The organism is Staphylococcus massiliensis (genome assembly GCF_043186315.1).
Classification (GTDB): Bacteria; Bacillota; Bacilli; order Staphylococcales; family Staphylococcaceae; genus Staphylococcus; species Staphylococcus massiliensis.
The window spans coordinates 519043-576713 of sequence record NZ_CP171119.1 but is presented as its reverse complement, the minus strand read 5'-3'; the positions used below and the strand labels follow the sequence as shown (position 1 = coordinate 576713).

At 34.2% G+C, this 57671-nt stretch carries 57 protein-coding genes and 3 pseudogenes (2 of these 60 only partly in view); 28 read left to right on the top strand and 32 right to left on the bottom strand.

Translation table 11 applies throughout. The annotated features are described in order from the left end of the window. Positions 1–56, bottom strand: the beginning of a protein-coding gene (locus ACF3N8_RS02745) for a phosphate--AMP phosphotransferase (protein WP_392450198.1). The gene continues 1369 nt to the left of window position 1, outside the view; the window shows 56 of its 1425 coding nt (coding positions 1–56); its start codon is at positions 54–56; its stop codon lies off the left edge, out of view. Between the two features lie 76 nt (positions 57–132). Next, positions 133–855, bottom strand: coding sequence for an AAA family ATPase (locus ACF3N8_RS02740; protein ID WP_009382402.1), 723 nt, complete (start codon positions 853–855; stop codon positions 133–135). A gap of 130 nt (positions 856–985) precedes the next feature. On the opposite strand from ACF3N8_RS02740, the gene ACF3N8_RS02735 reads away from it, so the two are divergent. The 4 genes from ACF3N8_RS02735 (at position 986) to ACF3N8_RS02720 (ending at position 4361) form a co-directional block, all read left to right on the top strand. Next, the gene (locus ACF3N8_RS02735) at positions 986–1516 is read left to right on the top strand and encodes a methylated-DNA--[protein]-cysteine S-methyltransferase (protein WP_009382403.1); all 531 of its coding nucleotides are present in this window, start codon (positions 986–988) and stop codon (positions 1514–1516) included. A gap of 230 nt (positions 1517–1746) precedes the next feature. After that, entirely contained in the window at positions 1747–3228 is a 1482-nt protein-coding gene (mqo, locus tag ACF3N8_RS02730; RefSeq protein ID WP_103370595.1) for a malate dehydrogenase (quinone), read from the top strand. Next, the gene (locus ACF3N8_RS02725; protein WP_392450196.1) at positions 3229–3681 is read left to right on the top strand and encodes a DUF4064 domain-containing protein; all 453 of its coding nucleotides are present in this window, start codon (positions 3229–3231) and stop codon (positions 3679–3681) included. 260 nt (positions 3682–3941) lie between these two features. After that, complete coding sequence (locus tag ACF3N8_RS02720; RefSeq protein WP_238093995.1) at positions 3942–4361, top strand: DUF4064 domain-containing protein; 420 nt, start codon at positions 3942–3944, stop codon at positions 4359–4361. Positions 4362–4428: 67 nt separating this feature from the next. Here ACF3N8_RS02720 and ACF3N8_RS02715 read toward each other — a convergent pair whose 3' ends face one another. The 6 genes from ACF3N8_RS02715 to ACF3N8_RS02690 all read right to left on the bottom strand — a co-directional run bounded on the left by ACF3N8_RS02715 (position 4429) and on the right by ACF3N8_RS02690 (position 8833). Next, entirely contained in the window at positions 4429–4689 is a 261-nt protein-coding gene (locus tag ACF3N8_RS02715) for a hypothetical protein (RefSeq protein WP_009382407.1), read from the bottom strand. A gap of 238 nt (positions 4690–4927) precedes the next feature. Next, on the bottom strand, positions 4928–5407 hold the full coding sequence (locus ACF3N8_RS02710; RefSeq protein WP_026048981.1) for a pyrimidine dimer DNA glycosylase/endonuclease V: 480 nt from the start codon (positions 5405–5407) through the stop codon (positions 4928–4930). 5 nt (positions 5408–5412) lie between these two features. After that, complete coding sequence (locus ACF3N8_RS02705) at positions 5413–5835, bottom strand: pyridoxamine 5'-phosphate oxidase family protein (protein WP_009382409.1); 423 nt, start codon at positions 5833–5835, stop codon at positions 5413–5415. A 48-nt stretch (positions 5836–5883) separates the two neighbouring features. Further along, entirely contained in the window at positions 5884–6258 is a 375-nt protein-coding gene (locus ACF3N8_RS02700) for a DUF1722 domain-containing protein (RefSeq protein WP_009382410.1), read from the bottom strand. Positions 6259–6378: 120 nt separating this feature from the next. Further along, positions 6379–7911 carry a sodium:solute symporter gene (locus ACF3N8_RS02695; protein ID WP_009382411.1) on the bottom strand — a complete coding sequence of 511 codons (1533 nt, stop codon included), beginning with the start codon at positions 7909–7911 and terminating at the stop codon, positions 6379–6381. 40 nt (positions 7912–7951) lie between these two features. Further along, a complete protein-coding gene (locus ACF3N8_RS02690) occupies positions 7952–8833 on the bottom strand; it encodes an N-acetylneuraminate lyase (protein WP_009382412.1) in 882 nt (293 codons plus the stop codon). A 294-nt stretch (positions 8834–9127) separates the two neighbouring features. Here ACF3N8_RS02690 and ACF3N8_RS02685 point away from each other — a divergent pair, with 294 nt between their 5' ends. Then, the gene (locus tag ACF3N8_RS02685) at positions 9128–10000 is read left to right on the top strand and encodes an ROK family protein (RefSeq protein ID WP_238100948.1); all 873 of its coding nucleotides are present in this window, start codon (positions 9128–9130) and stop codon (positions 9998–10000) included. A gap of 7 nt (positions 10001–10007) precedes the next feature. Here ACF3N8_RS02685 and ACF3N8_RS02680 read toward each other — a convergent pair whose 3' ends face one another. Next, positions 10008–10823: a MurR/RpiR family transcriptional regulator gene (locus ACF3N8_RS02680; RefSeq protein WP_009382414.1), complete on the bottom strand. Its 816-nt coding sequence runs from the start codon at positions 10821–10823 to the stop codon at positions 10008–10010. 155 nt (positions 10824–10978) lie between these two features. Here ACF3N8_RS02680 and ACF3N8_RS02675 point away from each other — a divergent pair, with 155 nt between their 5' ends. Both ACF3N8_RS02675 and nagB read left to right on the top strand, forming a co-directional pair. Further along, entirely contained in the window at positions 10979–11656 is a 678-nt protein-coding gene (locus ACF3N8_RS02675) for an N-acetylmannosamine-6-phosphate 2-epimerase (RefSeq protein WP_238102144.1), read from the top strand. A gap of 12 nt (positions 11657–11668) precedes the next feature. Continuing rightward, complete coding sequence (gene nagB, locus ACF3N8_RS02670) at positions 11669–12412, top strand: glucosamine-6-phosphate deaminase (RefSeq protein WP_009382416.1); 744 nt, start codon at positions 11669–11671, stop codon at positions 12410–12412. A gap of 523 nt (positions 12413–12935) precedes the next feature. On the opposite strand, the gene pflA is transcribed toward nagB, so the two are convergent. Both pflA and pflB read right to left on the bottom strand, forming a co-directional pair. Continuing rightward, complete coding sequence (gene pflA / locus ACF3N8_RS02665) at positions 12936–13688, bottom strand: pyruvate formate-lyase-activating protein (RefSeq protein ID WP_009382417.1); 753 nt, start codon at positions 13686–13688, stop codon at positions 12936–12938. A gap of 21 nt (positions 13689–13709) precedes the next feature. Further along, entirely contained in the window at positions 13710–15959 is a 2250-nt protein-coding gene (gene pflB / locus ACF3N8_RS02660) for a formate C-acetyltransferase (protein ID WP_009382418.1), read from the bottom strand. Between the two features lie 320 nt (positions 15960–16279). Here pflB and ACF3N8_RS02655 point away from each other — a divergent pair, with 320 nt between their 5' ends. Together ACF3N8_RS02655 and ACF3N8_RS02650 are read left to right on the top strand one after the other, a co-directional pair. Further along, positions 16280–17767, top strand: coding sequence for a DUF262 domain-containing protein (locus ACF3N8_RS02655; RefSeq protein WP_238102145.1), 1488 nt, complete (start codon positions 16280–16282; stop codon positions 17765–17767). Positions 17768–17791: 24 nt separating this feature from the next. After that, on the top strand, positions 17792–18145 hold the full coding sequence (locus ACF3N8_RS02650) for a DUF1524 domain-containing protein (protein ID WP_009383219.1): 354 nt from the start codon (positions 17792–17794) through the stop codon (positions 18143–18145). Between the two features lie 68 nt (positions 18146–18213). Here ACF3N8_RS02650 and lrgB read toward each other — a convergent pair whose 3' ends face one another. The 4 genes from lrgB to ACF3N8_RS02630 form a co-directional block, all read right to left on the bottom strand. Then, positions 18214–18915 carry an antiholin-like protein LrgB gene (gene lrgB / locus ACF3N8_RS02645; protein WP_009383220.1) on the bottom strand — a complete coding sequence of 234 codons (702 nt, stop codon included), beginning with the start codon at positions 18913–18915 and terminating at the stop codon, positions 18214–18216. Beyond that, complete coding sequence (gene lrgA, locus ACF3N8_RS02640; protein WP_009383221.1) at positions 18908–19351, bottom strand: antiholin-like murein hydrolase modulator LrgA; 444 nt, start codon at positions 19349–19351, stop codon at positions 18908–18910. The genes lrgB and lrgA overlap by 8 nt, the downstream gene beginning before the upstream one ends. A gap of 192 nt (positions 19352–19543) precedes the next feature. Then, positions 19544–20272: a response regulator transcription factor LytR gene (locus tag ACF3N8_RS02635; RefSeq protein WP_009383222.1), complete on the bottom strand. Its 729-nt coding sequence runs from the start codon at positions 20270–20272 to the stop codon at positions 19544–19546. Continuing rightward, on the bottom strand, positions 20260–22026 hold the full coding sequence (locus ACF3N8_RS02630; RefSeq protein WP_009383224.1) for a sensor histidine kinase: 1767 nt from the start codon (positions 22024–22026) through the stop codon (positions 20260–20262). Before ACF3N8_RS02630 ends, ACF3N8_RS02635 begins: the two co-directional genes overlap by 13 nt. 240 nt (positions 22027–22266) lie before the next feature. Between ACF3N8_RS02630 and ACF3N8_RS02625 the strand changes: the two genes are divergently transcribed. Beyond that, positions 22267–24051, top strand: coding sequence for a sodium:proton antiporter (locus ACF3N8_RS02625; protein WP_017176732.1), 1785 nt, complete (start codon positions 22267–22269; stop codon positions 24049–24051). Between the two features lie 484 nt (positions 24052–24535). Here ACF3N8_RS02625 and ACF3N8_RS02620 read toward each other — a convergent pair whose 3' ends face one another. The 4 genes from ACF3N8_RS02620 to ACF3N8_RS02605 form a co-directional block, all read right to left on the bottom strand. Next, the gene (locus ACF3N8_RS02620) at positions 24536–25351 is read right to left on the bottom strand and encodes a glycosyl transferase (protein WP_238093986.1); all 816 of its coding nucleotides are present in this window, start codon (positions 25349–25351) and stop codon (positions 24536–24538) included. Positions 25352–25689: 338 nt separating this feature from the next. Continuing rightward, positions 25690–26484, bottom strand: coding sequence for a hypothetical protein (locus ACF3N8_RS02615; RefSeq protein ID WP_392450192.1), 795 nt, complete (start codon positions 26482–26484; stop codon positions 25690–25692). Positions 26485–26713: 229 nt separating this feature from the next. Next, complete coding sequence (locus tag ACF3N8_RS02610; protein ID WP_009383229.1) at positions 26714–28015, bottom strand: anaerobic C4-dicarboxylate transporter family protein; 1302 nt, start codon at positions 28013–28015, stop codon at positions 26714–26716. A 169-nt stretch (positions 28016–28184) separates the two neighbouring features. Continuing rightward, the gene (locus ACF3N8_RS02605) at positions 28185–28991 is read right to left on the bottom strand and encodes an alpha/beta hydrolase (protein ID WP_392450418.1); all 807 of its coding nucleotides are present in this window, start codon (positions 28989–28991) and stop codon (positions 28185–28187) included. A gap of 209 nt (positions 28992–29200) precedes the next feature. Between ACF3N8_RS02605 and ACF3N8_RS02600 the strand changes: the two genes are divergently transcribed. Then, positions 29201–29935, top strand: a complete 735-nt coding sequence (locus tag ACF3N8_RS02600; RefSeq protein ID WP_026048984.1) for an NAD-dependent protein deacylase — start codon at positions 29201–29203, stop codon at positions 29933–29935. Positions 29936–30369: 434 nt separating this feature from the next. Here ACF3N8_RS02600 and ACF3N8_RS02595 read toward each other — a convergent pair whose 3' ends face one another. Continuing rightward, positions 30370–32787: a type III restriction-modification system endonuclease gene (locus tag ACF3N8_RS02595; RefSeq protein ID WP_392450191.1), complete on the bottom strand. Its 2418-nt coding sequence runs from the start codon at positions 32785–32787 to the stop codon at positions 30370–30372. A gap of 44 nt (positions 32788–32831) precedes the next feature. Between ACF3N8_RS02595 and ACF3N8_RS02590 the strand changes: the two genes are divergently transcribed. Both ACF3N8_RS02590 and msr(A) read left to right on the top strand, forming a co-directional pair. Then, positions 32832–33506, top strand: coding sequence for an IS6 family transposase (locus tag ACF3N8_RS02590; RefSeq protein ID WP_392450160.1), 675 nt, complete (start codon positions 32832–32834; stop codon positions 33504–33506). Positions 33507–34106: 600 nt separating this feature from the next. Further along, a complete protein-coding gene (gene msr(A) / locus ACF3N8_RS02585; protein ID WP_002447408.1) occupies positions 34107–35573 on the top strand; it encodes an ABC-F type ribosomal protection protein Msr(A) in 1467 nt (488 codons plus the stop codon). Between the two features lie 223 nt (positions 35574–35796). On the opposite strand, the gene ACF3N8_RS02580 is transcribed toward msr(A), so the two are convergent. The 4 genes from ACF3N8_RS02580 to blaR1 form a co-directional block, all read right to left on the bottom strand. Beyond that, the gene (locus ACF3N8_RS02580; RefSeq protein WP_031908289.1) at positions 35797–36375 is read right to left on the bottom strand and encodes a recombinase family protein; all 579 of its coding nucleotides are present in this window, start codon (positions 36373–36375) and stop codon (positions 35797–35799) included. 158 nt (positions 36376–36533) lie between these two features. Continuing rightward, on the bottom strand, positions 36534–37109 hold the full coding sequence (locus ACF3N8_RS02575; protein WP_002488854.1) for a recombinase family protein: 576 nt from the start codon (positions 37107–37109) through the stop codon (positions 36534–36536). A gap of 263 nt (positions 37110–37372) precedes the next feature. Beyond that, a complete protein-coding gene (gene blaI / locus ACF3N8_RS02570) occupies positions 37373–37753 on the bottom strand; it encodes a penicillinase repressor BlaI (protein ID WP_001284653.1) in 381 nt (126 codons plus the stop codon). After that, entirely contained in the window at positions 37743–39500 is a 1758-nt protein-coding gene (gene blaR1 / locus ACF3N8_RS02565) for a beta-lactam sensor/signal transducer BlaR1 (protein ID WP_001096386.1), read from the bottom strand. The genes blaI and blaR1 overlap by 11 nt, the downstream gene beginning before the upstream one ends. 106 nt (positions 39501–39606) lie before the next feature. On the opposite strand from blaR1, the gene blaZ reads away from it, so the two are divergent. The 4 genes from blaZ to ACF3N8_RS02545 all read left to right on the top strand — a co-directional run bounded on the left by blaZ (position 39607) and on the right by ACF3N8_RS02545 (position 43012). Further along, complete coding sequence (gene blaZ, locus ACF3N8_RS02560) at positions 39607–40452, top strand: penicillin-hydrolyzing class A beta-lactamase BlaZ (protein WP_000733274.1); 846 nt, start codon at positions 39607–39609, stop codon at positions 40450–40452. 66 nt (positions 40453–40518) lie between these two features. Further along, positions 40519–41193 carry an IS6 family transposase gene (locus ACF3N8_RS02555; protein WP_001105960.1) on the top strand — a complete coding sequence of 225 codons (675 nt, stop codon included), beginning with the start codon at positions 40519–40521 and terminating at the stop codon, positions 41191–41193. Positions 41194–41216: 23 nt separating this feature from the next. Continuing rightward, positions 41217–41708 (top strand): hypothetical protein, encoded by a 492-nt coding sequence (locus tag ACF3N8_RS02550; RefSeq protein WP_002488855.1) that lies wholly within the window; start codon positions 41217–41219, stop codon positions 41706–41708. A 362-nt stretch (positions 41709–42070) separates the two neighbouring features. Then, positions 42071–43012, top strand: coding sequence for a cation diffusion facilitator family transporter (locus tag ACF3N8_RS02545; protein WP_001831389.1), 942 nt, complete (start codon positions 42071–42073; stop codon positions 43010–43012). A 40-nt stretch (positions 43013–43052) separates the two neighbouring features. Here the strand turns inward: ACF3N8_RS02545 and ACF3N8_RS02540 are convergent, their stop codons facing one another. After that, on the bottom strand, positions 43053–43328 hold the full coding sequence (locus tag ACF3N8_RS02540; RefSeq protein WP_002489264.1) for a glutaredoxin family protein: 276 nt from the start codon (positions 43326–43328) through the stop codon (positions 43053–43055). A 174-nt stretch (positions 43329–43502) separates the two neighbouring features. Here ACF3N8_RS02540 and ACF3N8_RS02535 point away from each other — a divergent pair, with 174 nt between their 5' ends. The 5 genes from ACF3N8_RS02535 to ACF3N8_RS02515 all read left to right on the top strand — a co-directional run bounded on the left by ACF3N8_RS02535 (position 43503) and on the right by ACF3N8_RS02515 (position 47863). Beyond that, positions 43503–43778, top strand: a complete 276-nt coding sequence (locus ACF3N8_RS02535) for a metal-sensing transcriptional repressor (RefSeq protein ID WP_001831396.1) — start codon at positions 43503–43505, stop codon at positions 43776–43778. A 14-nt stretch (positions 43779–43792) separates the two neighbouring features. Next, positions 43793–46180, top strand: a complete 2388-nt coding sequence (locus tag ACF3N8_RS02530; RefSeq protein ID WP_001832797.1) for a heavy metal translocating P-type ATPase — start codon at positions 43793–43795, stop codon at positions 46178–46180. 33 nt (positions 46181–46213) lie between these two features. Then, the gene (copZ, locus tag ACF3N8_RS02525) at positions 46214–46423 is read left to right on the top strand and encodes a copper chaperone CopZ (protein ID WP_001831373.1); all 210 of its coding nucleotides are present in this window, start codon (positions 46214–46216) and stop codon (positions 46421–46423) included. Between the two features lie 63 nt (positions 46424–46486). After that, a complete protein-coding gene (locus ACF3N8_RS02520; protein ID WP_001831384.1) occupies positions 46487–47143 on the top strand; it encodes a hypothetical protein in 657 nt (218 codons plus the stop codon). Between the two features lie 192 nt (positions 47144–47335). Continuing rightward, a complete protein-coding gene (locus ACF3N8_RS02515) occupies positions 47336–47863 on the top strand; it encodes a GNAT family N-acetyltransferase (protein WP_001831394.1) in 528 nt (175 codons plus the stop codon). Between the two features lie 267 nt (positions 47864–48130). Here ACF3N8_RS02515 and ACF3N8_RS02510 read toward each other — a convergent pair whose 3' ends face one another. The 3 genes from ACF3N8_RS02510 to ACF3N8_RS02500 all read right to left on the bottom strand — a co-directional run bounded on the left by ACF3N8_RS02510 (position 48131) and on the right by ACF3N8_RS02500 (position 51288). Beyond that, complete coding sequence (locus tag ACF3N8_RS02510; protein ID WP_002488419.1) at positions 48131–48682, bottom strand: type III toxin-antitoxin system ToxN/AbiQ family toxin; 552 nt, start codon at positions 48680–48682, stop codon at positions 48131–48133. Positions 48683–49231: 549 nt separating this feature from the next. Next, complete coding sequence (locus ACF3N8_RS02505; protein WP_001832799.1) at positions 49232–50047, bottom strand: hypothetical protein; 816 nt, start codon at positions 50045–50047, stop codon at positions 49232–49234. Positions 50048–50088: 41 nt separating this feature from the next. Next, entirely contained in the window at positions 50089–51288 is a 1200-nt protein-coding gene (locus ACF3N8_RS02500) for a hypothetical protein (RefSeq protein ID WP_001831368.1), read from the bottom strand. Between the two features lie 148 nt (positions 51289–51436). Between ACF3N8_RS02500 and ACF3N8_RS02495 the strand changes: the two genes are divergently transcribed. From ACF3N8_RS02495 to ACF3N8_RS02475, 5 genes and pseudogenes are all read left to right on the top strand, one after another. Continuing rightward, the gene (locus ACF3N8_RS02495; RefSeq protein ID WP_000701704.1) at positions 51437–51757 is read left to right on the top strand and encodes a hypothetical protein; all 321 of its coding nucleotides are present in this window, start codon (positions 51437–51439) and stop codon (positions 51755–51757) included. Beyond that, on the top strand, positions 51757–52833 hold the full coding sequence (locus ACF3N8_RS02490) for a hypothetical protein (RefSeq protein WP_000125496.1): 1077 nt from the start codon (positions 51757–51759) through the stop codon (positions 52831–52833). The genes ACF3N8_RS02495 and ACF3N8_RS02490 overlap by 1 nt, the downstream gene beginning before the upstream one ends. 17 nt (positions 52834–52850) lie before the next feature. Next, entirely contained in the window at positions 52851–53435 is a 585-nt protein-coding gene (locus tag ACF3N8_RS02485; protein ID WP_002511328.1) for a hypothetical protein, read from the top strand. 123 nt (positions 53436–53558) lie between these two features. After that, the gene (locus ACF3N8_RS02480) at positions 53559–54122 is read left to right on the top strand and encodes a replication protein (RefSeq protein WP_002485953.1); all 564 of its coding nucleotides are present in this window, start codon (positions 53559–53561) and stop codon (positions 54120–54122) included. A gap of 106 nt (positions 54123–54228) precedes the next feature. Beyond that, positions 54229–54645, top strand: a pseudogene (locus ACF3N8_RS02475) (VOC family protein). 561 nt (positions 54646–55206) lie between these two features. Here the strand turns inward: ACF3N8_RS02475 and ACF3N8_RS02470 are convergent. After that, positions 55207–55551: pseudogene (locus ACF3N8_RS02470) on the bottom strand (replication protein); the annotation flags it as partial. A gap of 56 nt (positions 55552–55607) precedes the next feature. Here ACF3N8_RS02470 and ACF3N8_RS02465 point away from each other — a divergent pair. Further along, positions 55608–56282 carry an IS6 family transposase gene (locus ACF3N8_RS02465; RefSeq protein WP_392450160.1) on the top strand — a complete coding sequence of 225 codons (675 nt, stop codon included), beginning with the start codon at positions 55608–55610 and terminating at the stop codon, positions 56280–56282. A 61-nt stretch (positions 56283–56343) separates the two neighbouring features. Here ACF3N8_RS02465 and ACF3N8_RS02460 read toward each other — a convergent pair. The 3 genes and pseudogenes from ACF3N8_RS02460 to thiS all read right to left on the bottom strand — a co-directional run. After that, positions 56344–56829, bottom strand: a pseudogene (locus tag ACF3N8_RS02460) (ThiF family adenylyltransferase); the annotation flags it as partial. Further along, on the bottom strand, positions 56826–57593 hold the full coding sequence (locus ACF3N8_RS02455) for a thiazole synthase (protein ID WP_238101215.1): 768 nt from the start codon (positions 57591–57593) through the stop codon (positions 56826–56828). The pseudogene ACF3N8_RS02460 and the gene ACF3N8_RS02455, both read right to left, overlap by 4 nt. Position 57594: 1 nt before the next feature. Then, positions 57595–57671: the 3' portion of a sulfur carrier protein ThiS gene (gene thiS / locus ACF3N8_RS02450; protein WP_011304055.1), read on the bottom strand. It continues 124 nt past the right edge of the window; the window shows 77 of its 201 coding nt (coding positions 125–201); its start codon lies beyond the right edge, outside the window — the gene reads right to left on this strand; it ends in the stop codon at positions 57595–57597.

Here is a 57671-nt window from a genome sequence, read left to right as displayed (position 1 = left end):
GTTTGACGCGTTAGCTTTGCGACTTTTAATGCCAATGTTTCAATTTGTTTATTCAATCCACTCACCTCATTATTTATAATTATAATTAAATAGGCGTAGTGAAACAAATTATTTTTATGAACTTTAATTAAATTATTCTTCTAACTCATCGATAAATAAATAATTCAACATCTTATCAGGATTTTCTAAAAACGACTTCATCACAATATAATGATCTGTTTCTTTATAATCAACCTGCTCGATACCGTCGTCGTTCAGTTCATAAATTTCAGCATTAGGATATGACATTAAAATAGGTGAATGAGTTGAGATAATGAATTGACACCCTTTTTGAACGAGGTCATCAATCAAACGTAGCATGGTTAATTGACGCATAGGCGATAAAGCAGACTCAGGTTCATCTAAAATATATAAACCGTTCGAACCAAAGCGATGCGTCATTATCGATAAGAAGGCTTCGCCGTGCGAACGTTTGTGAAGCGACTTTCCACCGTAATTATTCCACTTTGAATCTGTATACCGATCTTCTATCATCGTCGCCACATTATACATGCCTTCAGCCCTTAGGAAGAAGGTATCCTCTGGCAAGAATAATTTCGACAACGTGATTTCTTCATGCAATCCGGCGTGTGTTTCACGTGTTGCGAAGTTAAAATTTCGGCCTCCACCTTCAGCATTCATACCATAATTCACCGCAATTGCCTCAATCAACGTAGACTTACCTGAACCATTTTCACCTACAAATATCGTAACGGGCTTTCTAAATCGAAACGTATCAAGTGCACGTATTGCTGGAATGTTATGCCAATATGCGTTTTCCTTTTCAAAATGTGTGCGCAAACCTTTAATAAACATGAAGTACGCTCCTCTATTACGTCTTAACTTTATTGTAGACCCCAGCGTATACATTCGCAATTTAGCGAAGACGTAGCTTCATTTGGTACACTAGAGCTAACTCAAATCTTTCAAGAAGGATGGTGCGCTTATGTATTGGACGATTTATACGTCCCCAATAGGACCATTAACGGTAACAGCTGACGATACACATTTAACAGGCATTTGGTATGAGCAACAATGCGACACGTCGCATCACACAAAGATTGATTTGAATGAGCATGATATTATTACACAAACGACCGCGTGGTTAGACGATTATTTCCGAGGCAATCACGTTACCTTTCCAGAGATTCCGATTAAGTTTCAGGGCTCTCATTTTCAAGAGGAAGTGTGGCACCATTTAAAAGCCATCCCCTATGGCGAAACGACTACATATGGCGCCATCGCGCAACGCGTTGCAGAGGCACGTGGCATTACCAAAATGTCCGCTCAAGCTATCGGTGGTGCAGTGGGCCGCAACCCGATTTCAATCTTAGTACCGTGTCATCGCGTAGTTGGTGCGCATCGCGAGCTTACAGGATATGGTGGTGGCATAGATAAAAAAGTCTACCTACTCGAACTTGAAGGTCATGATATAAACGATTTCAAGATGCCAAAATCTCACCCTGAGGAAAAATAAAAGTAGCTATTGAAAGCGTTAACACAATTTTAACGTTTTCTTTAGTTATTTTTAATTTATTGATTTACAACGGGACAATTTAGGATTACTATTTTAATAGAGGGTTTTTTGGCGTACATTTTGTCAACTTACTTATTTTTTTGAACGAAGTCATCAGATGACTAGATGAATTTTGTGGGTAATATATTATAATAGAATGTATGTATTTTATTTTGAAAGGTGGAAATCTTATGAGTACTCCTAAATCTAAAGATATTATTTTAATAGGGGCTGGTGTCTTAAGTACAACGTTTGGTACTTTACTTAAACATATTGAACCTAACTGGAACATCAAAGTATTCGAACGTCTTGATCAACCTGGTATTGAAAGTTCAAACGAGCGTAACAACGCAGGTACTGGACACGCTGCATTATGCGAATTAAACTACACAGTTAAACAACCCGATGGTTCTGTTGATGTGGAAAAGGCTAAAGTGATTAACGAGCAATTTGAAATTTCTAAACAATTCTGGTCATTCTTAGTAGACCAAAAAGAAATTAAAGATCCAAAATCATTTATTCACCCACTACCTCATATTAGTTTCGTTCAAGGTATCAACAATGTAGACTTCCTTAAGAAACGTTATGAAAAGCTTAAACAACACCATATGTTCAAGGACATTGAATATACGGAAGACCGTGAAGTAATGAAAAAATGGATTCCATTAATGATGAATTCACGTACATCACAAGTTAAAGTCGCAGCAAGTAAAATTGACGACGGTACAGACGTGAACTTCGGTGAGTTAACACGTCAAATGGCGAAAAACCTTGATGAATACGATAAAGCTGAAGTACGTTACTGCCATGAAGTTGTAGACTTCAAACAACTTGACGATGGTCGTTGGGAAGTTACAGTTCACGATTTAATCGATAAAACTACTCAATATCACGTAGCTGACTATATCTTTATCGGTGCAGGCGGTCACGCAATTCCGTTATTACAAAAAACGAAAATTCCTGAAAGTAAAAACTTAGGTGGCTTCCCTATCAGTGGTGCATTCTTAGTATGTAACAAGCCTGAAATTGTTAACCAACACAATGCGAAAGTTTATGGTAAAGAACCACCTGGTACACCTCCAATGACTGTACCTCACTTAGACCGCCGTTTCTTAGGTGATGAAGAAAGTTTATTATTCGGGCCTTTTGCTGAAATCGGACCTAAATTCTTGAAGAATGGTTCTAACCTAGACTTATTCAAATCAGTTAACCCTAACAACGTGTTAACAATGTTATCATCAGCAGTTAAAAACGTACCTTTATTAAAATACTCTGTTCAACAAGTTTTAATGAAGAAAGAAGATCGTATGCAAGAATTACGCCGCTTTGTTCCAGACGCTAAAGATGAAGATTGGGACTTATTAATTGCTGGTAAACGTGTTCAAGTCATTAAAGACACAGAGGAATACGGTAAAGGATTCATTCAATTCGGTACTGAAGTCGTGAATTCTAAAGACCATTCTGTTATCGCGTTACTAGGTGAATCACCAGGAGCTTCTACATCGGTTTCAGTAGCGCTAGAAGTGTTAGAGCGTAACTTCTCTGAAAAGATGGGCGATTGGGACGCGAAACTTAAAGAAATCATTCCTTCATATGGTCAATCTTTAATTGAAGACGAAGCGTTATTACAACAAATTCGTGCGAAATCAGCTCAATCATTACAATTAAAATAATTGATTAATCGAACTAAAGAACGTATCCTCGCTTGGATTGCGAACGCCTTAGAAGTCTTTTCTATCTTATTTTCAGCGATACTCTTATACACTGCATTCTCAACGCCACAATTGTTTGAAGCCACTTTAATGACCGAAGAAGATATAAACGTCACGCAAATCGAACAATTTTCAACTATTTTCATAGGCATGTCTACATTTATGTTCATTACGAGTGTAATCTTCATCGTTCTCGGTATCTTGGCCACATTATGGATGGGCAAGAAAGACAAACCCGCTTCCATTATATTCATTACAATTGGTGCCATTTCGCTACTAGGGAATACGATTGCAGGCATACTTTGGTTAATAACTGGCATTATGCTCATCTCACGTAAACCTAGCCCGAATACACCGATTGACTCAAACGATCACGAAGCACCTCAATCAAATCAAGATTCGTTTCGCTATTAAATCGTGCATCCACTGACATGTCTTAAATTTCTTAATTTCCCTTTTTGAAAAGCCCTTTCAATTCTATGCGTCTTTCATAGAGTTATGTATCTTTTAGAAAACCCCAAAGCAATAGCGTTCAACAATATCTAAGTCCCACTGAAATACGTAAATTCTAAAATCTAATCGTTATTAACATTATGAATTTGTTGAACTTTAACACATGAATTGAATTTTGCAATTCTAAAACATATAATAAAAGAAAAAAGGGAGTTTCAACAATGACAGACCGAAAGAAAGAACGCGTTCTTGCATGGATAGGGACAGTACTACAAGGTTTAACCTTACTATTTTCTTTAGGCTTTCTTATCTTTGTATTAGCTTCACCAACCTTCATAAAAAGCGACTTAAATGCTGATCCTACCATAAAGGCTTATGAAGTCGACACGATGTATACCTTCTTTATAGGATTTGCAGCAGTTATATTTATATTAAGTCTCACTTTCTTTATTCTAGGAATTATCGCAACACGTAAAATAGGTAAAAGTGATCGTACAGCTTCGTTAATGTTAATTATCATCGGCGTAATATCACTACTTGGCAATACGTTAGCAGGCGTTTTATGGTTAATCGCTGGTATTATGCTTAATAATCGAAGAAAGTACGAACGCCAAGTTGGCCATAACCAATATACTTATTAAACATAAGCCCATTGAATCTCATAACAAAGCCTCGTTCGGACAATCTCCTTACGAGGCTTTTCCTAAATTATGAATTGTCATTGTTACGGTGAGCTTGCGCACGATGCCATTCACCATATAAAAACAATAGACCGACGACCGTCATTAATATAGTTGGCAAGAGTCCTATGCGAATCATGTTGGTTTGATACATATAACTTACGCTAACAACTAGCAAGATTGGAACGATCAAGCCAAGTAAACGATTGCCACTTTTTGATAAGACATACTGAATCGCTAGTAGTAGCCCATAAAATAACACTGTTAATATACTAGAAATAACTTCCACACAATACCTCCCTTAATCTTTAAATTTTTGAATAACTTTAACTGCAACTTTATGAATTAAAACTAAAGTAATGAAAGTTAAAATCCACACAATTAGTGTATGAATCACGTTTATTCACCCTTTTGAAATTTGCTTTATATTTAAAACTTATCATTTCAATCATCATAATTAGCTTAAATCCATCTTAAATAACCTTAATCCTGGCATTAAAAAAGCCCTTCGATGCTGAAACTAGCAATCAAAGGACTTTCTTAATATTACACCTTGGTGAAATTTTGTCATTGCACCACTTTTCATGAAGCAACGTGATATACTTCTCGTAAACCGCTTCGCCATACACGCGATCGTCTTGATAACAATAAAATGGTGGCAACGGTTCTCGGCTAAAATAATTCTCTTTATCATAATGAACAATGAGTCGCTCTAGCTCACTTAAATCCTGTTTAAACGCGTCGGAACGCATACCGCCGCGTCTCATGTGCTCAATATTCATTGCTTTTAACATTTCAAAGGTATCGATGATATAAGGCTTCCCATCGTGATACACGTGCTGCACAATGGGATGATTTAAGTAGCCTTTCTTACCTTCAATTAAATCTAAAGCCTTTAAACACGTTCGAATGATTTGATATAGCTCTAGAACTTGTTTCGATAAACGACGATTATCGAGATATCGTGCGCTTATCATATGGTCTTCATGAACTCTAAATATCTGCATGTGACTTATAGATCGATTTCAACTGGAGAATCGACTTCATCATCATTCATAATTTTAGCTTTTTTAGGTGTAAGTTTTAAAACTACTAAATCTGGGTCTTTTGAAGAATCGAAGAAACTTTTATCTTGCGTTTCCCATAACTTATCAATTGTTTCTTGATCTTTTTTAATTTCAATATCCGCATAAATTTCTAAGAAGCTATTATTGTCCGTTTCGTTATAACCTAATAAAACGTGCGTAACAGGATTATGCTCAATTTCTTCAATCTTCATCGTTTTATCGCTCGTTTTAGTATATAGTGTTAAACCATCGTGATAGAAAACCATGTATCTACTGTTAGGTACATCGTTGTAAGAAGTAGACATAACACCTACTTTAGATGCCTCTAGAATCTCTTGCATACGTTTTTCAACTTGTTCTTTATTCATTATAATCACCTCATTACATATTTTGCCATTTACAAATGATTAGAAACATTAACCATTGAACTGCATGATATAAGATTGTTTTAAATACTTTTGATCGTACTTTTGAACTAAATTCCTAATATAATCAATCAGTTCTTTGTCGCTCGCTTCATCCTTTTGAAAAGCCCCATATAATGACATATAGGTATCTTTTTCTTCATTTGTTGCGTACTTCTTAAAGTAACCCCACAAATGACTAAACGTATTTAATAAAGCACCTTTATTAATATCATGTTGTTTATATATTTTAAAAATTTCTTCTTCTAAAGTTTCATATGAAACATGTGACTTCATGCATTCCTTAATATGGTTATAATGTTCATAACCATGCATCATCACAACATATTTATGATAGCGCCATAGCGCTTCCGCTTCATTAGCCATAACATCACCTTCTTATATTAACCTTTACCCATCTAACCCCTACTTCTATAACAAAAAAGCTTCAAAATGTCTCACTCAATAAAGACATTTTGAAGCTCATATATAACATGTATTTAAAACCTAAATCTTCTTAATTTCTTTTCTCACGTAGTTGGTTGGTACATCTTTCTCATAAATCGTAAGACCCGTGATGTCCTTTTGCTTAGGAACGATTAAACTGATAAAGTAACCTGCCACGAATGACACTAAGAATGACGCGATTGAAACAAGGAATGGTGATCCTGCGCCACCGAAACCGCTTGTTTTCAGGATATAAGTGAGGATGATACCTAATACTAAACCAGATATAACACCCACAGTATTCGCGCGTTTCGTAAAGATAACTACTGCGAAGATACCAGCTAAAGGTACACCGAATAGTCCAGTAATTAATAAGAATAAGTCCCAGATACTATTTGAATCGTTCGCAATTAAGTACATTGAAGCGCCGAAACCTAATAAACCAGCTAAGATAATCGTTAATCTCGCAAATTGAACTTCTTTTTTATCATTGGCTTTTCCAAAGAAGCGTTGCTTAATATCAACGGAAATACACGCTGAAATCGAGTTGAGACTTGATGAAATGGTTGATTGCGCTGCCGCAAAGATAGCCGCAATTAATAATCCAGCTACAAATGGTGGCATTTCCATCAAGATGAAATATGGCACGATTGCTGATGTATTGAAGTCTTTCGGTAATGCGTCCGCATGCTGATAGAATGAGTAAAGCATTGTACCCATACCAAAGAATATAGGTGCTGAAATCATCGCTAAGATACCGTTTGTCCAAAGCGATTTATTCGTTTCTTTCTGAGAATCGGATGCTTGATAACGTTGCACAACGTCTTGGCTCGCGGTATATTGTTGCAAGCTGTTAAAGACGTTACCTAAGAAGATAATTGGAATCGCTGCAGCTGCCGCACTAAATTTCCAGTTGTCAGCGCTAATTAATTTCTTATTTGAAATCGCATCTGTAACGAGCGTATCCCAGCCGCCATCAATCTTCATAATACCAAGAATGATAATAAAGATGGCACCGCCTAGTAAGATGACCCCTTGAATGAAGTCGCTCCATACAACACCTTCAAAGCCACCTAAGAATGTGTAAATGATACATAAGATACCCACTAAACTCGCTACTACAAATGGGTTAATATCAGATACGGATGTAATCGCAAGTGTCGGTAAGTAAATAACGATTGCGACACGTCCTAGGTGAAAGACGATAAAGAAGAGTGAACCGAGTAAGCGCACTACTGGGCTGAATCTCGCTTCTAAATATTCGTATGCCGAAGTGACCTTTAACTTTTTGAAAAATGGCACGTAGTAATGGATTAAAATTGGTACAATCGCAATGATTGAAATGTTACCAGCTATGTATGTCCAGTCTGTTAGAAAGGCCTTTTCAGGCGTGGACATAAACGTGATCGCACTTAAAGTTGTCGCATAAATTGAGAAACCGACTGCCCACGATGGTAGGCGACCACTAGCCGTGAAGAAAGCATCTGTATCCTTCCCGGCACGCTTTGAAAAGTACAATCCGATTAATAACATGACGAGTAAATATGAAATGATTGCTATCCAGTTCCACATGCCAAAACCGATATGCTGCATAAATAACATCCCCTTTAGTTATAAAGTTTTACGCTAAGTGCTATGCATCGATGCGGCTAACGAGTTCATTTAACGCTTCTCTATAATTCTCATTAAATGGTAAGAATGGTTGCTTTGGCAGACCACTATCAATGCCGCGTAGCTTCAAGATTTCCTTTAAAGTTGGATAAATGCCCATCGCAAGAATATCTTCGATCATGTCGTTCATTTGGTGTTGTACTAGATAGGCTTCTGTAATATTACCCGCATTTATGTGATTTACAACCTTTCTCGCTAAGCGACCGTTAACGTTGTATGTCGATCCTATCGCGCCGTCTACGCCTGATACTAAAGCTTGCGTCAGCATTTCATCGAATCCTGAAAAGATGAGTTTGTCAGGAAAAGCCACACGTAAACGTTCTAATAGGAAGAAATTAGGTGACGTATATTTCACACCGATAATTTGTTCATGCTCGAATAATTCACGAAATTGTTCTATTGAAATATCTACACCCGTTAAGCCAGGAATCGAATAGATGATTAAATTGTTATCGATAGCATCTACTAAGTCGAAATAATAATTTTTAATTTCTTCAAATGTAAAAGGATAATAGAATGGTGTCACTGCCGAAATCGCGTCGTAACCAAGTTCCGTCGCGTATTGTCCTAGCTCTATCGCTTCATTAATATCGAGCGCACCGATTTGAGCGATTAAATTCGCGTCTTCCGAAACATTTTCTCTCACGAGTTTAAAGATGCGTTTCTTCTGTTCTTTATTAAGTAGAAAGTTCTCACCTGATGACCCATTGACGTATAAGCCATCTAATTGTTCTGTTTCAAGCGCGTTATTTGCGATTTGAATTAGACTTTCCTCTTTGATTTCACCTTTTTTGTCGAAAGGTACTAGTAATGCTGCGTATAGACCTTTTAAATTTGAATGCATGGTCTGAATCCCCCCATTTACTCATTAAAAACCTAGATGCATATTTTATGTACTTTTGTTTAAAATGAGGATTTATAATATTTATCACACATCAACTATATCTAACTTAAATTGTAAACGCTTTCAAAATGGTGTACAATACTTTTATGAAAATATTCATCAAAAAGACACTAATTTGTTGAAAATCTTTTTCAAAATTGGGCGCTCGTTGTTAAAAAAGTGCATGTAAATGCATAGTATTTACGGGAAACACGATGTAGAATTTGTAGTGATAATACATAGGAGGTTGTGGAAATGTTGGCGATTGCGATAGATATTGGTGGAACGTACATCAAAGGGGCTGTGATAAAGGATAAGGTTGAAATTATTGATTATGTGAAGGTCGCAACACCTGATAATGTGTCGACGTTAATTGTGGATAGCGTTCGCGACATCATTCTAAAGTTTCGTGCTCAATATCACTTACAGGATGTTAAAGTTGGGATTTCAAGTGCGGGTGTTATAGATGAAGCTACGTGCGAAGTCATTCTCACTGGGCCTACAATTCAAAATTTTAACGGCACGAATTTCAAATCGCACTTAGATGACATTTGCTCAGAACTCTGTGTTTATAACGACGTGAACGCTGCGTTACGCGGTGAACTGATGTTGCATCCATATAATGAGGACAATATCTTCTGCCTGACACTCGGTACAGGGATAGGCGGCGCCTTCTATAATCATGCGACGGGCATTTATACAGGGTCACAAAGCCGTGCGAACGAAATTGGTTATCTCTTATATCGAAGTGAAGACGACACAACTTATGAAATGCGTGCTTCGACTTCAGCGCTTAAAGACCTTATGATTGAAAAGGACTTTGAATATGAAACGAACGTGCCAAAGTTATTCGAACGTGCTCAAGCTGGCGACGTCAAAGCGAACGACATATTAAATACATGGAGTAAATACGTCGCTGAAGGTATTGCGCAAATTCAAATCATCTATGATCCTAGCTTAATTCTAATTGGAGGCGGTATATCCTCTCAAGGTGAGCACTTACTCAAATATATTCGCCCTAAAGTGCATCATTACTTGCCACAAGACTATGATATCGCACCGCTTAAAACGACACGTTCTAAAAACGACGCAGCGCTATTCGGTGCCATTTCGAATTTATCTGAATAAGGTAACCCTATTTATCAGGGGCTTCGACAGAATCTAGAATAACGTCTTTCGTGTGTAAGTAAACCTTTCTTAAATAATCGTCTTCTAAGAGAAGATAACTCACGATATCGATAAGAAACATCGTCGCAATTTGGCTATTCACAAATTGTGCATCTCTTATGCGCGACTGATCCGATGTAATTAATACTAAATCTGCACATTCCGTAAGCGGGCTACCTTCGTAATTCGTAATTACAACAACAGTCGCTCCTTGTTCATGCGCCACCTTAGCCGCCGCGATTAATTCTTTCGTGCGCCCACTATTTGATATCGCAACAAACGTATCAGAAGAAGAAAGCAATGACGCCGATATAATCATTTGGTGCGCATCCGTTGATACAGAACCATTTAATCCCATGCGGCTCGTTCGATAGTAAAACTCTGTCGCAGACAATCCTGAACTCCCGAGTCCTGCGTAATTGATTTGTTTACTCACTTGTAAGTGCTTTACAAACTGATTGACCTTTTCATTAGAGAGAAACTCACCCGTTTGTTGAATAATGTTCTGATGATACTTATGCATCTTTTGGATAAGCGGACTATTCTCTATTGTTTGCTCCGTCATTTCTTGTTGTAGGCTAAATTTCATATCTTGAAAGTTCAGATAGTGTAACTTATTGCTAAACCGCGTAATTGTCGCAGGAGATGTGCCAATGATATAAGCGAGTGAACTGATACTAGAAAACGCATCATCATAGCCGTTGTCCTGAATAAATTGAACAATCTTCCTATCCGTCTTTGTAAACAAGTGTTGATAGCGTTGAACCCGATTCGCAAATTTCATATAGAGCGCCCCTTTAATCATGAATTAAGGTTAGTATACATGAAAATATTTTTCACTTCTATATTTTATATTGATAATTATTTTCTTAGTGGTATATTGTAGTTAATCACACACAACTTATATTTAATTTTAACTAAGAGACGGAGGATTAATTGATGTTGCCACATGGATTAATCGTATCTTGCCAAGCTTTGCCGGATGAGCCATTACACTCGTCATTCATAATGTCTCGAATGGCTTTAGCCGCGCGTGAAGCAGGCGCAGTGGGGATACGTGCGAATTCTAAAGCAGATATATTAGAAATTAGACAGACAGTAGACTTACCAATTATCGGCATCGTGAAACGCGATTATGATAATTCGAACGTATTCATAACAGCCACTTTGAAAGAGGTAGATGAGTTAATTGAAAGTCAATGTGACGTGATCGCTTTAGACGCGACACATCAAGCGAGACCTAAAGAAACATTATCTGAAATCGTGTCGTATATCCGAAAGACAGCACCTCACGTAGAAATTATGGCAGACATTTCGACAATTGAAGAAGCAATTAAAGCTGACGAACTAGGATTCGATTACATTGGCACGACGCTATATGGCTACACACCTTATACAAAGGGACATGTTTTATATGAGGACAACTTTTCCTTTTTAAAAGCCCTTATCGACCGCGTTGAAACGTCTATCATCGCAGAAGGCAATATTTTAACACCTGATATGTATCAGACCGTAACGAACCTAGGTATCACACGCACTGTCGTTGGTGGTGCAATTACACGACCACAACAAATTGCGAAACGCTTTGTCGACGCTGTAAATAACGAAGGGAAGTAGGATTTAACATATATGAACATACGTCATTTTGACAGTCGTACTACCGCAAGTGCTTACATTGCGAGTGAAATGCACACATTGATAGAGACGCGACCTCAGTCCGTTCTCGGACTTGCCACAGGGGATACGATGCTTGATGTGTATCAAGCTTTACGCCAATTACTTAGCGCGTCAAAGGTTGATTTAAGTACCGTTAAAACGTTTAATTTAGATGAGTATGTAGGGCTGTCGGAGAATGATCCACAAAGCTATTACGCTTATATGAACAAGCACTTATTTTTACCTTCATTGTCTTGGAATCATAACAACATTCACCTACCCAATGGCCGCGCTCATGACTTAGTTGCTGAAGCAAGCCAATATGAGCAAGCACTAGATGACGCAGGACCAGTAGATATACAACTATTAGGTATCGGTATGAATGGGCATATCGGTTTCAACGAGCCAGGTACACCTTTCGATAGCGTGACACGCGTCGTCGATTTATCCGATACAACTTTAAGATCAAACCGTAAACATTTTGAAAGCTATGAAGCGATGCCGAAACAAGCCATTTCAATGGGCATTCAATCTATTATGCGAGCTAAGCGAATTATGTTAGTTGCATTTGGTCGTAATAAGGCAGATATCGTTAGTAAGTTACTCACTGGGCGTGTCACTGAGGACTTGCCCGCTTCAATCTTACATCAGCACCCAAATGTAGAAATAGTTGTTGATGACGCATTGTATGACGTTATCGCAGAATCACTTGAATAAGAGGTAAATCAATATCATGCCGTCGCTTGCTTAAGCGGCGGTAGTTTAGTTTTCAGGGCGTATTGCAGTATATAAAATTGGCTGTGAAGGACCATCATTGTATCGTTTATTTAGAAGGTGTTGTTGATTGTTATCACGATGGCTCGTTATAAAGTGGCTTGTAAACACTAGAGTCTTAATAACGTTATGCTTTTATATAAGGTTTAAGCTTTGTCGATGTTGTTTATTAACATGACACGAATTACGTATATTTTTAATATTTTATAACAATATTATAGACTTGCTTTAAAATGAGTATTATAATATAAATAGGAAGGACGACACTACTTAAGCGTCGTCCTTATGAGCCCGTTAAAAAGACGGTGGCTTGTTTAAAACCATAGTTAATAACCATTTCTTTAAACTCTACCAAAGTTTTAGTAAAGAGATGGTTATTTTTTATGTCTTATTGCTATTTTTTAAGCAAAACACCCCTTTGTCATAGCACATTACGCTACGGCAAAGGGGTGCGTTATTTCCTGGGTTATGAAGCTGGTACTAACCCTTTAAAGTTTACTAATTCATATGCGCGAGCTACCGCTTCCTCATCGGGAGGCTCTACGTCCTCTAAATGATAGGTTTGACCTAAGGATTTCCATTTATGAACACCAAGTTGATGATAAGGTAAGATTTCAAATTTCTCGACATTATCGAGTTCGTTAATAAAGGCACCAAGTCGCTTTAAGTCCTCTGGATCATCTGTATAACCTGGAACAAGCACGTGGCGAATCCAAATAGGTTGTTTCAATTCATCTAAACGTTTTATAAATTTTAAGATGTGTGTATTCGGTTTGCCAGTTAATTCTAGATGTTTATCAAAGTCGATGTGTTTAATATCTACTAAACATAAATCTGTTTGTTCCATCAATGCCTCAAAGTGATGCGTAAACGCTACTGAATCATTCGCGCAACCTAATGACGTATCAATACAAGTATGAATACCACGCGCTTTCAAAGCCTTGAATAACTCAGTTAAGAATGGCGCCTGTAATAAAGGTTCTCCGCCACTAACCGTTACGCCACCGCCTGACGCATCGAAATAAGGTTTAAACGGTAGAATTTCATCAACCATCTCATCAACCGTTACTTCGCGTGAAGGACGATTGATCTCCCACGTATCAGGGTTATGGCAATATAAACATCGTAATAAGCATCCTTGCGTAAATAATATATATCTTAATCCAGGTCCATCAACAGTTCCTAAACTTTCTACGGAATGTAAGTGCCCTTTTAACATAAATCCTCACCTTCTATTTATCTACATTTGTTCATGGAATGTACGTGAAATGACATCTAATTGTTGTTCACGTGTCAGTTTAATAAAGTTTACCGCATAGCCTGATACACGAATTGTCAGTTGCGGATATTCTTCAGGATGTTCCATCGCATCAAGAAGTGTTTCTCTATTGAATACGTTAATATTTAAGTGATGGCCGTGTTGCATTGCATAACCATCAAGCATACTAGTTAAATTCTTATGTTGATCTTCCGGTTCTTTTCCTAGAGATTTAGGCACAATGCTGAATGTGTTTGAAATACCGTCTTTACAGCAATCATATGGTAATTTCGCGACAGAAGTGAGTGATGATAACGCACCCTTCTGGTCACGACCATGCATTGGGTTCGCTCCCGGTGCAAAAGGCTCGCCAGCTTTACGTCCATCTGGCGTATTACCCGTCTTCTTACCATAAACGACGTTAGACGTAATTGTTAAGACACTCATTGTGTGCTCAGAGTTACGGTAAGTTTTGTGCGTACGTAGTTTGTTCATGAAACGTTCTACTACTTCAACTGCAAGCTCATCTACACGTTGGTCATTGTTACCATATTTAGGGAAGTCACCTTCAATTTCAAAGTCTGTCACAAGACCTTCCTCATTGCGGATAGGCTTAACCTTCGCATGTTTAATCGCTGATAAAGAGTCAGCTACTACTGATAAACCTGCGATACCTGTAGCCATTGTACGAATCACGTCTGTATCGTGTAACGCCATTTCAATACGTTCATAGCTGTATTTATCATGCATGTAGTGAATCACGTTTAGCGCGTTAATATAAACACCTGCAAGCCAGTCCATCATCTTATCAAACTTCACGTATACTTCGTCGTAATCTAAAACTTCGGATTGAACACCTTCAAAGTTCGGTCCTACTTGCTTACCAGATTTCTCATCTTTACCGCCATTAATCGCATATAATAACGTCTTCGCTAAGTTCGCACGCGCACCGAAGAACTGCATTTGTTTACCAATCTTCATCGCAGATACACAGCATGCGATACCATAGTCATCGCCATAGCTTTCACGCATTAAGTCATCATTCTCATATTGAATTGAACTTGTCTTAATACTCATCTTCGCACAATATGTTTTAAAGTTCTCAGGCAAGTGATTTGACCAAAGAACCGTTAAGTTTGGCTCAGGTGCTGGACCTAAATTATCAAGTGAGTGTAAGAATCGGAATGAGTTCTTCGTAACAAGCGGTCGGCCATCAATACCAACACCACCAATAGATTCAGTTACCCACGTTGGGTCTCCAGAGAACAGTTCATTATATTCAGGCGTACGCGCGAATTTCACGATACGTAACTTCATAATAAAGTGGTCAATAATTTCTTGAACGTCTCTCTCCGTTAAAAGCCCTGCCTTTAAGTCACGTTCTGCATAGATATCTAAGAATGTTGATGTACGTCCTAAACTCATTGCTGCACCATTTTGTTCTTTAATCGCAGCTAAGTACGCAATGTATAACCATTGAACCGCTTCTTTAAAGTTTGTAGCTGGTCGGCTTAAATCAAATCCGTAAGTTTCACCAAGTTCTTTAAGTTCTTTTAAAGCGCGATACTGTTCAGACAGTTCTTCACGTTGACGAATAACATCTTCAGACATTTTAGAAGACATAGAATGGAAGTCATTAAACTTCTGTTCCATTAAGAAATCGATACCATATAGTGCTACACGACGGTAGTCACCGATAATACGGCCACGACCATAAGCATCTGGTAAACCTGTAATGATACCCGCTTTACGACAAGCTAACATTTCTTTAGAGTATGCATCGAATACACCTTGGTTATGTGTCTTGCGATAATCTGTGAAAATGCGTTCAGTCTCATCATCTAATTCATAGCCGTAAGCTTCACATGCCGCTTTCGCCATACGAATACCGCCAAAAGGCTGCATAGAACGTTTAAACGGTTTGTCAGTTTGAACACCAACGATTTGTTCAAGATCCTTATCTAGATAACCTGCGTCATGTGACACAATTGTAGAAGGTACTTTCGTATCCATATCCCACATGCCACCGCGGTCACGTTCTTCTTTAGTTAATTGCATAACTTGACCCCATAATTTAGAAGTCGCTTTCGTAGGGCTCTCTAAGAAAGATTCGTCCCCATCATATTGCGAATAGTTTAATTGAATAAATTCCCTTACATCAACGCGTTTCTCCCAACGTCCTTTAATAAATCCTTTCCAAGCTTCCATACGATTAGTTTTAGTTTCTAACATCGTACTTTCATCTCCATTTCGGTTTGTTAATCATTTCACATTTAGTATAACACGGGTTATGTGATAAATTTCACAAAATTTGTGAATACTTTTCAACATTTATATGATTGGATTTCTAAAAGATGAAAAAGTTAAGAGGATGGGGGGTATGTGTAATATTTCCTAAATTTAAATCACCTCAATTTAAAAGGTAAATATAAAAATACGCTTATAAAATACTTAATTATTTAAATATCATATATACTACTTTATATTATTAGATCTAAAGAGTTAATAAGTATATAATACACTTAACAATATAAATAAGGTGGTTGTTAAAGTTGGATTTAAACCCTGAGAAGAATCCTGTATCGGCCATTTTTTCTATTGAGATGAACTACAAGTACAATATCCCTATTTATCAGAGAAATTATTCTTGGAGAGAAGAAAATATCGAAACAATGGTCAAAGATATCAATGAGCAACCTAAAGGTTACTATTTAGGAAATGTAATCATTACAGAAGAAGGAAATTATAGTTTTGATGTTGTGGACGGTCAACAGAGGCTAACTACAATTAACTTAATCTTTTTAGCTATCTATGATAATTTGTCTGCAATTTTAGAAGTTGCCAACCTAAGTGCTAATGACAATATTGCTCATAAAATTTCTAGTTGTAGAGTTCATACCTACGATAAAATTTATAGTAAAAATAGTGGTTCACCTATGCACCTTTTATCACCAGATAAAGAAATATTAGCTGATATTCAAAAAAGAGTATTTAAAAATGATCAATTAGCTAAACCGCATAAAAATAAAGTTTTTGGTAAAAGATATGATTTCGTTAAAAACCTTATTAAAACGAATTTTCTAGGTGAGACTGAGTTGTCTAACCTTAATAGAAAAGATTTATTAGAGGGTGTTGAAAAATTAATAGAATTTTACGATAAATTAAATCATGCTGAAATCCTTTTAATAACAGTTCCTAATTTAAATGAAGGGTTTACAGTATTTACCTCCTTCAACGCTAAGGGATTACCACTAACTCTTTTAGACTTATTTAAATCTTTTTACCTAAAAGAGGCTGACGGTCAAATTAGTCAAGAGGAATCAGTTTCTAAGTGGGAAGAATTAATATCTATTTTCCACAACGATAATGAAGAACCTATTACTAACGTCGTTACTCAGTTTTTACTTAACAATTATGATACTTTTGAATCACAGAAGAACGGTTCAATTACACAAAATACCGCCCTAAAGTTGTATGAGAGAATATTTCACGACGAAGGTTATGAGTATATAGATAACCTTATTAAGAAAGCAAAAGTATTTTCAAACATGAATGGTAAAATTGAGACGATTGATATTTTAAATTTAGACGATGATATTCAACAAAAGCTTTTTGATTTAGATAAACTTGAATCAACTCAAGCTTATCCAATCATATTTTTCTTTTTGAACAAATTATTATATAAGAAAATTACAACAAGCTTGATTTCGAATTTCCTAGACTTTTTAATTACTTATTATGTTAGAAGAAATATAATCTTAAAACCTAAGGCATCTAATATTAGAGCCAAAGCAATTCAAAGTGTAAGATTATTACGCGAAAAAGATAATATTGATCTTAAAGATATCAAAGAAATTAAAAAGATATTTAAGAGTATAGCTGCTACAGATGAAGAATTTAAGGTAGCTCTTGATGGATCTATCTATATAACTTCTAAGAATACTACAAGACTAATTCTAACAACCTTAGAGAGAAAGCATGGTAACTTCTTTAACAAGCAAAACCCAGAAAATTTAAATAGTATAAATGACAAAGGGTAGTATATATGGACCTTAGAACATATCATGCCACAATCAGCTGATAAGCGTAAAAATTGGAAAAAAGAGCTTTCTAAACAAACCAATAATGATGACCGAGTTAAAATATTAGTGGATGAAAATGTGCATAGAATTGGTAATTTAACCTTAACTGGTTACAACTCTGAGATGAGTGCTAAAGCGTTTGAAGATAAGAGAGATTATAGAGATCCTAAAACTAACGAGGAAACAGGCTTAAAAACAAGATTATATCTTAATGATTCTATAGTAAGTGAAGATGAATCTATTGATGATAAGAATACATGGACTATAGAAGATATCGACAGAAGATCAAAACTACTAATTAAAGAGGTTGTAGACACATATAAGTGGGACATCTGATTCAAAATCAATTAAGTCACTAAAAAACCGACTCCAACGAGTCGGTTTTTCCTATATCTATATAACATCTAGAAGAATATTGTTGTAAGTATTGGTACTACCGCTACTACGATAACACCTACGATTACAAGTGAAATACTTGCCATTGATTCTTCGACTTGGCCTAGGTCTTTTGCTGCAGTGACACCAAGTGCGTGACCACTTGTACCTAAAGCAAGGCCTCGTGCGATTGGGTTCTTAATATGAAAAAGTTTTAATAATTGGTTACCAAGTGCGTAGATAATCACACCATTCAATATAACTGCGAGTGATGTTAGTTCTTTGATACCGTCGATGCCTTCAGATACAGGTAGTGCGATAGCTGTTGTCGCAGCCTGAGGTAACATTGACGCAATGATGTCGTCACCAAATTGAAGTGCCTTTGCTACAAAGAAGATACCAACGAGTGCAACTACAGTACCAATGCCTATACCACCTAGTATACGATGCCAATGCTTCTTCAACACATCACGTTTCTTATAAAGTGGAATAGCGAAGCAAATTGTTGCTGGTTCTAAGAAGAAATAGATGATGTCGCCACCGATTTTATACTTCTCATAAGGGATGCCTGTGAAGTATAGGAACATGACGCCAACGACCATTGTGACGAATAATGGCGCGAATAAGAAGAAACCGTTCGTCTTCTTAAATAATACTGTCGCAATGATAAATGGAATTACCGATAACAGAATACCGAAATATGGTGTATTAATCGCTAAGTGATCAGCCATGAGAGTGCACTCCTTTCATATTCGTTTTACGTTTAGATTGAGCTGGTTTTTCAGATTTTGTCTTTGATTTCGTGAAAAGCATCATAAATTGTGATACATAACCTGTACATATTAATAATAAAATTGTAGAAATAATGATAAGTAAAATGATTAAGAATGGACTTCTACTTAAAACACCAAGTGAGTTTACGACTGAGATACCTGCTGGAACGAACAGGAACCCGATGTTGTTTGTTAAGGCTGTGCCGACTGATTCGACTTCCCCTAGTTTTACAATGCCTGTGCATAATAAGATAAATAACAATACAAGCCCGATAACTGATGCTGGCATTGGAATTGGCATAAATGATTCAATGATCTTTGAAACAAATAAGACTAAAGCAATGACTAATGCTTGATGTAAAAAGCTATATACTTTAACTTCCTTTCCTTTCATTTTAACGACCTCCCGTGTTTCTTTTACTACGTATAGTATAAGTTCAATTTTTCACAATGTGCCGTTTTCATTCTGAAATACAAGAATTTAAGGGTGACTTGCATTGATTCGACTTAGAATTGCAGTGCGTGAAAGCGCTTTTCAAAAAGAAAAAACGCCTCGAATTAACGAGACGTTCATCTTTAATATCTATTAATTTAAACCTAGTTGAGCTTTGAAATCTTTCATATACGAGCGGCTGACCTGCATCTTCACATCGTTCGTGAGCGTTAACATAAATGTGTAATTAAACCAATGTTCGACGGCGATGATGTGCGCCTGGTTCACGATATGTGCACGATGGATGCGTAAGAAGTGCTCTGGATTTAAACGCTTCTCATAGGCGTTCAGTGGCTCGGTCGTTTCATATTCGCCGTGTGTTGTAAATAGCGTCGTCATACCATGATTGACCGATAACCCGATGATATCCGCTTGGTTAATCATATGAATGCGGTCACTAAGTTCGACCGGAATCGCCTGTTCGACCTTTACGCGCGGGGCATCTGTAGCCTCTTCACTGTCGCGTTGTTTCGCGATGACCTTGTCAATGGCTTGTTTAATGCGTGCTTCATCAAACGGCTTTAAGATGTAGTCTGTTGCGTCGACTTCAAACGCCTGGACCGCATATTGGTCGTGCGCCGTCGCGAAGATAATAGCTGGCGGCGACTTCATCTTCTGAATTTTATGGCCAAGTTCGATGCCATTCTCGTCCATTAAATTGATGTCGAGAAAGATTAAATCATAGTCCTCGATCAATAAGGCTTCTAGCGTTTCAGACACGTTTTCCGCTTCGTTCAACACCTCAAACCCACCGATATGGTTGAGTAAGTATACGAGCTCGTTACGTGCGAGAGGTTCGTCGTCTACGATTAACGCGCGCATGTTTCATGCTCCTTTCTTTGATACGGTAAGATGCACCACACATTGGTACCATGCTCATTACTATCGAAGTGCAGCGTTGCTTGCTCACTGAAAAGCCCTTTCAAGCGGCGATTCAAGTTTTCAAGTGCGCTTCCGGTACCTGATTCAGATTCTACAGAGGTAAGGCCAAGTTGCGCGATTTTCGCTTTATCAATCCCGTGCCCATTATCAATCACCGAAAGTTTCAATTCATGATCAGAGATTTGATTCGCACGAATGGTAATGTCGTTGTCCTTCTTACGATTTGTAAATGCGTGTTTGATTGCATTTTCAACGAGTATTTGTACAAGAAATGGTGGTACGAGTGCGTCTTTGAATGTATCCTTTACGTCAAATTTAACATTAAAGCGACCTGGAAATCGCGCTTGTTCGAGCGATAAATAAGCGAGTACTTGGCTAAGTTCCTTTTCAAGGGTGATGGTATTCTGTCTCGAACCTTGTAAGTTGGATCTGAAGAAATGACTCAGTTCAAGGAGTAAGTCACGTGCCTTCTCACTGTCGATTCGGACCATTGCTGAGATGGTATTAATCGCATTAAAGAAGAAATGCGGGTTCACTTGTGCTTGAAGCGATTTGATTTCAGCGTCCTTCAATAATTTACCTTGCGTTTCGGCAACACCAAGCTCGATCTGACTTCCAAATATTTGCGCAAGCCCTTCCGCAAGCTTACGTTCAACGAAAGTTAAGTTGTTCGGATTTGTGAAGTACATCTTTAGTGTACCGATAACTTTACCGTGAGATTTTAACGGAATCACGATGGCCGCGTGTAATGGGCAGTCAGGGTGACTACACCCTATTTCCACTTTCGTGTGAACCTCTTTGAGCTGACCAGTTTGTAATACTTCCTTAGATAAGTGTGTAATAATCGCCTTCTTAGGTATGTGATGATCGCTTCCTACACCTACATGGGCTAAGATATCTTTGCGACTTGTAATGGCTACGGCGGAAACTTTCATTAAGTCTTTGATGATCTTCGCAACTTCTTTAGCTGATGATTCATTTAAGCCTTCTTTAAAGTATGGCAACGTTTGTTTCGTGATTTCGAGTACATCTTCTGTTTGAACGGCTCGCATTTGTTCTTCGTGTTTCAGTGTCGAAATGATAATCGACATAAAAATTGCCGTACCGATGCCGTTGACGATAATCATAGGTAAAGCGATGAGTGATAGTAATTCAAGTGCGTATGTTTTATCTTGCGCGAATGAAAAGATACAAATCATTTGAACGACTTCCATCATACTGCCGATTAAAGCGCTTTTGAAGACGGTTGGGTACTGATTGTGGCGTCGTGCACGGCGACCAAAGTAACCTGAAATGATGCCGATAAAGAATGATGAAATGAGATACGTATAAGCTTCAGCGCCACCCATATACAGTCTGAATAACCCTGAGATAATCCCAACAAAGAGACCTACGAATGGGCCACCGACTAAGCCAGCGACACCAATTGTAAGTACACGGGTATTCGCGAGCGATACATCATCATTAAGTTTGAAATAGATACTGCCCGATAAAATATTGCCATCTTGAATGACAATTCCTGTAAAGTTCGACATTAACGCAAATAAAGAGAATACGAGACATAGCTGCCATTTAGAATGCCAAGTTTCTCGGTAGTTCATTGTCTTCTTGAAGTAGTTCAGGTTCATGAGAAGGTAGGCTAATATGATGATTAGGCCAACACGTTCAAGTAAGAGAATGGTTAAGTTAAACACATGTGACATCTCCTCAAAGTTTCAATTAATGCTTTAAATCATTATATCCATTTCATATATTATCACAATTGTTCAAAATAAAATTCCGTTTCAATACAATTGATATGAACTTTTTGTGCATGCAATTTCTTATTATATGACACATTCGGATATGTTAAAGTATTACTATGATTTACAATGGGGAGAATTAACATATTTTGCATGTACATGCATGTTACATATATTTAGGATGGTGTTATTATGACTTTTGATTTACCCGTGACGCTTACGATTGTCATGTTTTTAGCGTTAGGTATTTTTAGTCAATGGCTCGCCGTGAATATCAAATGGCCATCGATTGTGGTCATGGCTTGTGTAGGATTATTGATTGGTCCAATTCTAGGTATCATTAATCCAAAAGAAGTCATCGGCCATGAAGTCTTTGGCGCGCTCGTATCGCTTGCTGTTGCGATTATATTATTTGAAGGTAGTAGTAATTTAGACTTCCGGGAGTTAAGAGGTATCTCTAAAGCAGTCGTCCGAATTATCACGTTCGGTGCACTGATTTCCTGGATTCTAGGGACAATTGCCCTTCACGTATTTATGCATTTCCCGCTTCCAATTTCCTTTGTAATGGGTGGCCTCTTCTTAATTACTGGTCCAACCGTTATTCAACCTTTACTCAAACAAGCTAAAGTTAAGAAGAACGTCGATTCCGTCTTGAAGTGGGAAAGTATTATTTTAGACCCAATTGGGCCGATGCTTGCGTTAATGGCTTTCTACGTCTATCAAATCATTAGCCAAGGCATTAGTTTTGTATTAATAATCGAGTTTATTTTACAAATCTTAGCCGTACTTATTATCGGCTTTGGTGTGTCATTCATCTTTAAAATGCTTGTAAGCCGAGATATGATTCCACAAGCGTTAATACCTTCTGTGCAATTAGTCTTTATTTTATTAACATTTAGTATTTGTGATGAAGTATTAAAAGAATCAGGACTACTTGCCGTTACCATCTTCGGTATTATGATGGCACGTCAAAAGCGTCACGACTTAATTTATAAAGAATCTGATCATTTCATCGAGAATACATCATCAATTTTAGTTTCATCAGTTTTTATTTTAATTACGTCGTCATTGACACTCGGCGTACTTAAAAGCGTACTGTCATGGCAGCTTGTTTTACTTTGCGTTGCGATGATAATTCTCGTACGTCCTTTATCTGTATGGCTATCGACAATCGGTACAGAACTCGACAACAAGGAACGCTCACTTGTGGCATTAATGGCACCTCGTGGCATCGTCGTGTTAACCGTGGCGCAGTTCTTTTCAAGTTTATTTATCGCAGACAAAGTCGACATGGCGAAATACATCACGCCGGTTACATTCGGTCTTGTCTTTATAACCGTTGTCATTTACGGCTTTAGCTTCAGACCTTTAAGTAAAGCACTTGGCATGGCAAGTACCGAACCACCAGGTGTTATTATCGTCGGTGAAGGTGAATTCTCGTTCCACCTTGGCGTCAAACTTCGTGAACACAATATTCCCGTGATGGTTTTCAACCTCTTTGAAAATACCAACGAAAAAGCGCACGAATTAGACTTTGAAACGTTTAAAGGGAATTTATTATCAAGTAGTGACAGAATTTATACGGACCTCATTCGTTATGATAAATGTATTTTAATGACGAAATCATTTATATTTAATAGCTTGGCTTTTAACGAATTGGTACCGGAATTCGGATTAAAAAATGTCGCAATGATGCCCGTATCGTTCGATGACGATCAAGCGCGAAACAACTTGAACGGTCCTATTCGAAATCACATTCTATTTGATGACCGATACAGTCCGAGATGGTTTAATCAGTACATTAGTAACCACAATATTATCGAAGTGCCAGCGTACGATTACGAGCATATTTCTGAAAAGGACATGATGATTTATCATATTAGTGACGATAGTGAAGTCACGTTTAAAATGAACAATCGCCCGCTTCCTAAGTCAGATTCAGGCGTATATGGCATATTGAAGGATATTTATGGATAAGGTTTAAGTTGAGAGGAAGGTTCGCTTTAATTAGCGACCTTCCTTTTTTTGTAGCAAATCGTCATCCCGTCTGGGAGCTATTGAAACTTGATGAGCGATCCGTGATCAAGTCTGGGAGCCTTTGAAACTTGATGAGCGATCCGTCATCAAGTCTCAGACCACTTCAAACTTGATGAACATTCCGTCATCACGTCTCAGAGCCTTTGAAACTCGATGAGCGATCCGTGATCAAGTCTCAGACCACTTCAAACTTGATGAGCAATCCGTAATCAAGTCTCAGTACCCGCAACTTCCCCATCCGCCGCACAAAAAAAGCTTGAGACATAAGTTGTGAAATAGAGTATTTAAACTCTATATCACACAATTCTCTAAACAACTGACTCCTAGGGGAGTAGCGTGAGTCCAAAGACTACAGGCTTTGGCCACGCCCTAGGAAAGCATGCTGTTTTAAGAGAATTGTTTAATATGTCCCAAGCTCGACAACTTAATAAATCGCCAATTTCTGATCAATAACCGCATTAATAAACGCGATAAAACGATCTTTCGGTATAGGTTGATGACCCGCTTCGGCATCGCTATACAAGATATATTTAATCTTCTTAGAATCTAACTTATACTTATCCAACATCTGATTGAAAGGCGTGTAATGGTCCTCCATATCGACCTGACCTAAGCGATTCTGAATATAGAAAATTTCCGGTACATGATTCTCATGACGCATAAGCGCGGTTAACGACAATCGCGTACTATAGCGGCGCTGAATCTCTTGTGCTGGCATGTCACCAAACACATGTTGATACGCGCGATCAACCGCAAGCTTCTTATAGCGGTGCACGTAAGTTTGAGGATTATTCACGATAGCGCGCGCACCCTTATGCATTGTCGCTAACATCATTGAAATAAAGCCGCCACCAGAACTTCCAAGATACGTAACATTCTCCGTCTCAACATCTATTAGCTCAGCAATTCGAGCCGCGATATCATGATAATCACGTAAGTAATGACGCGATTTCGTACCAAGACCCCACGCTAAATTCACATTACCGTCATGCAGCGTACGATCATCCATATACACAAACGACGCGTCAATATCCTTGTACCAATCCGTGCGCGTAAACGCAGGCAACGCCACCTTCTTCTTATTCACCGCCCCGTTACTGTGCACAATCAGCTTATCATTCCCCTGCTTCAATCGCAGCAATATGTAGAAATCAATACCATCTTTCATAATCTTCACGCGCTGGTTATTAAGCGCAAATAAATGCTCGTACGTTAAATCTTCGAATTGAATCGTCTCCATACCCATTCCCCTTTATTTACAACTCGACATCTTTTAGAAATGTTGATCATCTTCATTTTTGAAAAGCCCTTTAGATAAGACTTATACAATTATATATAAATATAACATCTAATCGCTTTGTTGTAATCTCTAAGAATTCTAAATATTACGTATTTTAGAAAACTTTAAAAGGGCTTTTCAAAGAAGTACGCACTATGCCAATAAAAACCCCTTAATTAACGTAACTTCATTAATTAAGGGATACCGTTAAATTGCTATTCTGTCTTAGAGGGCTTTTAAAAAAAGAGATAGGATGTTCATAAAATAAACCACCTACACAGGTGGCCTAATGAGTTTATTTAACTACTTGTCTTTCGATTGATCGTAAGTTGGATATAGAGTGCTATCCATAGCTCATCTGGGAAATCACTTTCTTCGATTGTAATATCGTGATTCTCACCACGTTTCTTTGTATTACGATTCTTAAATACATCTATAAGACTGCGGTGAGCCTTAAAAAACGTGTTATGACTGGCGTCTTCGATTGAGGTTTCCATACTTAAGTAGTTATTAGTGAAATCGTAATGGTTATCTTTAGTCGTTAGTATATAAGGTAATTGTTGCGTAATACCCTTCTCAGAGATAATTTTCTTGCGTTTTAACGTACCGATATTCGTGCCATCTAAGGTTACCTTATAATGCGGACGAAGATTCCAAATTTGAATACGTCTGATATGAACTTCATGATGTTCACTTGTTAGTTCCACGCCAAATAGTGGAAAGACGTCTAATATACTCAACCACTTTTCAATGATATTATTGAAAGCGGTCTGATACTTCATGTTCGTTTGCCCATAAATAGGTATCAGTTGATTATCTAAAGTCACGATAGGTGCTTGATAAAAATACTCACCCTGATCAAATTTATAGTGACCGAGTTCTTGTTCCTTGAGCGCTTTTTTAAACTGTTCTTGACTCGATTTACGATAGTAATAAAATACGATAATAATTATAAGAGAGACGAACCAAAGAACGATAAAGAACCATAGCGATTCAAATGGAAAGGACGTCCCATTTATGGTGACGCTTATTATTTCAGCTATGAAGAATATGGTCAAAAATAACCATACGATGATTGCCTCTGCGATTCCCATAAAAAGCCTCCTAAGTTAAACGACTTAACGTAATAAAATAAAAATTAGATATATTCATCATAACATTTTATATAATGAAACCTATTCAAATCTATTTTTCTTATAATTTAAAAGGGCTTTTAAAATAAGTTTTAAGTAAGCCAACATAAAAAACCCCTTAATTAACGTAACTTCATTAATTAAGGGATATTGTTTAAGTTGATACTTTGTCTTAGAGGGCTTTTCAAAATTACAAGCCTAACAATGCTTTCATCGTGAAGCCGACGATAACGGACACGGTCACGACGAAGAACCCTGGTGCTAGGAAGCTTGTGGTCTTAGTTGAACGCGTCTCGTCTAAATCAACCGCGAATAGAATCGTAGGTTGGGCTGGAATGACGAAGTTGACGTTGAGCGTCTGGATCATGGCGATAAGGAATGTCGGTGGAATGCCGAGCCCCATGACGATAGGCACCATGATGGATGATGTAGCGGTTTGTGAAATAACGACCATAGCGACGATTGCGACTAGGAAGATGACGAGCCACGGCACTTGCTCGATAATCGCGCCAACTTGGTGTTCCATGATGTGCTTGTTGTGCGGCGCGTTAAAGATGGTTGCGCCTAACCATCCCGGACCTAGCACGGCGAATAGTGCGCCAATTGCTGATTGCGTAATATTTGCTGAGAAGATGGCTTTCGTGTCGATCTTAACGAGTAATAGGTTAATCGCTGCACTTGTGTACATAAAGAGTTGCACGAGATCGGTCGTCTTGAGATGGACCGCTTCACCATCAACGTGGAAAGTCGGCAACAGGTTCGGGAAGATACCGAACGTTAAGATACACGCGACACAAATTAAGAACGTCAACACGCCAATCTTCGTGCGTCGACTAAAGTCAGTCTTAAGCGCGTGGTCGGTTTGTTGTGTAAGGTTCGTTAAATTCGCATTCGTGCTAAGTTTGGTGCGTCCCACCACTGTGCAAAAGACACTTAGTAATACCATGCTGATGAGCGCGGTCGGTAACACAATCGATAAATAATGTCCCATCGTGATGCCGTAAGTCGCAACGACTGAGATGACAAAGGCTGTTGCAGAGGCTGCAGGGCTACATAAGAGCGCTAAGTTCGCCGTTAGAATGGATGCCGTTAACGGTTTCTTCGGTTGAATGTTCGCTTTCATTGCTGTCTTCGCAATAATCGGTTCGAGTGATAATGCGATGTTCGCTGTGCCGATTCCAAAGACGAATAAAAAGACGATGAATGGTGCGATAAAGATGATAGATTTAGGAAAACGTTCGATAATTTTTGAAGCGAGGTAAACAAGATAATCGATGCCACCAGTTGCTTGTAACGTACCACCTGCGATACCTATTGAAAGAATAATTAAGACTGCCGTAACAGGGGCCTCACCAGGCGGTAGATGAAAAATGAAGATCATTAGCAGTTGCGCCACGATGGCGAAGATACCACAACCAAGGGCGCCAGCTGTTTTTAACCCCCAAACAATTGCGATTACCATAATTGCAATTTCTATAAAAAATAGGATCATAAAGAAACTCCTAACTCATTTAAAGTCACTTGTGATTATTTTAACATACTCATTTGTTTAAAATTTAAAGTGAATGCAACTATGCGAAAATTGTCGAAATTAATATTACAATTTTTATTTAATCATATGACTTATACTTTTCAAGTTAGTAATTGATTCTCTATGAGCGTTATTTCTCCCACAGAAATTCAATTAATTCATCCGCAACGTCTTGATTTTCATGAAGTTGACTGTGCTGTGCCTTCTTACCTTCGTATCTAGCTTCCTTATAGATCTTAGGACTATTTCCCAGTAAATATTTGAGTGATTTAGACGAACTATTAGACACCCTTCCGTCTGAATGAGACCCGTCCTTTAAGTCTCCATAGATGTTAAGCACGTGAATGCCTTTACCTTCGTATATATCCCTCAACACAAGCAGCTCTTGGTATGGTGGGTTCATACGGCTTGGTTTACCCGCTTCATCAACTGAGATTTCATTCTCAGTCTCGTTCATGCCTAAGACGCCGTTATACGTTCCAGCGATATTGACTTGTTTCTTCAGTTGCGGCAATGTCGATTCATGACCGTACATCATCATATATTGAGCGAATGTCAGATTCCCCATCGAATGCCCTACGAAGTTAAAGTCTTTAATCTGATAGTCGTGTTGAAAGGTTTCGAGCACGGACTTGAACCACTTTGCATTCTTATCTAAATATCCTTGTTCATTATCCTCAAGTTCAATTTTCACGATTGGATTCGTCGCTTTAGGGTCAAATTTACCTTCTATACGAACGTTACCTTCACTAGAAACAATAGCCGTCACAACATTAAAGGTAACACCTCGCGACTTGGCATGATCAACCATAAAGCGCTCAGAATTCGCACTACCACCCCAGCCATGCAAGAAGAAGGTTGGCGTGTGGCTTTTAACGAAGGGGGCTGATTGAGGCTGGTTATTCGTGTGTGGCTTTTCAAGGAGGGGGATTGATATGGCGACGGTGATGATGAGTAGAATGATGATGATACGTTTCTTCAAGATGGTGGCTCCTATTCACATTTGTTTGAAATTATTATAGAGGATTTGGTTGACATTTACCTTCTGAAAAGCCCTTTAAATTGAAAGTTTGCGTTTCCAAAGTCTAAATTCTAAAATTAGAAATGTATGATAAAGCTTAAAAATGAGGAATTGGAGTGATTGAAGTGGATGCCAATATTGAAAAACTGAAGGAAATCGTGGACGATTCTAAGAAAATCACCTTCTTCACGGGTGCAGGCGTGTCGGTAGCGAGTGGCATTCCTGACTTTCGTTCGATGGGTGGTTTATTTGATGAAATCTCGAAAGACGGCTATTCACCAGAGTACTTACTAAGTTCAAATTATCTACAAGACGACCCTGAAGGCTTCACGAATTTCTATCACAAGCGACTGTTACTCAGTGATAAGAAACCGAACGTTGTGCATGATTGGATGGCTCAGCTTGAAAAGGAAGGCCGTTCACTGGGCGTCATTACGCAGAATATCGACGGTTTAGATGCCGATGCGGGTAGTCAAAATATCGATGAATTACATGGAACGTTGAACCGCTTCTATTGTATTTCATGTCATAAGGAATACGAGAAATCTTACGTGATCGAGCAAGACCTCCGTCAGTGTGAAGCGTGTGGCAGCCCGATTAGACCTGACATTGTGTTATATGGCGAGATGTTGAATCAAGGTACCGTAATGAATGCGATTAGTAAGATTTCTGAGGCCGATACCCTGATCGTGCTAGGTTCTTCATTGATTGTGCAACCCGCTGCAGGATTGATTTCTAATTTCCAAGGGAAACATTTAGTGATTATTAATAAAGCTGAAACACCTTATGATACGCAGGCGGACTTAGTCATTCATGACGATATGGCTGAAGTCGTGTCGGCGTTGAGAGACGTTGAATAAGTGGTGAGTATGACGATAATGATTTGACGGAACATTATTAAAATTTTATTTAAAAATACTTGCATTTTATAAATGAACGTTGTATGATATAAGCATAAAATATCTTTTATGACATACTCAAAACCCCTCACTAGCTGTAATAGTGAGGGGTTTTAATTTGATTTGAGATGGGGTTAGTTTACCCCGCGAATACTTAAAAACTATGCTGTCTTAAAATTTAAACTCAACTTTTTATTGTAACTTGCTATACTCATCATAATTAATTACTGTTTATTAAAGGATATTAAAAACTTTAGAAGGAATATATTTCCTTCTAAAGTTTCTTGATTAAAACAATATAAATCATCTGTAATTTAGCTTAAGCCCAGATTTATTTATAATCTCTTTGACTTCAGTAATTAAATATGTTCTATTTCTTGAAATTTATATTATCTTCACTTTGTGTTATCTAACTTATTAATTGCATTATATACATCTTGGGCACTAGTAGCTAATTGATACTTAATATTTAGGTCATCTAATTTGTCAAAAAAGTTCTTTTGCATCTCACCAATGCTTTTATCCCCTAATCTCATGTTTTCTGCTTTTGTTTCTACTATAAGATATGTTGCATTCTGTTCATCATCTTCTATCATGTACACAAAGTCAGGAGTAGTTGTACCACCTGTATATTTAGGTACTTGTATTGCTTTTTTGGGTAGGTTACCAAATACTGTTACTTTTTTATCATAATTTCTTTTTAATAGTTCCAATTCTGGTTTGATACTATCAAATCTAACTGGTGGTCTTTCATATAAAAATCTCTCTTCAGTTTGAATATTGCTTTCAACATTAGTGCCTAAATAATTAGCATCAACCGAACCTTTAAACTCTGACAAATCTGAGTCATAGATAGTTGTAGAAGCAGAGAAATCCAATTTTTTATATTCATAACTTTGACCATATGTTTCTTCAAACCGCTTGTTAAATTTTCTTACAATATTATTTAAGCTTAATTCACTTAAGTAACGTTTATCGTTATTAAATTTATCTTTTAAAACGAAAAGTAAATTTTTATGCATTATAGATATTGGTACATTAGTTTTAAGTACAAGTTGTTTCAAAAACTTACCATAGTTCATATAAATATATTCACTTCTATAATTATATTCTGAAATTGATTCCTTGATAACTTGATTACCTTCATCATCTTTTTCCAAAGATTGATGTATTCGTTCTGGTTGCTGTTTCACAAATAAATCGTCATCGTTCAGCAATCTTTCAATAAAGAAATAAAGATCATCTTCACTCATTTTTTTGAATTCTAACATGTATCTCTTAGATAAATTTTCCCATAAGAATCTCAATTTATTCCAGTTCTCTTTATTTAACTTCACTTTTAAATTAGGTGGATTTTTTTTCATATCTCTGACTTTATCTGCATTTAATTTAGATGCATTTACTTCTGGATATAATTCTACTAACCATTCAAATCCTGATTTTTTAACTCCATCAATTTCAACATCTATTTTAAACTCATTTTTCCTATTAATTAGATTTCGTTCATCTAACTCTACTAATAGCACTTCATCATTGTAATGAGGATTAGTTTGTTTCCTATGTTCAACTATTTTACTAATCATTTCATCTGTTAATTTATCTTGGTTTAATTTAACGTCTACATCAGAATTTATTTCTCCAATTAATTTTTGAGCAAACTCTTTTTCATCATATCCAATTAAAAAAGAAAGCCTACTAGGAAATTCATCTTGTGTTAATCTATGACCAGTCTCATCAACAGGTAAACGTAACCCTCTTCCCACTTCTTGTATCTTGCTATTTTCAGAACCAGAAGTTCTTAATTTTGCTATAACGAAAACATTAGGGTTATCCCAACCTTCTCTTAGTGTCCATTTTGAAAATAAAAATCTTCTTGTAATCCAATTACCATTTTCATCTTTAAAGCTCAACATTTTTTCTTTATTTTTAAGTATATCATTAACTTCAGCTTGTATCGCTTCTTCACTTGAACCCTTGTCTTCACCAAAATATCCTGCATGGACCGTTTGGTTTTCGCTGTTAAGACTAGCGTATGTTGCTCTTAAAAAATCTAAGTATTCAATCTCTCTTGGTAATTTTTTAACTTCAAATTCTTTAATTAATTCTCTAAGTTTAACTTTTAATAATCTTTCAAAAGTCTGTTTCAACCAACCATCCGTATTTCTATATGATCTAATTGAATCAATAAAAAATAATGAAAGTGTTTTTACTTTTGGTTGAAATTTTTCTTTAAGGTTATCTCTCATGAAATTATTGATTTCATGTTCAAAATGTTGATTGATAGCATCATTAATAATTAACTCCTGATAACTTGTAGTAAATGTACCTGGTAACAAGTCCATACCTTTACTTACCTCTAAATCATTAGATAACATTTTAGAACCCGAATAGCTTAAGTCTCCCTCAAATAAAGTATCAATATTCGCTAAATTCTCGTTTATACCTAATGTCCATCTATTCTTTCCTTTTTTTAAAACTAACTCTTTGGCTTTTACACTATCAATTGTATATTTATTCTTTGCTTGTTCTAGGGTCAAATTCGGATAGTAAATATCTATTCCCTTTACAAGTCCCTGATTAAAGCTGTCAACAGCATTTAACTCATATTGAGGCTTACCACGGTAATAGTCTTTAATATATGTAGCTTTTTTCCCAGTACCCTTTTTAATTTCAGGAAAAGTAGCTCCAAACCTAACAATTATTTGAGGTGCGAGTTTTTCTATAGCTTTGTAGTTTTTTTTATCTCTTGGAAACCTGTGGGGTTCGTCTATTACAACTACAGATTTAGTAGCTTTTAAAGGGTTCTGTTGCAAAGTTAATTTTATAGTATAATTTTAACAAAAAAGGAGCGTTCTCTATGAATTATTTTAGATATAAGCAATTTAATAAAGATGTAATAACTGTAGCCGTTGGCTATTACTTAAGATACGCGCTTAGTTATCGTGATATATCTGAAATACTAAGAGAACGCGGCGTTAACGTTCATCATTCAACGATCTACCGTTGGGTTCAAGAATATGCTCCTATTTTGTATCAAATTTGGAAGAAAAAGCATAAAAAAGCTTATTATAAATGGCGCGTTGATGAGACATACATTAAAATAAAAGGAAAATGGTGCTATTTATATCGTGCCATTGATGCAGATGGTCATACATTGGATATTTGGTTACGTAAGAAACGAGATAATCATTCAGCATATGCGTTTATTAAGCGACTTATTAAACAATTTGGTAAACCTCAAATGATAATTACAGACCAGGCACCTTCGACGAAGGTGGCAATGTCTAAGTTGATTAAAGATTTTAAACTTAATCCCGACTGTCATTGTACATCTAAATATCTTAATAACCTCATTGAGCAGGATCACCGTCATATTAAAGTGAGAAAGACGAGATATCAAAGCGTCAATACGGCAAAGAATACACTCAAAGGTATTGAATGTATTTATAGTCTATATAAAAAGAACCGTAGGTCTCTTCAAATCTACGGATTTTCGCCGTGCTACGAAATTAGTCACATGTTGGCCAGTTAAGGGAATACTACCATGTTAAAATGATAATTAGTTATATTTTTTCTGACTTTGCAACAGAACCCATACAATTATCTCCTTTTTAATTATTTAGATATATTTTAAATCCAAACTTAATGTATCATAAAAAAATAAATTATTTAAATACATGTTGAGATACATAAATATAAATTAAATGAAGTGCTGCATTTTATAAGTACACTCTAAATTAACAAGATGTATAATCAATCTCAAATTGTAATTTTATACTTTTATTATATGATCTTTGTACTTAGAGATATATTGTAAAAAAACCAATAAAATGTTATATTAACATTACTATTTTATCGATGAAGGAGGATTAAAATGACAGCTTCTATGAGACTCAAATAAACCTTTTTGAATACAAAACTAAATTAATTCAAAAAGGCTTGTCCGCAATACACACACTCATAGGATGACTTATGTCATTTTTTATCCTTCGATAGGAATAATAAACGCTTTCAAATACTAAAACATCGTAATAATTCTTTAAGTGTTTGAAAGTGTAATGTGAATGAGACGGGAGTAGCCTGTCTCATTTTTTGCGTACACGTCCTTTAAATATACAAGGAGTGTATAAATATGGAACAATATACAATTAAATTTAACCAAATCAATCATAAATTGACAGATTTACGATCACTTAACATCGATCATCTTTATGCTTACCAATTTGAAAAAATAGCACTTATTGGGGGTAATGGTACTGGCAAAACCACATTACTAAATATGATTGCTCAAAAAACAAAACCAGAATCTGGAACAGTTGAAACGAATGGCGAAATTCAATATTTTGAACAGCTTAACATGGATGTGGAAAATGATTTTAACACGTTAGACGGTAGTTTAATGAGTGAACTCCATATACCTATGCATACAACCGACAGTATGAGTGGTGGTGAAAAAGCAAAATATAAATTAGCTAATGTCATATCAAATTATAGTCCGATATTACTTTTAGATGAACCTACAAATCACTTGGATAAAATTGGTAAAGATTATCTGAATAATATTTTAAAATATTACTATGGTACTTTAATTATAGTAAGTCACGATAGAGCACTTATAGACCAAATTGCTGACACAATTTGGGATATACAAGAAGATGGCACAATAAGAGTGTTTAAAGGTAATTACACACAGTATCAAAATCAATATGAACAAGAACAGTTAGAACAACAACGTAAATATGAACAGTATATAAGTGAAAAACAAAGATTGTCCCAAGCCAGTAAAGCTAAACGAAATCAAGCGCAACAAATGGCACAAGCATCATCAAAACAAAAAAATAAAAGTATAGCACCAGATCGTTTAAGTGCATCAAAACAAAAAGGCACGGTTGAGAAGGCTGCTCAAAAACAAGCTAAGCATATTGAAAAAAGAATGGAACATTTGGAAGAAGTTGAAAAACCACAAAGTTATCATGAATTCAATTTTCCACAAAATAAAATTTATGATATCCATAATAATTATCCAATCATTGCACAAAATCTAACATTGGTTAAAGGAAGTCAAAAACTGCTAACACAAGTACGATTCCAAATACCATATGGCAAAAATATAGCGCTCGTAGGTGCAAATGGTGTAGGTAAGACAACTTTACTTGAAGCTATTTACCACCAAATAGAGGGAATTGATTGTTCTCCTAAAGTGCAAATGGCATACTATCGTCAACTTGCTTATGAAGACATGCGTGACGTTTCATTATTGCAATATTTAATGGATGAAACGGATTCATCAGAATCATTCAGTAGAGCTATTTTAAATAACTTGGGTTTAAATGAAGCACTTGAGCGTTCTTGTAATGTTTTGAGTGGTGGGGAAAGAACGAAATTATCGTTAGCAGTATTATTTTCAACGAAAGCGAATATGTTAATTTTGGATGAACCAACTAATTTTTTAGATATTAAAACATTAGAAGCATTAGAAATGTTTATGAATAAATATCCTGGAATCATTTTGTTTACATCACATGATACAAGGTTTGTTAAACATGTATCAGATAAAAAATGGGAATTAACAGGACAATCTATTCATGATATAACTTAAAAACTATACACTAATTTATATTGAATATTTCTTTAAAGTATTATAATAAAGTAAATAACAATAGTACCATAACCGATCATTTTTGAGAAAAAGAATATAGAAGAAAAGAGAGGGAGTTTTTACCCTCTCTTTTCTTGTTTTATTATTAAAATCTCATAATAGATGATTAATATGCGTTTTAGAACGCTGTGAGAAACGCTCATTTGCATTGACAACCTATTTATCAAGATAATCCCTTATCGTGTTTAATTCTATAAACAGTCTGCCTTGTTATATTTACTTCTTTTGCAATTTTACTAATTGCTTGGCCTTCTTCTAACATTTCGACAACTCGATGATAGATAACACGCTTTTGAGGATCTTTCGCGTTTGGCGAATAAAGTAAAGGTCGTCCTTTATAAACGCCTTTTTCTTTTGCAACTTGAATTCCTTGTGCTTGTCGACGTTTACTTTCGTTTCTCTCTTGTTCTGAAACCATTGCTAAAATTTGAACAATTAAATCTTTCATAAATTTATCCAGTAATGGATTACTAATAACTTCATTCATCATAGGTAAACTTGTAATCATTAACTGAACGTCTTTTTCTTTTAAGTAATTCACAGTTTCAATAATTTCATCATAATTACGTCCTAAACGATCAATAGATTCCACAACGAATCGATCTCCCGTTCTTACAAAGTTAAGTGCTTCTTGAAATACTGGTCTATTTTCAATAGATTTCCCAGACTGTTTTTCTGTAAATATTTTTTCAGCCCCAAACGTCTTTAAATTTTCAAGTTGTCTTTCTAAATTTTGATCGATCGATGATACTCACGCATAGCCAACAATCATTGATTTTCACCTCATAATTAATATACACCCTAACCATACATTTTAGTTGCTATAAATTCAACAATTATACATGTATGATTAGGGTGTATTTTGTTTAACTTTTACTATTGTTGAAAGTTAAGTTGTATTTACTTATCATTCTTTCGATCTTCTATTTTATTGAGATAGCGATAAATTGTTGTACGTGAAACTTGCCATTGTTCCGCAATTGTCTTAATCGGTGTACCATTATCATATAGTGTTTTGAGTAGTTTTAAATCTTTATTATTTAGCTTTTCTGGTCTCCCTCCATAGCGTCCTCTAGCGCGAGCTGCAATTCGACCAGCTGAAGAACGTTCTAAAATTAAGTTACGTTCAAATTCTGCAAATGCTGCGAATAAATGAAATAACAATTGTCCTGTAGAACTTGATTTATCCATTGTTATATTTTCTTCTAAACTATGAAAACTCACGCCTCGATTATTAAGTTCATTAACTAATGTGATTAAATCTTCCATATTACGCCCTAGTCTATCTAGTCTCCAAACAACAATCGTATCTCCTGCCCTCGCAAATTCAATGGCTTTATCTAAACCAGGACGTTTACTTTTTGATCCACTTATGTGGTCACTAAATATCTTTTCACAACCATATTGATTTAATTGATATTCCTGCAAATTTAAATTTTGTAAACCAGTTGAAACTCTTGCATAACCTATTTTCAAAATACAAACCTCCTATATCCATCATTAGTGTACCATAACTTAAATACGAGCACTTTTGTGAACATAGATTTTTTATTGGGTTTCTGAACATAAAAATAAATGTAATCCTCACTTATTTCGACATAAAAAGAGAGTGTACAGAAAATGGTTATTTTCTGGACACTCTCATATTTAATAAAATATTTTAAATGTTATTAACAAAACTAATTTAATAAGAGTCAAGCATAGTTTACATATGTATTATGTTTGAAACATATCTCTAATTACTTTTTACTAATATCATTTAAAATGTCTCGCAATTCTTCAATTTCTTTGTTATTTAATTCTTCATTTTTCGCAAAATTCAGCACTAAACTTTTCATGTCCCCTCCATACAGTTTATTAAGAAAGGTTTTAGCAGTTTTCATTTTAATATCGTCTTCTTTAATATTTGATGAGTAAAAATAAATATTCTCTGATTTGTATCGTTTTATAATCTCTTTTTTATATAGTCTTGTGATTAATGTTCTAATCGTTTTATCGCTAACTTCTTTATATTTTTGAATTTCAACTACAATTTCATTAGCTGATACTGATTTTTTATCCCATATTATATTCATAACATCCCATTCAGCCATAGATATTTCAACTTGCTTATTGGCCATTTAAAACACCCATTTCTTTTAATATTTTTTCACTGATTAATTCAGCATTTTTCCCAGACGGCTTTCCATCTGATAAATGTGTAGCAAAATAATACTTATCATGATTTGTAATTACGTAACCTACAAACCACCCATTATTATACTTCCCGTTTACTATACCTGTACCTGTTTTCCCATACAGTTCATACTTTTCATTTTTCTTAATCAATAATGAAGAAGATAATTGATTCTTTGCTTTTTTACTAAAATGGTTATTTTGTTCCATCATATTTTTAAAAACTATTACTTGTTCAAGATTAGATATTTTCAAACTATCTTCCATCCAATAGCTTTTATAACTTCCCAAGTTTTCATTACCATAATTTAATTGCTTGAGTTGAGCCGCAGTATAGTTCTTTGGTATTTGATTACTAATACGTTCGAAGTACCAATTAACTGAATTTTGCATTGCTGTATTTAAATCTTGTTCCTTATTCCAAGACTCGAAAGGATAATGTTTATGATTCCATGACATACGTGAATTTTTATCACTTATGATATGATGGTCAAGTCCAAACATCGCTAAATAAATTTTATAAGTTGAATCAGGAGAATATCTCTTTCTACTTTCTTTTTCATTATAAATATAGTATTTGTCTTTCTTCATGCTGTACATGACGAAAGATCCACTATTTGAACCAAAATTTTTACTTTCATCTAAAATTTGGTGATCGTTCTGTAAGGGCTTTTTATAATTATAATCAGTTATGGATTGCCCCATCAAAAACTGGCTTTGAATTACCATGAGCAAAAAAGTAAAAATACAAATAAAAATTGGAATTAATTTGGACTGTTTTTTCAAATTGGCTTCTTTTATATTAATTAATCTTCTTTTGAGTAATGACTTTTTACCATTAAATGAATGGCTTAATATATTTTTATTAAAAAATGGAATATTTAATACGGAGTCCATAATAGATTCCGCATAAGTTTTAAATTCATTTTTGTTAATATTATTAAGAACAAATCTATCGGCTTCTACTTCATTGTCATGAATTATCTTTCTTTTTACAATATGTATTAATGGATTGTAACTCATAACAATAGAGAAGATATTAAAGATAATTAAATGTAAAGTATCTCTATTTTTAGCATGAGCATATTCATGCAATATTATATATTTTAGTCTTTTGTCAATTACACTTTTAAAATATGAACTAGGAATCAAAATAATATATTTCCCATACCAAAAAGTTATTGGAGATTGAATAGTCTCTGCTTTTCGAATCACAATATTTTTTTTATATTGATGGTTGAAAAGTATCGTATCTATTTTATTTTTTTCATTTTCGTTTAGATAAAGTGACTGTCTCTTTAAATATTTAAGATATAATAAGGATTTCAAAAATTTAAAACTTAAAATAATAACCAAAACTATCCAAATAACTGTGCAGATATTATCAATTGAATCCCAATTAAACTTATGGATATCTGTTGTGAACTCTTGAACAGGTTTGGTGGTATTTATGTTATGGTTCAAGTCGTGTGACCTACTTTCAACTGTGGGCGATTGATTATTCACATTATTAAATTTTATAAAAGAGAATTTAATTGGGATAAAAGGAATTAATCCAGCAAGCACAGTTAGATACCAAACTTTATAATTTAAACTATAATTAAAATAGCGTTTTAATATATACCTAAAAAATACTAACAATAGAAATATAAAACAAAAGCTTACTACGCTCATTATTAGTAATTTAGCCATTTTGACACCTTCTTTCAATTATTTATAATAAACAATTGACACCAATATTACAATTGTAATATTATTAATTTGTAAAAATTACAACTGTAATATTGGAGGGTTTATTTTGAAAAAGTTAATATTTTTAATTGCAATTGCTTTAGTTTTAAGTGCATGTAATTCAAACAGTTCACATGCCAAAGAGTTAAATGATTTAGAAAAAAAATATAATGCTCATATTGGTGTTTATGCTTTAGATACTAAAAGTGGTAAGGAAGTAAAATTTAATTCAGATAAGAGATTTGCCTATGCTTCGACTTCAAAAGCGATAAATAGTGCTATTTTGTTAGAACAAGTACCTTATAATAAGTTAAATAAAAAAATACATATTAACAAAGATGATATAGTTGCTTATTCTCCTATTTTAGAAAAATATGTAGGAAAAGATATCACTTTAAAAGAACTTATTGAGGCTTCAATGGCATATAGTGATAATACAGCAAACAATAAAATTATAAAAGAAATTGGTGGAATCAAAAAAGTTAAACAACGTCTAAAAGAACTAGGAGATAAAGTAACAAATCCAGTTAGATATGAGATAGAATTAAATTACTATTCACCAAAGAGCAAAAAAGATACTTCAACACCTGCTGCTTTCGGTAAGACTTTAAATAAACTTATCGCAAATGGAAAATTAAGCAAAGAAAACAAAAAATTCTTACTTGATTTAATGTTAAATAATAAAAGCGGAGATACTTTAATTAAAGACGGTGTTTCAAAAGACTGTAAGGTTGCTGATAAAAGTGGTCAAGCAATAACATATGCTTCTAGAAATGATGTTGCTTTTGTTTATCCTAAGGGCCAATCTGAACCTATTGTTTTAGTCATTTTTACGAATAAAGACAATAAAAGTGATAAGCCAAATGATAAGTTGATAAGTGAAACCGCCAAGAGTGTAATGAAGGAATTTTAATATTCTAAATGGTTCTGTTGCAAAGTTGAATTTATAATATAATTTTAACAAAAAGGAGTCTTCTGTATGAACTATTTCAGATATAAACAATTTAACAAGGATGTTATCACTGTAGCCGTTGGCTACTATCTAAGATATGCATTGAGCTATCGTGATATATCTGAAATATTAAGAGAACGTGGTGTAAACGTTCATCATTCAACGATCTACCGTTGGGTTCAAGAATATGCCCCAATTTTATATCAAATTTGGAAGAAAAAGCATAAAAAAGCTTATTACAAATGGCGTATTGATGAGACGTATATCAAAATAAAAGGAAAATGGAGCTATTTATATCGTGCCATTGATACAGAGGGACATACATTAGATATTTGGTTGCGTAAGCAACGAGATAATCATTCAGCATATGCGTTTATCAAACGTCTCATTAAACAATTTGGTAAGCCTCAAAAGGTAGTTACAGATCAGGCACCTTCAACGAAGGCAGCAATGGCTAAAATAATTAAAGCTTTTAAACTTAAACCTGACTGTCATTGTACATCGAAATATCTGAATAACCTCATTGAGCAAGATCACCGTCATATTAAAGTAAGAAAGACAAGATATCAAAGTATCAATACGGCAAAGAATACTTTAAAAGGTATTGAATGTATTTACGCTCTATATAAAAAGAACCGTAGGTCTCTTCAGATCTACGGATTTTCCCCATGCCACGAAATTAGCATCATGCTAGCAAGTTAAACGAACACTGACATGATATATTAGTGATTAGCTATATTTTTTACTTTGCAACAGAACCTTTAGATGTCTCTAAACAAACAATTCATTATCATTTAAAAAGTTTACCTTCAAATTTGAAGGTAAACAAAGTAGGTAACAAATCATTAATAGATGATAATACAATAGATTATCTAAAAACAATTTTAAATAAAAAAACGACAAAAGAATCGACAAAATTTGATGAAAAATCGACAAACAAAACAGAATCATTAAATAACCAATATAGCAGTTATATCGATAAATACATAGAGCATTTAGAATCAGAAATTCGACAAAAGAATCGACAAATTGACGATTTAACAATTGCATTAAAACAAGAACAATCTTTGAATTTAAATAGCCAAAATATATTAAGTAATACCAAAAAAATAGAAACTGATAATATAGATTCAAAAGAAGATATCATTACTCCAAAAGCATCAAAAAAAAATGAACAAAAACAATCTATCTTTTCTAAACTATTCAAAAAAAAATAATGTATTCACGCCTAAAGGCGTGAATACATTATTTTCTCTAAAAAGAAATTATCACTTGTTAATTATAATATAGTTAATATTTAGCAAGTGAAGTGTGGTTTATCATATGCAAAAATCCCACTACTGTCCAAAGCAAAGTAGGGTTTTTATTTAATATACAAAATACAAAGCATTTCTATATTGACAAAGGATAAAAATCATACTAACTTATGAATATATGAGCATATATTCATAAGTTAGTATGATTTTCTTCGAGTAACAAAACATTAATTGAAATTTTATATTTTTTAACTCTATAGTTATAAAAACAAAAATTCAAATTATAGAAAATATTTTTCATCATTAAAAAGAGGAGGGATTAAATGGAAAACGATCACAATCATAATCATACACATGGCGCGAACAAAAAGACTTTATTAATTAGTTTTATTATTATTACAAGTTACATGATTGTAGAAGGGTTAGGTGGTTTCTTTACTAACAGTCTTGCGTTAATTTCAGATGCTGGTCATATGTTAAGTGATTCTATTTCTTTAGGTATTGCTTTAATTGCATTTACTTTAGGAGCGAAGCAAGCTAATACAAATAAAACTTTTGGCTACAAAAGGTTTGAAATACTAGCAGCTGTACTTAATGGTATTACTTTGATGTTAATAGCTATCTATATTTTTTATGAAGCTATTGAGAGATTTAAAAACCCCCCTGAGGTAGCTTCTACAGGCATGTTAATTATCGCCTTGGTAGGCTTGTTTATTAATATTATTGTGGCTTGGATAATGCTGCGCGGGAGCGATGTAGAAGAAAACTTAAATATGCGTGGAGCATATTTGCATGTAATAAGCGACATGCTTGGATCTATAGGTGCAGTTATAGCAGCCCTTCTCATTATATTTTTTAGATGGGGGTGGGCGGATCCTTTAGCAAGTGTGATTGTAGCAATTTTAGTACTACGTAGCGGCTTTTATGTAACAAAATCAAGTCTTCATGTATTAATGGAGGGAGCACCAAGCAATATAAATACAAAAGACATTATTAAAACTATTAAAAAATTCAAAGAAGTTAAAAATATTCATGACTTTCATGTTTGGTCAGTAACTAGCGGATTAAACGCGTTATCTTGTCATATTGTTGTAGAAGATACAATGACCATTACTGAAAATGAGTTTTTACTTAAACGTATAGAACATGAACTCAATCATCAAAATATTCAACATGTCACAATACAGACTGAAACTTCTAACAATAATCATAGTGAAAAATTGTTTTGTATCGTGAAAGAAGAAGACAGTCAACATCATCATTAAATAAACAGCCATTATTTTTTAATAATGGCTGTTTATTTAATTATTCCAATATATTTAATATATCTTTTTTGTTATTTTCAAATCCCACGTAATATTTAAACAACTTTTTTTTACCCCAAAAATTTTTTTTATAAAAAACAAATAAGGGAACAATTCGGTTGCCTGATATTTTTTTCATTTCTTCTTCTAAGTCCAAATTTTGACTTACATCTTTATGACTATAACTAATCTCTTGAGAGTTTAAATACCTTTTTGATTCTTGGCAATCAGAGCATGTAGGTCTTGTGTAAAGCTCAAGTTGTATATTTTTATCCAAATATATCTCTCCTAATATAAGTTTTAGCATACATTTTATACAAGTGTACCTCTTAAAACAAACTATAAATATTAATTTTTTATATGAAACTTTTGTATTGACTTATACCTGCTGGGGGTATAATATAGATTCTAACAAGAGATACCCCGTTAGGGTATATGAGGAGGGGTGAAATTGAACACTACTACTGTTAAAAACAATGACGCATTGCTCAATAGACTCAAAAGATTAGAAGGACAAATGCGCGGTTTACAATCAATGATAGCAGAAGATAGATATTGTATAGATGTACTAGTACAAATAACAGCAATACAATCAGCCCTAAAACAAGTGGGTTTTATAGTAACTGAAGACCATATATCTAATTGTGTAAGTGAAGGTATTAAAAATGGCAACGGAGAAGAAAGTATCAAAGAATTGATGGTTGTATTAAAACAATTTTCAAAATAGGAGGAAAGAAATAATTGAGTGAAAATATTAAAAAAACCTCATTAGGTATCACAGGCATGACATGTGCAGCTTGCTCGAATAAAGTAGAAAAAAATCTAAATAAATTAGATGAAGTTAACGCTAATGTAAATCCTTCTACAGAGAAAGCTACAATTGAATATAACCCCAATGTTACATCATTAGAAGATATTGCAAATACAATTCAAAAAACAGGTTATGGAGTTTTAACCGAAAAAGTGGATCTCGATGTAATGGGAATGACGTGTGCAGCTTGTTCGAATAAAATCGAAAAAGTTTTAAATCGAATCTCAGGTGTAAATAAGGCTACAGTTAATTTAACCACAGAAAGTGCTACTGTAGAATACAACCCTGATATGACGTCTGTAGATGAATTTCAACAACGTATTAAAAACCTAGGGTATGAGGCACAACCTAAAAAAGAAGCATCAGAAAAAAGTTCCCAAAAAGAAAAACAATTAAAACGACAGTTAATTAAATTAGTTGTTTCAGCTGTTTTAGCAGCTCCATTGTTAATGACAATGTTCGTTCATTTATTTGGTATTCAAATACCACATATATTTATGAACCCGTGGTTCCAATTTGTATTAGCAACGCCTGTTCAATTTGTTATTGGTTGGCAATTTTATGTAGGCGCTTATAAAAACCTTCGTAATGGGTCAGCAAATATGGATGTTCTTGTCGCTTTAGGTACAAGCGCAGCCTTCTTTTATAGTATTTATGAATCGATTAAGTGGTTAATTAATACAAATTATGAGCCACACCTATATTTTGAAACAAGTGCTGTATTAATTACTTTAATTCTTTTCGGAAAGTATTTAGAAGCACGTGCTAAAACACAAACAACAAATGCGTTAAGTAAATTGTTGAATTTACAAGCTAAAGAAGCACGTATATTACGCAACGGTGAAGAGACTATGGTTCCTTTAAGTGAGGTAAAAGAAGGAGACTATTTAGTTATCAAACCAGGAGAAAAAATACCAGTAGATGGCAAAATAATTAAAGGTATGACTTCAATTGACGAGTCAATGTTGACAGGTGAATCTATTCCTGTTGAAAAAATGCAAAATGATAATGTTATAGGATCAACAATGAATAAAAATGGAGCAATTACTGTTGAAGCAACAAAAGTTGGTAAAGATACAGCTCTTGCCTCCATTGTTAAAGTTGTCGAAGAAGCACAAGGTTCTAAAGCGCCAATACAAAGACTAGCAGATATTATTTCTGGATATTTTGTACCTATCGTTGTAGGTATCGCGATTTTCACATTTATTATATGGATTTCATTAGTTCAGCCGGGACAATTTGAACCAGCCTTAGTTGCTGCAATAGCAGTATTAGTTATCGCTTGTCCTTGTGCGTTAGGCTTAGCTACGCCTACTTCTATAATGGTGGGTACCGGAAAAGCTGCTGAAAATGGCATTCTATTTAAAGGTGGAGAACACATTGAAGGTACACACGCTATTAATACAGTTGTTTTAGATAAAACTGGCACTATAACAAATGGCACACCTGAAGTCACTGATTTTAGTGGAGATGATCAAACATTACAATTGTTAGCTAGTGCAGAAAAAGGTTCTGAACACCCACTAGCTGAAGCTATCGTAAGTTATGCTAAAGAAAAATCATTAGAATTTTTAGAAGTAGACCATTTTGAAGCTATACCAGGGCGCGGTATAAATGCAACAATTGATGGTAAAGAACTTTTTGTCGGAAATCGAAAACTAATGAGTGAAAAAGGAATCCAAACTAATGAAGCTGAAACAAATCTCGCTCAATTTGAAAAAGAAGGAAAAACTGCAATGCTTATAAGCGTAGATAACGAATTGAGAGGGGTTGTCGCTGTAGCTGATACAGTTAAAGATACTGCCCAACAAGCTATTCAAAAACTTCATGAATTAGGTATTGAAGTTGCTATGTTAACTGGTGATAACAAACGTACCGCACAAGCAATAGCAAAACAAGTTGGTATAGACACGATTATTGCAGAGGTTTTACCAGAAGAAAAAGCTTCTAAAGTAGCAGAAATTCAATCTGAAGGTAAAAAAGTAGCTATGGTTGGAGATGGTGTCAATGATGCTCCAGCACTAGTTAAAGCAGATATTGGTATTGCCATTGGTACAGGTACAGAAGTTGCAATCGAAGCTGCTGATATAACTATTTTAGGAGGAGACCTTTTATTAATTCCAAAAGCAATAAAAGCAAGTAAATCTACAATTCGTAATATTCGCCAAAATCTATTTTGGGCGTTTGGTTACAATGTTGCAGGTATCCCTATAGCAGCAATTGGTCTGCTAGCACCTTGGGTTGCGGGAGCAGCAATGGCTTTAAGTTCTGTAAGTGTTGTCACAAACGCTTTACGTCTAAAACGTATGAAATTATAAGAATCTTATATTTCTTGAAAGGAGGTGACAACATTGACTAACGAAGTTATTAATGTAGAAGGTATGAGCTGTGACCATTGCAAGCATTCAATTGAAAAAGCATTAAATGGATTAGATGGTGTAACATCTTCAGAAGTAAGCTTGGCGAATGGGAATGTGGAAGTTGAATTTGATGAAAATCAAGTAGCTTTCAACGACTTTAAAGAAGCTATTGAAGATCAAGGTTACGATGTAATTAAATAATTTAAATAGTTGGGCATATCGTTTAATGATATGCCCTTATTAAAAATTAAGGAGGATAAAAATATGAATCATAATCATGAATATCATTCAAACAAACCCGAAATTAAAGCAAATGTTGTATATAGAGATGGTAATATAGAAATTACGTTAGAAGATGAATTTAATAATGCCCCATTATTAGATACTATGCATGAAAAAGAAATGCATTTCGTTTTAGTATCTAATGACATGGAGAAATATTACCACCTACACCCTCAAAAAAAGCATGAAGGTTTATTTATAATTAACCAACAATTAGAGCCAGGAACTTACCAGGCTTTTGTTGATGTTACACCAAAAAACCATGTGTATTCCGTTCATCCTATTGAACTGCAAATTGGAGATAAAATAACCTCTACAACATCTTTAAATTCTGATAAAAATTGGGTAAAAGTTAACAAAGGAGTTCATGTAACTTTAAATTCTATAAGTGCTAAAGAAGATGAACATGTCCCTTTAACTTTCAATACAGAATTAACTCCCCAACCTTATTTAGGAGCTTTAGGACATGTGATTATATTTGATGAGCAATTAACTGATTATATTCATGTTCACCCAGAATCACCTGATTCTACAACCTTTTATGCTCATTTTCCTAAAAAAGGGATGTATAAAATTTGGGCAGAATTTAAATTTAATGATGAAGTGCATAGATTTACTTATAATATTAAAGTTGCATAAATCTATTAGCAAAAGCTTAAAAATCAGTAAATTGTAAAGAGTTATTTAGATAATACAAAACGCTTTATAAAAAATCGAAAATTTAAGATAGAAAGTTGATGAAGAAAGTATCAAAAAATTGTAGTGGTTGTTTATATTGCAACATTCACTGAATTTTTATAGTTAATAACCTATTATTTAAGGAGTAATTTATTGATTAAGTTTGAATATTTTGAGGAGAAAGATTTTGATTTATTAATAAACTGGATAAACTCTCCTGAACTTTTAGTCAAATGGGCAGGTACAGATTTTAATTATCCCCTAGATGAAGAACAATTAAAGGAATATATTAAAGACACAAATAAAGAAAATTCTAGTAAAATAATTTATAAAGTTATCATTGAAGAAAATAATTCAAAAAAAATTATAGGTCATATTGCTTTAAATAATATAGATTTTAAAAATTGTTCCGCCACGTTAAGTAAAGTTTTAGTAGGTGATCCGCAAATGCGTGGCCAAGGATTAGGCCCTAAAATAATAAAGAAATTATTGAAAAAGGCTTTTGAAGATTTGGGACTACACAGAATTGAATTAGGTGTTTTTGCCTTTAATAAATCAGCTATTAAAAGTTACAAAAAGATTGGATTTATAAAAGAAGGAGAAAAAAGAGACTTTAGAAAATTAAATGGAGAATATTATAATTTATGGCAAATGAGTATGTTAGAAAGCGAATGGTCTTGAATAATTTTAAACAAAAATAGTCCTCTTATTTTAATAAGAGGACTATTTTTGTTTATTTAGAGCGTACTCAAAAATGACATTTTGTATATAAAATTTATTTTGATTCATAAGTAATTCAGCTAATGACTTCTATTTTATTAATTTTAGCTATATATTAATATAGAAATAATAGTAAACATCTAATTAACTAAGATAGACAATTACAAAGACTTTACACTAAAATTCTTCTGAGTATGTTGAGGGGAATTATTGACAGAATTATCTTTTTTACTGTTTTAAATCTTTCACATATCTTTCCAATGCTAAATAATCTACACACATTGATTCAAAAAATGAAACTTTTTTTATCACAGCATTTTTATATACTTTTTGGGCTTTATTTACGATTCTTTGATTTTCTTGCCTAATAAAAATTAATTGGTTAGTTAATAAGTTATAATATTCTAAATCTTGCTCCTTTATGTATTGCATATCTATTTTAGAAAGATATTTATCAGGAACAGGTATCATATTTAAAAATAATAGATATCCTAATCTATTTTGAATATTATTAACCTCAAACAATTTTATTGATAGTTGATTATTTAGTTTTTTATTTTCTTTAGGGGAACTTAAGGGGACAAAATAATTAAGATCATTAATAGATAATACAACTCCTAAATAAGGACGAGTGGATTTATTTAATAATACTCTCTCATCTACATTTCTTAATTCATTAATATAATCTTCATCAACATAGTATAATTTCATAATTTCTCCTACAGTATAAAAATAAAGCGACCAAATATTTGGTCGCTTTTCAATGTCTACTTGTGGCAAGACCTCTCCATTTTTTCAATTCCAACTTTTAGCATGGACTCTCTATTTTTTCAATGTCTACTTGTGGCAAGACCTCTCCTATATACATTTTAAATTTTAGCACTGTATAAATCATATGTCAATTTTTTATCTTTATATTATATTTCTCAGAACCGTTCAAATTGGTTTTCTAAGAGAAAAATGATTAAAGATTTACTAACTGATTTTTCATTAGAAATAAAGCAGGTAGACGCTTGGTACAAAATACTTTCTACACCGATACAAATCCACAATTGATTGGAAAGAGTAAAATCCTTTGACAAGCTAATTACCGTATTGTTGATAGTATAAGAAAAGACTTATTAACCAAAAAAATCCTACAAAATCAATAATAATAGTCTTTTACATTTCTCCACCAACCAATGTTATAGTCCAATTAACGAAAATGATTAGCAAAGTAATGATCCCTCTCTGCGACTAGATTGATTCTTGATAGATAGGCGAACTATATATATCATGTTCTAATATACGACCTTTGATAAGTTATTTTCTCTTAATCTAAATTTGTTATCATTTTTTCTTTTTAAATAAATTTTTGGTAATAATAAATGCAACTACATATAACTCAACTGTTACCATTAATGGTAACGTGAAAAGACCCATATACATAAATATATCATTTGCGTGCATTATTCTATCCCAATCATCAACGACACTGATGAAGTTCCACACAAAATACCCTGTAGGGACCCCAAATATTATTAAACCTATAATCATTTTTAACAGTAATTGTTTATCTCTTAGACTCATCGTAGCTATTTTAATGTCTTCTAACGTTAACCAAGATTTTTTTTGAGATGTACTAATTTTTAAATCCTTTATTCCTGTTATATCTTTTTCTGTCTGATATCCTAAGGCATCTTTTAGAATTAATTTATCTCTACCATTAATACTCACTCTATCTATAATTTCTCTTTCAATAATACAATTATTTACATTTTCTGCAAAATAGTTTTTTCTACGTCGTTTTCCTACAAATGGAAATATAAAAATAGGGAATAATAACGAATAAAGAACAAGTAATATAGCTGGCAAACTAATTTTATCCCAATCTGTTATATATTTAATCACTTCTTCTTTAGGATATGCACTGAGTGAATAAAAAATCATTGCTAACAAGTACATTAATGCTACTAGTGTTATAAATATGTATAAAATTATATTGATTATCAGTGTTTTTACTCTTTCCATCTTTTGTCTTTTATATAAAATATTTTGACTTAGAATTTGAATAAGCGCATATATAATATATATTACTGCAAAAATCCCTACTTCGTTAAAATTCTTGTATAGGTCAATCAAGAAATCCATATTTTTGAAATACACGTTAACTCCTCCAATTAAAGTGTATAACAGGTTACTAAGACTTATAAATTTTTGCTTAAGTTATGCCATATTCTCATATAGCCCATAAGTTCTGTGTATTCAGACTTCAACATACCGTTAAGTAAATCATAAACATCATCAAATTCTTTATTTATAATTTCATAAACAACTTTTGTTTTATTTCTATACATCCACTCTGCCACGCGTTCTGTTTCACTAGTACCATCTTTTAAAGTAACGGGTTTAACTTCAATTTCATTTAATTGTTTAAGTATCTTATTTTTACTCCAATGTACATTATTTAAATACTTCTTCTTTTTCAAATCAACAAACTTTTGTAAATTATTATTTATCGGTTGTTCATTATTAATATCAGGAACCTCCCACATTTTCGTATAATAAGACAGATTTAAAACAATTTTCTTAGTATCAAAAATATTAAAAATATTTTTGATATCTAGTATATCTAAATATTCATTAGAAAAACGTATACAGTTTTCTAAAAAATTACTATATTCTTTTTTCAGAAGTTCATATTTTTCTTTATTATCTATATCGTGATCCCTATGTATATTTTGTGCTATTTCTCTAGAATCTTTAATAACAGATTTAAATAATGATAGTTTATTTGAAAAATAACGTACGTCGTCTAATGATTTTGCCAGTGTATCACTTAATTGATTTAGGTAATCTATCATTATACTTTTATTATGTATATTCTCATTCTGTCTAATATATTTTGCTATTCTATTTTGATTAGGTAGCAACTCTTCGATTGATATATTACCTCGTTTTATTTTTTCAGGTTTTGTTACATCATCTCTTAATATTTCATCGATCATATCTTCATTAACATACTTTACTTTTTTGAATGCAAACTTCCTTTTTTGTGGGTAATGATATTTATTCCAATTTTGGTTTGTTCCATTTTCTATATTATTTAAGATATCATTACTTTTATTTTTTACATAGTCTGTTGTGACACTTCGCTTTTTGCTATCTTCCTCATAAATTGAAAAATAATTCCCATTAATAATATACGCAGCTTCTTCCAGAGAATACCATCTTTCCTTTTTGCCATCTATCTCCAAGAATTTTTTATAATTACTTTTAAAAATTTCTTGTTCCATACTTAAATCAGACCCCTCTAAAATTTCTTCGATATTGTCATCAGTTAATTGATTATTCATCCAATAATTAAAATCTAAGTCATTGATTCCTTTGTTATTAATGATAATCACGCTATTACCTCCAAAAACCGAATAAATTTTTTCACCTATTATTTTATCACTTCATTTGCGAAAATTTAATCAATCACAGATATCTTTGATTAATTCTATTTATATTTCCTAAACGATGCGCATCAATAGGATAGAAAGGATGTTTCACATGAAAATTCAATCTAATTTCAAAAAAGGTGGCTATTCAACTGAAATAGCTTCCAATTATATTGATAATAAAAAACCCATTTATAGCTTAAGTACAGAACTTTATCCGCAACAGCGTTTTGAGAATAATCAGCCTACCGGAGAAATTATTGCGTATAAAGCCTGGTTTGTTCAAGAAGGCTTACCGCCCTTCACAGTTAAATTCGAAAATGAAGTGACATTACCTAATTATATGAGCGTCATTACTTTTGATCATTTAGAAGCTTGTGAAGTCCGTTATGATGTTTACTTCAAAGCTTCAGATCTGAAGGAGGTTAAATAATGACAGCCAAAGAGCTCGAACAATATCTCCTACAAAGCTTAAATATGGCACTAGGATCCATGATGCAAGGCGAAACCAGTTATACCAATAGTTTCACCTGCAAGGTCACGGAAGAAGGTTTTTACTTTCTTCCTCGCCTGCCTGCAGGCTATATTGTGGACGATGACTTATATCAAAAAATATTTCTCATTGCGAGTGCAGCTTTATATCCCAAATTCACATTGTTAAAACAGAATTCTGCGTATTTCGTACCTATGGATACCGACGATATTCATACGCAACGCGCTTTGTTTTTCCCATGGCAACAAGGGATATCAGAACGCTTAGTGATTTCTGATTTAGATCGTTTTACGTCGTCTCTAACGAATCAACAAATTCCGATCATGAAACAATTAACTTTAAACTATCAAAACATTACATCTATAGCGATCGCAGGTAATTCAGGCAGTGGTAAATCTTATATGCTGACGTACTTACTAAGTGTATTAAAACCGATATCAGAACTCATTATTGTTGACCCTAAGTTTGATACACCGAGCCGTTGGGCACGTATTCATGATATTACTGTGATTCACCCTCATCAAAATCGATCTAAGTCTGATTTTTTATCTGAAATTAATGAAAACTTAAGTCATTGCCTTCAAGTTATTCAACAACGACAAACCATTCTTTATGACGATCCAGACTATCAATTTGATCACCTAACCATTGTGATTGATGAAGTGCTCGCTTTAGCTGAAGGTGTGAATAAGACCATTAAAGACGCGTTCTTTTCATTACTATCTCAAATTGCTTTATTAGGTCGTGCCACCAAAGTTCATTTATTACTGGTGTCTCAACGATTTGATCATCAAACCATCCCGGTTTCCGTTAGAGAACAACTCAATGTGCTGATTCAAATCGGTAATATTAATAAAAAAACCACACAATTTTTATTCCCCGATTTAGATCCAGAAGGTATTGTGATACCCATTGGTAAAGGGACAGGTCTAATCCAAGTGATTGATAGTGAATCTCCCTATCAAGTCTTACCCTTGTTATGTCCGACTTACTATACGAAAGCAGGTGTATTGTGATGAGGAAAACCTATTTCATGCGTGTGTATGATATTATCATTTACTTGTTCCTGTTCGCTATTTTGACAGTTATGGTTAGTAAACTCTTTGTCCTATTAAACTTTATTGTGTCTCAAATTGATATTATCGATACGCGAAACGTCACACACTATATCACAATCATTTCAAATGGTGTATATCAACTTACATTTTACTTATTAGTCTTAGCATTGATGTTAATAGTTATCGATTTAATGATTCGTTTATTGAAAGATCAACTCACGAATCATATCAAATCTGTTTATCACACAATGGTTTTACGACATTATCTTAAACAAGATGTTGACACAGACACGACTCAGGATTGGCAAAATAACGGCAAAAGTAAAACAAATTCTGTCCAGCAATACTTTAATAAAATGGTTGGAAAATCGCTCGTTGATGTTCGTCAAAATGAAGTCCGTGTGGCAATTAAAATTCCCCGGAAACAGCAAGCTCACGATATATTAAAAAAGATTGAACCTCAAATTCATGAAGAAATTACACATATGCACCCGAATTATTACTTTTCAAAACCTCAACGTCATCATCGTTATCTATGGTTTGCAGGCCACAAACGTTAAGATACACATGCGTTGTGGTACACGAAGTGATAAACACAAGCGCATGTGTATCTTAACAGTGCCATGGGGTTACTACGACCCCCATGGCATCATTAATCAATAATCACAGAAAGGATGTTGATGATGTCAAAAGATAAACGTTCAAATAAGTGGGCTTTCTTAATATATGAAGAGAGCTCGCCATCTAACTACCGAGATATTTTGGAACAAATGCATATCCCCTATATTTTAAGTCCGTGGCATAATCAAGATATTGATCACTCGACAGGAGAAATTAAGAAGTCACATAAACATGGAGCTTTGTTTTTTGATTCTTTAAAAAGTTATTCCCAAGTCTCTGAATTACTTCAACAACACTTAAATACACCTAGTCATATTGAAATAATTATGTCCCCTAAGGGCATGTTTGATTATTTTATTCATGCGTCTAATACAGATAAAACCCCTTATGACATCAACGATATTGAAAGTGGTTGTGGTTTTGACTTAAATCAATTTTTATTAGATCAAGGTCAGTCCGAAATATTTAATAAGATTATTGATATTATTGAGAACCAAGATTTTACAGAATTTCAAAGTCTAGTGATGTATGCGCGGCAACACCATCCATCCTATTTACATTTGATTATTCAGCGAACATATTTTTTCGCAAAATATTTGGATTCAAGGCGTCACATGTTTAATTAAAATGGATATCATGTATCAAGACGAGAAGAAACCTGTTTCTCAGCTTACTCTTTCTTGACATTAACGCAGCGTAATACATTACAATTAATAAAAAGAGGTGAAAACGATAGAGTTTTACCAAATGCCTATGTTTAACAAAGTCCTAGTTAAAGACATTGAGAAATCAGAAAAATGGTATGAAAAAACACTTGGCTTTAAAAGTGTTTTTAAATTTAGAAATGATAAAAATGAAGTGCTTATGAATCATTTAAGACTAGAAAAACATCAAGATTTAATCTTAATTGTTCAAACAGATTTTGAAGTTGGCAATTCAATATATCTCAATATCTTAGTCAAAGATATCGAAGATAAATCACAACATATCTCATCAAAATTTATAGTAACTCAATTAGAAGACCAACCATGGAACGCTAAAGAAATGACAATCAAAGATCCAGACGGCCACTAAATCACACTTACTCAATCAAATATTAGCGATACTGATTTTGAAAAATTAATGAAACATACTTCGAAAAATTATTGAGGCATAAACCTTTATTGATAATACAAAAATAAATATCTATGAGTCATTATGCCAAATAAAGATTCTAGAAATTTCTCTAGGATCTTTTTATTTTTCCGAATTTTAAATATCATTATTTTGCATTTTAAAGGGGTATTTAGAGCAAATTCTAATCTCACATAGTTTTTTCTATCCATTTAATTTTGCCCTTTAAAACACAAATACGAGACAAATAAGAGTATATACATATGACATTTATTACGTACTTTACATGTATTTTATGTGATATATAAACTGATTGGCTCATGTCACTTAATATACATGTATTCGTATCTTTTATACATAGTACTCGTAATAATTCAAAACCATTTCTCATGTTTCGCTAATTTGATTGGAACTCCCTATCATTTATAAATTTAAACCGTTACATTTGTTGTTTATTTCTAACGAATGGCGAATTTTTAGATATTATTTACATATAAAATCAAATTTGAATAATCCAGTTATGTCAACAATTTCAAAATAGAACCTGACATTATCAAATATTTTAAAATTATTTTACTTGTTAGAAGCTTATTTGAATTATTGATTAAAGATATTGTATTTAGGTATATTTTGGCGACGCATATTTAATGCATGTATTTCTTCAAGTTCAGCTTTAATTGATTGCATTAAATAGCCTTGCATCGCTTCAACATTTTCATTTTTTTGTATCAACATGGCTTTAAAACGTTTTAAAACACTCACAAGTTCAAATTCAACGTCCTCTAAACGATAATATGTATCATGTGCATTATTAAATGACTTTTTCCCTTTGAGTAAAACACTTTTAATAATACGGATGTCTTTAATTTCAAAATTACTTAAATAAGTCTTGATTTGTGTAGGTAATTCTTCAAGCGCTTGGAATTTTAGAGCATTATTATGGTTCTGTTGCAAAGTTAATTTTATAGTATAATTTTAACAAAAAAGGAGCGTTCTCTATGAATTATTTTAGATATAAGCAATTTAATAAAGATGTAATAACTGTAGCCGTTGGCTATTACTTAAGATACGCGCTTAGTTATCGTGATATATCTGAAATACTAAGAGAACGCGGCGTTAACGTTCATCATTCAACGATCTACCGTTGGGTTCAAGAATATGCTCCTATTTTGTATCAAATTTGGAAGAAAAAGCATAAAAAAGCTTATTATAAATGGCGCGTTGATGAGACATACATTAAAATAAAAGGAAAATGGTGCTATTTATATCGTGCCATTGATGCAGATGGTCATACATTGGATATTTGGTTACGTAAGAAACGAGATAATCATTCAGCATATGCGTTTATTAAGCGACTTATTAAACAATTTGGTAAACCTCAAATGATAATTACAGACCAGGCACCTTCGACGAAGGTGGCAATGTCTAAGTTGATTAAAGATTTTAAACTTAATCCCGACTGTCATTGTACATCTAAATATCTTAATAACCTCATTGAGCAGGATCACCGTCATATTAAAGTGAGAAAGACGAGATATCAAAGCGTCAATACGGCAAAGAATACACTCAAAGGTATTGAATGTATTTATAGTCTATATAAAAAGAACCGTAGGTCTCTTCAAATCTACGGATTTTCGCCGTGCTACGAAATTAGTCACATGTTGGCCAGTTAAGGGAATACTACCATGTTAAAATGATAATTAGTTATATTTTTTCTGACTTTGCAACAGAACCATCGATACCATAAACAGTACCTTTACTACCAACTGCAGCACCGTAAATCCAAGGTATATTTTGCTTGTTACAAGATTCATTAATTAAATATCTTATTTTAAAATGATCCATACCATCTATAACAATATCCGGATGATATGTCGATAATAGATTTTCAATATTTAAATTTGTTATTTCACGATCAATTGCTATTACTTGTACGTTACTATTTATTTGATTCAACTTATGCTTTAATGCTTCAACTTTAGGTAACATCTTTTCTGCATCCAACTCATCATATAACGCTTGTCTATGTAAATTGGATAATTCAACAATATCCATATCTATTACAGTAAGTGAGCCTACCCCCATCCTTACTAACATTTCTGCGCTGTGACTACCAAGTGCACCTGCACCCATAATCATGACGTGAGTTTTTTGAAGTTGGCTTTGACCGTACTCACCAAACTGATGATATCTTACTTGTCGATTGTAGCGCTCTATCATAAGAACCCAATTCCTTCAGTTGGACTCGATGCTTGTGCTGTATACTTCACAGGTATTCTTCCTGCTTCATAACTCAATCTTCCGGCACTAACCCCTTTATTCATTGCTTCTGCCATTTTCACAGGATCCGCTGCACTTGATATTGCCGTATTAAGTAAAATACCATCAGCACCTAATTCCATTGCATGACAAGCATCCTTAGGTGAGCCAATACCTGCATCTACGATTACTGGTACATTGACACGTTCAATAATATAGCGCAAATTTAATGGATTATTGATTCCTCTCCCTGTACCAATAGGAGAGGCAAGTGGCATAATTGCATGAACGCCTAACTCTTCTAAGCGTTTCGCTAAGACAACATCATTAGATATATATGGACAGACCGTGTAACCTTTTTCCAGTAACACTTTGCATGCTTCATATGTTTCTAATGGGTCTGGCAGTAATGTTTCGTCATCACCAATGACTTCTACCTTAATCATGTCACAAACACCTGCATGATTAGCAATTTCTGCTATACGAACTGCTTCTTTAGCTGTCTTAGCTCCAGCTGTATTTGGAAATGTGATGAATTTCGATAAATCAACTTTTGCTAATGGATTTGGTAAATCTTTGTCATATAAATTCATGCGTCTCACTGCAAAAGTTAATACTTCTGTTTCTGCTGCTGCAATAGCCTGAGTTTGTATCTCTTCATTATCAAATTTTCCTGTACCTAATAATAATCTTGAATTTAATGTAAAGTTGCCTATTTTAAACATATTAACCGCCTCCTACAAATTCTAATAATTCTAAGTTATCTTCATCATTGACTATGCGAGATGTAAATTGTTCTCGCT

Bases quoted from the DNA above. Each gene is read 5' to 3' on its own strand.
- pflB (WP_009382418.1), bottom strand. From the start codon at position 15,959: ATGTTAGAAACTAAAACTAATCGTATGGAAGCTTGGAAAGGATTTATT.
- ACF3N8_RS02685 (WP_238100948.1), top strand. From the start codon at position 9,128: ATGTTGGCGATTGCGATAGATATTGGTGGAACGTACATCAAAGGGGCT.
- ACF3N8_RS02675 (WP_238102144.1), top strand. From the start codon at position 10,979: ATGTTGCCACATGGATTAATCGTATCTTGCCAAGCTTTGCCGGATGAG.
- ACF3N8_RS02740 (WP_009382402.1), bottom strand. From the start codon at position 855: ATGTTTATTAAAGGTTTGCGCACACATTTTGAAAAGGAAAACGCATAT.
- nagB (WP_009382416.1), top strand. From the start codon at position 11,669: ATGAACATACGTCATTTTGACAGTCGTACTACCGCAAGTGCTTACATT.
- ACF3N8_RS02545 (WP_001831389.1), top strand. From the start codon at position 42,071: ATGGAAAACGATCACAATCATAATCATACACATGGCGCGAACAAAAAG.
- mqo (WP_103370595.1), top strand. From the start codon at position 1,747: ATGAGTACTCCTAAATCTAAAGATATTATTTTAATAGGGGCTGGTGTC.
- ACF3N8_RS02455 (WP_238101215.1), bottom strand. From the start codon at position 57,593: ATGTTTAAAATAGGCAACTTTACATTAAATTCAAGATTATTATTAGGT.
- ACF3N8_RS02705 (WP_009382409.1), bottom strand. From the start codon at position 5,835: ATGAATAAAGAACAAGTTGAAAAACGTATGCAAGAGATTCTAGAGGCA.
- ACF3N8_RS02700 (WP_009382410.1), bottom strand. From the start codon at position 6,258: ATGGCTAATGAAGCGGAAGCGCTATGGCGCTATCATAAATATGTTGTG.
- ACF3N8_RS02520 (WP_001831384.1), top strand. From the start codon at position 46,487: ATGAATCATAATCATGAATATCATTCAAACAAACCCGAAATTAAAGCA.
- ACF3N8_RS02495 (WP_000701704.1), top strand. From the start codon at position 51,437: ATGAAAATTCAATCTAATTTCAAAAAAGGTGGCTATTCAACTGAAATA.
- blaI (WP_001284653.1), bottom strand. From the start codon at position 37,753: ATGGCCAATAAGCAAGTTGAAATATCTATGGCTGAATGGGATGTTATG.
- ACF3N8_RS02625 (WP_017176732.1), top strand. From the start codon at position 22,267: ATGACTTTTGATTTACCCGTGACGCTTACGATTGTCATGTTTTTAGCG.
- ACF3N8_RS02610 (WP_009383229.1), bottom strand. From the start codon at position 28,015: ATGATCCTATTTTTTATAGAAATTGCAATTATGGTAATCGCAATTGTT.
- ACF3N8_RS02650 (WP_009383219.1), top strand. From the start codon at position 17,792: ATGCCACAATCAGCTGATAAGCGTAAAAATTGGAAAAAAGAGCTTTCT.
- ACF3N8_RS02690 (WP_009382412.1), bottom strand. From the start codon at position 8,833: ATGCATTCAAATTTAAAAGGTCTATACGCAGCATTACTAGTACCTTTC.
- ACF3N8_RS02735 (WP_009382403.1), top strand. From the start codon at position 986: ATGTATTGGACGATTTATACGTCCCCAATAGGACCATTAACGGTAACA.
- ACF3N8_RS02710 (WP_026048981.1), bottom strand. From the start codon at position 5,407: ATGCAGATATTTAGAGTTCATGAAGACCATATGATAAGCGCACGATAT.
- ACF3N8_RS02490 (WP_000125496.1), top strand. From the start codon at position 51,757: ATGACAGCCAAAGAGCTCGAACAATATCTCCTACAAAGCTTAAATATG.
- lrgB (WP_009383220.1), bottom strand. From the start codon at position 18,915: ATGGCTGATCACTTAGCGATTAATACACCATATTTCGGTATTCTGTTA.
- ACF3N8_RS02695 (WP_009382411.1), bottom strand. From the start codon at position 7,911: ATGCAGCATATCGGTTTTGGCATGTGGAACTGGATAGCAATCATTTCA.
- ACF3N8_RS02680 (WP_009382414.1), bottom strand. From the start codon at position 10,823: ATGAAATTTGCGAATCGGGTTCAACGCTATCAACACTTGTTTACAAAG.
- ACF3N8_RS02615 (WP_392450192.1), bottom strand. From the start codon at position 26,484: ATGGGAATCGCAGAGGCAATCATCGTATGGTTATTTTTGACCATATTC.
- pflA (WP_009382417.1), bottom strand. From the start codon at position 13,688: ATGTTAAAAGGGCACTTACATTCCGTAGAAAGTTTAGGAACTGTTGAT.
- ACF3N8_RS02485 (WP_002511328.1), top strand. From the start codon at position 52,851: ATGCGTGTGTATGATATTATCATTTACTTGTTCCTGTTCGCTATTTTG.
- ACF3N8_RS02590 (WP_392450160.1), top strand. From the start codon at position 32,832: ATGAATTATTTTAGATATAAGCAATTTAATAAAGATGTAATAACTGTA.
- ACF3N8_RS02635 (WP_009383222.1), bottom strand. From the start codon at position 20,272: ATGCGCGCGTTAATCGTAGACGACGAACCTCTCGCACGTAACGAGCTC.
- ACF3N8_RS02720 (WP_238093995.1), top strand. From the start codon at position 3,942: ATGACAGACCGAAAGAAAGAACGCGTTCTTGCATGGATAGGGACAGTA.
- lrgA (WP_009383221.1), bottom strand. From the start codon at position 19,351: ATGAAAGGAAAGGAAGTTAAAGTATATAGCTTTTTACATCAAGCATTA.
- ACF3N8_RS02480 (WP_002485953.1), top strand. From the start codon at position 53,559: ATGTCAAAAGATAAACGTTCAAATAAGTGGGCTTTCTTAATATATGAA.
- ACF3N8_RS02465 (WP_392450160.1), top strand. From the start codon at position 55,608: ATGAATTATTTTAGATATAAGCAATTTAATAAAGATGTAATAACTGTA.
- blaR1 (WP_001096386.1), bottom strand. From the start codon at position 39,500: ATGGCTAAATTACTAATAATGAGCGTAGTAAGCTTTTGTTTTATATTT.
- ACF3N8_RS02555 (WP_001105960.1), top strand. From the start codon at position 40,519: ATGAACTATTTCAGATATAAACAATTTAACAAGGATGTTATCACTGTA.
- ACF3N8_RS02620 (WP_238093986.1), bottom strand. From the start codon at position 25,351: ATGGAGACGATTCAATTCGAAGATTTAACGTACGAGCATTTATTTGCG.